The sequence below is a fragment of the Amycolatopsis sp. genome (assembly GCF_025464955.1).
Classification (GTDB): domain Bacteria; phylum Actinomycetota; class Actinomycetes; order Mycobacteriales; family Pseudonocardiaceae; genus Amycolatopsis.
This window is the reverse complement of the sequence record NZ_JAODNM010000156.1, coordinates 1-56,887: the sequence shown is the minus strand read 5'-3', so window position 1 is coordinate 56,887 and position 56,887 is coordinate 1. Positions and strand designations below refer to the sequence as shown.

Here is a 56,887-nt window from a genome sequence, read left to right as displayed (position 1 = left end):
CGGCAAGCGCGCAGGCGGCTCCGAAGAGGATGTCCCGGGTGGATTCGGGGTGGTCGTGGGCATAGGCGCCGCACATCTCGTGCGCGGCGATCTGCTCGTGCACCGCGTCGGCTTCGACGTGCTCGTCGTAGAAGAGTGTCGTCGTGCGGTCGTAGCCGAGGCGGCGCAAACCGTTGCCGTAGCGGCGGTTGGGCAATGACGACGTCATCTCGAACACGGCCAAATGCCCCAGCAGCGCCGGGGTCCATCGCCGGTGCAGCCCGAACAGCGACATCGTATTGCTCACCGCGAGTGTCACCGCGGGGACCTGATCGAGAAAGGCACCGTAGGTGTCGTCGAGACCCAGGTCACGCATCGTGGCGCGGAACAGTTCGGAGTGCATCCGCTCGAGCCGGCCGCCGCCGTATTCGTCGGCTTGGATCTCCACCAGGGCCGCTTTCGCGCGCCCGCTGAGGCGTGGAATGGCCCAGCTGTGTGGATCGGCTTCTTTGAGGTGGTAGATCGAGCGGTGTGCCACGAACTCGCCGAACTGGTCCCCGGAGGCCTCCCGCTGCAGGTAGGTGGCCAAGGCCGGCCCGGTGTCGGCCTCGATGAGTGCGGTGAGCGCTGCGGGTACCGAGGCCGGGTCGGCAGCCGTCTGAGCGTCGCGGGTGAGGTGTCGCAGACTGGACAGGAACCGGTCCTCCAGCGCGGTTCTCAGCGCCAGCATGGAGAGATCCGTTTCCCAGTCGGCGTCCACGCCCTGGAAACCGCGATAGCTCAACTCGTAGCAGATCCACAGACTCGCCTGCAGGTCCTCGTCCTCGAGGGCGGATCCCGGGCCTGCGCCGCGGGAGTTGCGCGCGTGCTCCAGCACAGCAACGGGCAGTGGATGTGGGGCGTGGCACAGGCTCGACACCAGAGCTGTGCTGATCGGGCCGCGGGGGCGGGGCAAGCGCATGGCGGGTCCTTTCTCGACTGAACATTTGCGGCGCGTCGCGACGACCGGAGTGGTACCCCACGATCGGCGGTTTCATTCCCCTCGCGACGCAGCTCACCCGCGGTGACCACGCGGTGATGAATCGTTTCGTCATCGTTTCGATCCCCGCTGGTATGGGTACGCAACCCATCTAGCCGTGGATAGGTCGGCTAACCGCAGTTCTTTTCTCGAAGACAAAGGAGGTCTCTCCGATGAGCACCATCACCGAGTCGGTCGACGTGAAAGCCACTGTCTCCGCCGCCTACAACCAATGGACCCAGTTCGAGTCGTTCCCGCGATTCATGGATGGCGTCGACGAGATCCGTCAGCTCGACGACACCCACACCCACTGGACGGTTAGCGTCGGCGGCATCACCAAAGAGTTCGACGCCACGATTACCGAGCAGAATCCCGACGAACGAGTCGCGTGGGCCTCGGACTCCGGCCCCACCCACGCCGGGGTGATCACGTTCCACCGCCTTGACGGTGATACCACTCGGGTGACCGCGCAGATGGACATCGACCCGGACGGGTTCGTCGAAAACGTCGCCGACAAACTCGGGATCCTCGACCGCAAGGTCAAGGGGGACATGGAGCGGTTCAAGACGTTCATCGAGTACCGCGACGGTCAGGAGACCGGCGCGTGGCGCGGCGACGTCGATCGGCCGAGCCAGCACTGAGCAGAGACGGCAGCCGGGGGTACTTGACGAGGCATGACCGAACCTCTTCACGCGGTCGCCCTGGTGTGCAGTCTGAAACCATCGCCCGCCCGCTCCAGCAGCCAACTCTTCGGCCCAGCAGGTTCTCGGTGTCGAGGTGCGGAAAGCATTGCTGTGCCGGAAACTGGGCAGTAGTCCCAGTCGAGGTGGTGGCGGTCATGGTGCTGGTCAAGGTCGAGGGAGTGGCGGTCCTCCCGCACGATGGCACTCCCGTGATCGTGTTGCGCGAGGCCGCTGGCCATCGGCGATGGATGATCATTACGGTCGGGCGTCCCGAGGCGCGGGCCTTGGTCGCCGCGCAGGAACACATCAGTCACGATCGCGCCGATACGCTGGAGTTGTTGGTCGCGCTGGTCGATGTATTCGGCCGTAATGTGGAGCGCGTGGAGATCGTGGCGTTGCGCGATGACCAGTTCTACGCGGAGGTGGTTTTCGACGCCGGGGTGCGGGTGTCCGCCCGTCCTAGCGATGCTGTCGCGATCGCGCTGCTGGTTGAGGTGCCGGTCTTGGTCGCGGACACCGTGCTTCAAGAGGCCGGGCGCGCACACGGCGTGGTTGCCGACGACGAGGATGGTGCGGCCGAGAACGATCAAGTGACAGAGTTCCGCGAGTTTCTGGATGTCGTCTCACCGGAAGACTTTGACGATCTACCGCCTGGGTAGACACTGCTTGCGTACGTTGTCCGGGGGCCGAGGCTTCGGTGTCCCATTCGCTGCACAGCGAGGCCGGCGGGCGTACATCCGGGAGATCCCAAGGTTTTGCGCTACTGTTCTGCGCGTTCCCGCGCTTCGTCGGCCGCCGCTTTCGCACGCGCCTTCTCCGCTGCTGCTTCCTTTTCGGCGACCTCGCGCTGGGCTTCGGCCTTGTCCTGCTGTGCCTTGCCTTCGCGCTGCAGCGAATCGTCGCCCGCAAGCGTGCCCGCGGCCTCTTTGACTTTTCCCTTGACGTCCTCCACGACGCCCTTGACGCCTTCTTCGGGTCCGCTGCTGGTGTCGGCCATGGTCAGTACCTCCAGGTGATGCGATGTTCGGGTCTTTCGGTGACTACCCATTCGCGGGTTTCGCGAACCGTGAACCTCACTCGGTTGGTCAGGCTTTGTCCTGCATGCCGCCGCGTGCGGGGTTGGCTTGCTCCTCGGCTTTCGGATCTTTCTCATCCTGTTTTCGCCCGGACGCCGGATTCGATCCTGTCGCCGAGGTCCTTGTCCACGTTGCGCCAGTACTCGAAAGCGCGCCGCAGCACCGGTTCGGACACCGCGTTGAGCAGGTGTCCGACTATGTTGTCGGTAAGTCGTGCGCGCTCCGCGTCGTCGAGGACTTCTCGGACCATGGTGCCGGCCTGGCCCCAGTCGTCGTCCTCCTCGTGCGGCGAGTAAGCGGAGCGCACCATTTCCCCGTCGGCGTACCAACCCGCGGGGGTGCCGTAGCGTTCGGTGTCCGCGCTCGGGCCGCCCTTGGAGTTCGGCGCGTACACCGGGTCGGACACCTTGGTGAACCGCATCGCACCGTCCTTGCTGTAGCTGTGGACAGGCGACTGCGGTGCGTTCACCGGCAGCTGCTTGTAGTTCGCGCCGATGCGGTACCGGTGTGCGTCGGCGTAGGCGAACAGGCGACCGAGCAGCATCTTGTCTGGACTGGGACCGATACCGGGTACGAGGTTGTTCGGCTCGAACGCCGCCAGTTCGATCTCCGTGTGGTGGTCGGTCGGGTTGCGGTCCAGTGTCAGGCGGCCGACCTCGGTCAGCGGGTAATCCTCGTGCGGCCAGACCTTGGTCAGGTCGAAGGGGTTGAACCGGTAGTTCTTGGCGTCGTCGAAGGGCATGATCTGCATTTTCAACGTCCAACTGGGATGGTCGCCACGATCGATGGCTTCGAACAGGTCGCGGGTGTGGTAGTCGGTGTCGGCGGAGGCCATCTGGTCGCCTTCGTCCTGGGTGAAGTGCTCGACACCCTGGTCGGTCTTGAAGTGGTACTTCACCCAGAAGCGTTCGCCCGCGGCGTTGACCCACAGGTAGGTGTGGGAGCTGTAGCCGTTCATGTGCCGCCAGGTCCGCGGAATACCGCGGTCGCCCATCAGCCAGGTGACCTGGTGTGCGGATTCGGGGGAGAGGGTCCAGAAGTCCCATTGCATGTCGTGGTCGCGCAGGTTGTTGTCGGCGCGGCGTTTCTGCGAGCGGATGAAGTGCTGGAACTTCAGCGGGTCGCGGATGAAGAACACCGGGGTGTTGTTCCCGACGAGGTCGTAGTTTCCCTCCGTGGTGTAGAATTTCAACGCGAAACCTCGCGGGTCGCGCCAGGTGTCGGGAGAGCCCCGTTCCCCGGCGACGGTGGAGAACCGCGCCAGTACTTCGGTTTTGACACCCGGTTGGAAGACCTCGGCCTTGGTGTAGGCGCTGACGTCGCCGGTGACTTCGAACCGGCCGAAGGCGCCGCTGCCCTTCGCATGGGGTTGCCGCTCGGGCACCCGCTCGCGGTTGAACTGCGCCATCTGCTCGATGAGGTAGTGGTCTTGAAGGAGAATCGGTCCGTCGGGTCCGACGGTGAGGGAGTGTTCGTCACTCTCGACCGGAATCCCCGCGTCCGTGGTGGTGGGTTCGGTTCGGGCTGACGTCATGACCGTTGCTCTCCTTCGTATTGTTCGGTGTTGTGGTCTCCACAGTGGAATACGGATGGGGGTTGCGGTGAGCGGGTGGGCAAGCGACCTGGCTTGTTGATCTGCGCTTCGTCGGCCGCCGTAGCGCATTTATGCGATTGCCGAGCGCCTCGCCGTGAGGACGCGCCCCCGCAGGAGTTGTTACCGCTGCTGTGGTCTTACCGTGGACGGGAGAGGAGGTGTTCCATGCCGCAGATGCGCAGCGCACGCGCCGCGCACCGGGAATCCCCCGTCACGATGAACAACTGCACAGCCGACTGCCGAGCCAGCAGGTACGCCTGATGCAGCACGCGAACTCCGGCCACCCCGAGGAAGGTGACCTCGGATAGATCGATGACCACCACTGAGACCGCGGCACGGAGCCGGCAGGTCACGAGCTCGCTGAGCCGGGGCGCCGTGAGCATGTCCACTTCGCCGCCGATGGTGACGATGACCGACACTTGCGTCGGGCGGTGGACGGACACCCACATTTGGTCGGCAGGTGCCCGGGTGGACTCAGCTGAGGCTCGGGCTTGGGGGACGACGCCGACGGGAGCGATGACTGGCAAGGCTGTCATGACGGAGGTACCTCCGATCCGCTGGAGGCGACTACGGCGACCGGAGGCAAGGTCAGATGGCATCGCCGAGTCGGCCTCTGCTGGGCAGGGCTCACACGGCGGCAACTTCTTAACCGCGCATCGAGGCTAACGCTCGGACACTGCGTCCGCAACACAGCAGGGCGGCTTCGCGTTCGCCGAGAAGGTTCGCTGATGAGAATTCCCGCGATGTGTATCCGGCAGCCGAGCTGGAGGACGAAGGGTTCGCAGCCGGTGACGAAGTGTTCAGGGCCACCGCACCTGGATCCGGGGGCTACGCCGAGTACGCGCTGACCACGGTGAGTCAGCACGTCGCCCAAGCCCCTGCAGGTGTCGTTCACCGATGCTGCCTACGACAGAGTCACCCAACTGGGCCCGAAGACAGGGCAGACGCTGCCAGTCAACTTCCGCCGAGCAAGGCGACCCGTGACACTGCGGCGGGGTGGTCCATCGCGAGGCGGAATGCCACGTAGCTGCCGCGGTCGTGTCCGGCGACGGAGAATCCCCGCCGAAAGGAGGTGCGGCGCAACTCGGTGCCAGGTCGCGGAGGTACGCGTGTGCCCGTGCGGCAGCACGACTGCCGGCCCCGCGCCGCCGTGGCGAACCCGCAGCACCGCCGGCCCGACGTCGATCCGCTGATCCTGGAACCCTTCGAACATCGCCCAGCCCTATCGCTCCGTTTCCGATGAGGCAACGGTGATCGCGAGCAGGTCCACGACATCCTCCGGCCGCTCGCGCCGGCGGAAACATGCCCGCTGTCGATCCGCACCGCTGCCTTCGGAGGCAAGTCGGGCGATCCCCTGGCGTACGAACTCGAGGTCACCGGCCGCGTCGAGAGCGGCCGTCGAGGTGGCGACGAGCTCCCCGACCACCTCGTTCACCGGCGCCAATTCCATGGTGCCCGGGTGAAGGCAACGACCCGAGGCCCCGTCGCGCGAGGCGCGCCACAAATGCGCCCGAAGCACCTCATTCGACAGCCGTTCCGCGGGTTCGCCCGAATCGAGAGCCGTCGCCACGAGACCCCGGGTGAGCGTGGCGAGCAGGACGGCTTCCTCCGGGTTCGCCGCGACGTCGGCGACACGCAGCTCGATTGTGGGCAGGCGATCGGACAGCCGGGCGTCCCAGTACACCATGCCCTGATCGAGGAGGGCTCCGGCTCGCCTGCATGCGTCGATCGTCGTGTCGTATTGGTCCGTCGAGGCGAAGTGTGGCGGTGGGCCGGCTGAGGGCCATCGTCCCCACTGCTGGTATCGCCAGCTGTGATAGCCCGTGTCCTTACCTTCGGCCACCGCGGAGTTCGCCGTGATGGTCAGCAGCGCGGGGAGCCAGGGCCGAAGGTAGTTCAGCACCCGCACCCCGCTGTCGCGGTCTGGGACGGCGACATGGACATGGCAGCCGCACGTCACTGTGCTGCGGGCGATGGCACCGAAATGGTCTGCCATGTGCTGGTAACGCCGATCCGAGGTGATCCGGACGCCGGCCCGTTCGTCCAGCAGCGTCGTCGCGCTGGGCAGCAGTCTCAGGTCTCGGTCGGCTGCTTGCTGAGCCAGTTCCGCCCGTAGGGAACGGAGTTGGCGAAGTGCCTCCTCATGCGAGTGGCAGACACCCGTAGCCGTTTCGGCTTGGGACCTTGTCAACTCCCGCTGGAGGTCGCCTTGATCATGCTCGGCGGCGTCAACGACATCCACGGCCGCTTCGGACAGCTGCCCTGCTTTGTCCACGACGAGGAATTCTTCTTCGACCCCGAACGTCAGGCGATCCCGTGAAGCCGTTGCTGTCCTTGGACTGGCGTGGTCAGCTCGCGTTTCCACCGGTTTCGCTCCCGTTTCGTGGAGGGGATTGTGGCCTACGAGCTCATCGAATACCCCGCTGACATGGCGTCGAAACCCCTATTGCGGTCAGCTACCTGTCGACCGGCCCGGACCCACCTCCGATCGTGCTACTGGTGGATGCCGAACGGCCCCAAGTGTCCGCCGTCCGTGCGCAGCGATTCCAGCATCGTGAACTGGTTGTCGAAGGTGAAGACGTCCACAGCCGCGAGCTTGCCCGCGTATTTGGCGATCACCGCGTCGGAGGCCTGCCGGGTGGCGGCGTCCAGGTAGCTCTTGAAGATCGCCCACGCGTTGCCCGTCGGGCCGTACTTGGCGAGGTACGGGGCCGGGTCCAGGCCCGCAATGGCGGCGTCGGCGTTGACCCGCAGGTCGGTCACGTAGTCCTTTTGCAGCGTGGCGTCGGCGCGTGTGCCCAGCCTGCCCAGATGGCCACCGACCAGTGTGCGCCACGGGTAGCTCAATGCGACGTCGTGCATCCGCACCCAGTTCGGGATCTCCTGGGAGATCCCGAACTGCTTGAACGGCACCCACCCGGGGAAGAGAACGTCCACCAACATCAGGGTTTCCTGCTTTGGCGCGTAGATGAAGATGTTGTCCGCCGAGTGGTTCGGGCCGTGGTAGTCCAATTGCAACAGTTCGCCGCCGACGCGCAATGTGTAGTGGTCGTCGAAGGTGATGGTTGGCAGGGGCCGGTTCGGGTCGTGTGTCTCGCGCAGCAGGCGACCCGTTTCCCGGTGGGCCACGCGTTCGACGTCGGCCCCGAAGATCGTGGCGGCGCCGATGTGGTCGGCATGGGAATGCGAGTAGACGAGGTGGGTGACCTTGCTCGGTTTGCCGCTGGTTTTGGTGACCTCGTCGATGGCACGCTGCAGGTTGCGGCCGATCGTCGGCGGCGCGTCGACCACTACGACGCCTTCGCGGGTCGTCAGGAACATCGACTGGTAGAACGAATCGGTGACCCAGTAGAGGTTTCCCTTGATCTGGCCGACGTAGTAGCCGTCGGAGTTGAGGGCCGGGCCCATCGAACTCGGCGGGATCGGCAGGTAGTCGGGCAGATCGCCGACCGCACCCTGTGCGGTACCGGGCAGGGCGAGAAGCCCTGACGCGACGGGGACCGTGAGTGCGGCGAACGTGAGGAATGTGCGTCTGGTCGGAGTCATTTCGTGTCCTTCTCAGGAAGTGGCCGAAATTGCGGCGCGATGTACCCTGGTCTATTTACGTTGGCAGGCAGGGCCGCGCGATGCTGATCGCAGCCCAGTCGGGTCCTCCTGATGGGAGCGATGAAACCGCCCTCGCCATGGGGTATCGGCTTGGTGAACGTGCCCCGCATGACACTGGCTTGAGCACGGCGCGACGATCCATGGTCACAGCTCCTTCATCCAGGATTGCGCACATAACGAACAGCCGGTAGGTCCCACCCGAACTGAGTGTCCGCATTAGCTGGGTCCGCAGGGAAACCCAGGTTCCTGATCCAATCTTGTGCCGAGTCAGGTACACCTCAACGATACGAACTCGACTGCCGCGATGCGATGACCAGGATGCTCACGTTTTTGTCCCTCCGTCTCACGCTTTGAACGAATCGGTATCCTGATTGCGTGGACCCTTTGTCTGAAGTGCTGAATCTGACTCATGTCCGAGGCACGGTCGCCGGCACCATCGAAGCGGGGGACGACTGGGGCGTGGCCAACGACCAAATCCCCGGCGCGGCGTTCCATACGATGGTCCGGGGTGTCGCCTGGCTCGAACTGGACGGCCATCCACCGCTCCACCTCATGCCGGGCGACCTGCTGCTGCTGCCGGGCGGGCCACACCATCGCCTGGTCAGTAAGCCGGGGGCTTCGGCAGAACCGTTCGATCGCCAGGCCTCTCGCCAGAAAATGACCACCGGAGGCAGGCTCACGATCGGACGCGGCGGGGCGCACACTCGAATCCTCTGCGGCTCCTTCTCTCAGGACGCCGCGCTCAACGCTCAACTCCTCACCTTGCTGCCCCCGTTGATCCATTTGCACCCAGATCCGGAAAGGCCGACAGATCTCGTGCTGCATCTGTTGGCACACGAGATCAGCGGCATACGAAGCGGTACCGCCACCGTTCGTGACCGGCTCTTGGACGTGCTACTCGTGCACATCATCAGGGCGTGGCTGATGACCAACGAGGCCGAACCCTTGCCGGCGTCCTGGCTCACGGCGCTCCGTGACCCGTTGGTGAGCGAGGCACTCACCGCGCTGCACGGCGACGTCGCCCGCGACTGGACCCTCGCCGATCTCGCCGCGCAACTGGCCGTGTCCCGCGCGACGCTGGCTCGCCGGTTCAGTGCACTCGTCGGCCAGACACCACTCGCCTACCTGACGAACTGGCGGATGGAATTGGCGGCCGACAGCCTCAGGTCTACGAACGAACCCATTGGTCCTGTCGCCCGTTCCGTCGGCTATACCAGCGAATACGCCTTCAACCGGGCATTTACCCGCGTCCGCGGCATGCCTCCTGGTCGTTTCCGCACCCTCGCGCAGGCAGAACTCAGCCACCCAGAACCCGGATCGGCCAGTCCGACGACGACCGGGAAGTCCGACCGGTGAGTAATGAGCCGATGCCACGCGTCTGGGCGTCGGCCGGAGACGTCGCGATCGCGCCCGCAGGAGGCTGGTTCGTCTTTCCTGCGGCAAGGACGGGGTGCCGGTGTCCGTGAGGCACCTGGTGCGCCCGGGACCCGTGTGAGTGAACGGCTGCCCAACCGATTCGTATCGGGGGACCCCTGGTACGAATGATTCGTACCAGGGGTCGATACCCAACGTGACGTGGATCTGACGGTCGGCCACGTCGGACGGGTGCTGGTGTTGTGGCTGCTGAGGTTCCTGCGGTGGGTCCGGCGGGTCGGGGACGTCGTGAAGGCCACCTTCACCGCGTCCTGCGCCGATGCCTGGAACCTAAGGGTGTCCGGTGGTTGGTCGGTTGAGGTGGGCGGGTTCGGCTCTACTGCAGCAAGGACCGGGGCGAGTTGGTGCCTGCGCAAGGGGTCCGAGAGCCTGTCGCGTCGTGTCGGGTGACTGGCGGGGCTGATGTGGCAGGTGTGACGGGTGTGACGCTGTGACCTGTCGTGAAGGCCACCTTCATGGCGTAAGGCCTGGATCCGCCGACGGTGGAGATTGGTGATCTTGGTCGGATTCGTTGGTCTTGCTGCAGCAGGACTGTGGCAGTAGGGCGTTCGCAAGTCGGCGGTGAGTTGCGATTCGGGAAGCGCCGTCACCGTCGTGCATGCGCTCCCGTCGACTGCCGATGCTCGCTACGCCCGGTCCCGTTCGTCCCGCCGACCCCTGGTAGGAATGATTCGTACCCGCCGTCCCCCGATTCAGTACCGTTGTCGGCGTTCGCAAGTCGACGGCGAGTTGCTGGTGTGCCGGGAATGCAGTCAGGGCTCGTCAGTGTCGCGGCCGGATGATCCGGTCGCGACACTCACGAGCCCTGGGGTGGGGTCGGTATTCTGTTACAGGTGAACGGTGTTGCGCCTGGGTCTTCGAAGCGGATCAAGATGGGCGGGCGGGATGAAGTCCGGTCTCCCGTCACCACCCATCCGCACTTCCCAACCACCACAATGCACAAGACGGTGATGCCGCTGACACAGCAAGGTCAAGTTGTCCAGATTTGTTGGCCCGCCGAGGATCCAATACACGATATGGTGCCCGTCGCAGTGTTTGGCGTGGCTCTTACAACCGGGAAACGCGCAACCGCGGTCCCGCATGACAAGTCTTCGCCGTTGCCCGGTGGTGATGATCCGCTTGGACCGACCCAAATCCATCTGCTCACTCTCGGTGCCGAGAACAGCGGGGATCACCTTGCAGTCACACGCCAACATCCGCGCTTCCGCTGCCGTGATCACACCGCCATAGTCGAGCATCGCGGTCCCGATGCCGGACTTCAGTGTTTCGTAGTCCACGGTGACCGCCACATGGACACGGTCACCACCGTGAGTCGGGATCTCGTCGACGGTCATCGCGAGGCGGACCAGGTCGACCAACGCGTCGGCTTGACGTTCCCATTGACTGCGGGGGTCGCGGCCTTCCTCTTTCGTCGAGTGCGGCTTCGCGAGTGGGTCGAGAGCGGCTCGCAACTGCGCGTAGGCGAGGTTGTCCAGCTTGCCTTTCAGTGTCGCGGACCCGTCGCGGTGTTCCTGGAACGACAGCTCCCGCTCCGGTCTCTCCGGCGGATCCTTCGGCTCCGGCCCATCGGGGTCGAGGGTGTCGAGGATCCGGTCTCCGGCTTTCTTCACCTCAATCGGGGACGCGTTAACGGCAAGGTTGACCAGGATCTTCTCCGCCGCCGTCCGGTCTTCGTCGGACACCGTCGCGGGCATCGCCGTCATCGTCTTCACGATGACGTCGACATGCGCGGGGGTGAGGGCACCGGCGAGTGCGGCAAGACCGGTCAGCGGTGCGACACCGGGGACCTCTGTCCCGTCGATGGTGTACAAGGAGTTGGTGCCGCGGGCACGGACCACGATCTGACGCGCCGCGGGCTCGGACAACCCCGTCGTATGCATCAGCCACTGCACCGCGGAGTTGTACTGGTGAGTCGCCTTGATTCCGTCGGTCTCGGTCTTGGTGACCACGAGCCCCAGCAGTGCGGTGTACCGGTTCATTTCCCGGGTGATCGCCCGGGCGTAGTCGACCAGTGTCACCGGATCGGCACGCCGGATATCGGCGGGATCGGGGAGGGTGGTCGTTACGCTGGGCACTCCTTTATTCTACTACGGATCGAACGTTTATTCGGAACACGTTCAGGTGATACATGTAGTCGCGGAACGTAGTCGTCGGTTATTCGGAAAGCCTGCCACCGCAACGAAATGCGACCATTCGCGTCCTGCAACTGCTTGCCGCGTCACTCACGCACACACCAAACAAACGAGGGCAGTCGCGTACCGTGATTGGCGAAGGATGAACGGCGTTATCCCTGCTTTCACCGCAAGGAAAGTCCCTTTCGCCACTCACGAAACGCAGCCACCAACACAAAGAGACAGGCCCAAGATTCACTGCTACGGACTCCCAGTCCGCCCCGGTCCTTGCTGCAGTAGACCGGACCTGAAAGCGAAACCGCCCTAACGCCGTCAGCCGGCGAGGGTGCGAGCAGAATCCTCCGGCCCAGATCCGCTCGCGCACCCGACGTGAAACCCACCTCAAGATCCACAACGATATTCATCGGTGGATCCAGGTAAGGCGCACTCAACTAGGCCTTCACACCGTCTCGGCCCTACCGAAACTGCCTTCAGGAGCCCCAACAGCCACATCGCCACCACCAGCACCACCTGCACGACGCAACAGGCCCACAGTTCCGCTACCAGCACCCACTCGCCCCGGTCCTTGCTGCTCTGGACAGAACCGACCACCCCGACCCGCCTTACGTTCCAGGCACCGCGTCCTGCGCCGTGAAGGTGGCCTTCACGACACGCCCAACTTGCCGAACCCAACGAGTCCGCTCGCCGCGGTCCTTGCTGCAGGAGAACCAAACCGGCCCACGTCAACCAGCAGCCACGGACACCGCAAACCCACGGATAGAGCAGGAGAACCACAAGTGTGCCCTCGTGGCGCACGCCGGTTATTACACGCCTAATGACCTCGCAGCGCAAAAGTGCGGTCCTTGGGCACGGCGACACTGGCGGGGAATAGAGCGGTTGCGGCCCGCGTTGGCGGAAGGAGCCGGAATCACCTGGATCAACATCGAGGAGTACGTCCGATGAAGGTTGTTATTGACGGCTCGACCGTCGCCGAAGCGTCGGAGGCAGAACTGGTCGAGATCGAAGGGAACTGGTACTTCCCGCCTTCGTCCATCGTCGATGGAGTGCTCTCGCCGAGCGAGACGCCGTACACGTGCCCTTGGAAGGGCGTCTGCGCCTATCAGAACGTGACTACTGCCGCCGGGACCCGCAACGATGGCGCGTGGAGCTACCCGGCTCCCGACGCATCGGCGATCAAACGGGTCGGCAAGGACTTCTCGGGCTACGTTACTTTTGCCAAGCCGGTCAGCTTCGAGTAGCAACTCTGGTTCATACGTGTTTCTGATTTCTTGACGTTCCGCGGGGTCGTCACATCGGCGTGCGGTGTCTCGTCTGACGGTCGTACGCAGAACCGGAGAATCCTTCGGTTCTCGGTGTCGCCGTTTCAGACCGGTCGAGCTGCACGCCGCGCCGAGCCGCCCCGGCGGCGTTGGACCGAGCCGCGACGAGGTCTCCGGTTTCCGGAGACCTCGTCTACTCGATCAATGACACGGCTGGTGGACTCTGTTCACCGGGACGTCCTGGCTTGCGTTCGCCCGCTCGTGTCGGCCGTGGCTGCCGTGGCCGGTACGGGGTCGGGCAGCGGTGCGCAGAGGGCGTCCGCCCCGGTGCCGGCCTTGCGCGGTGGGAGCGCGCCAGTGGCCAGGTACGCGGCTACCTGGTTGTCGACGCACATGTCGCCATCGAGCGAGTCCGCGTGCGCCGTGCCGCCGGGTTCGGCGATCAGGCGGGAGTTCGGATAGAGCTTGCGCACCTCCAGGCTGCCTTCGAAGGGCGTGGCGGCGTCCAGTTCCTCGTCGATCAGCAGCGCGCTCGCGGTCTTCGCGCCGTCGATTCTCACCGGAGTGCTCGGCTTGACCTGCCAGTAGAGGCACGGAGCGTTGAGCCAGGCGTTGGCCCAGGTCTGGTACGGAGCTTGGGCGTAGATCCTCCAGTTGTCGGCCGCCCACCTGGCCCAACTCCTCGGCTGCGGCGCGTCCGTGCACTGCACCGCGGAGTAGCCCGGGAGGATGCGCGCGTTCGGACCGGCAGCCTGCTGGTAGAGCGTGTTCAGCGTGGCGGAGTCACCCCTGTTCACCCAGCCGGCGAAGGCTTGGCCCAACTGATCCCAGCTGGACGAGGAGTAGGCGGCCGACTGGAAGATGTCGGTCCACTCGTCGGGGCCGATGGTCCCCTCGGCCGGCTGCTTCGTCAGCGTGGGCAACTGTGCGAACCACAGCTTCTCCACCGCGGCCTCGGTGCTGCCGAGGTGGAACACGGTGTCGTACTTGGCGACCCAGGTGAACCAGATCTTGATGTTCCGCTCGAACGGGGCGTCCTGGTCCAGGTTGGCCTGGTACCACACGCCCCGGGGATCGACGTTGCTGTCCAGCACCATCCGCCGCACCCGCTGCGGGAACAGCGTGCTGAACACCTCGCCGAGGTAGGTGCCCCAGGAGAAGCCGTAGTAGGTGATCTGCTGCTGTCCCAACGTGGCTCGAATGCTGTCCATGTCCTTAGCCGAGTCGGCCGTCGTCATGTGTTGCAGCAGCGCCGGTTGGTCCTTGGCGCACGCCTGCGCGTAGTCCTTGGACCGGGTCAGCCACTCCTCGGTCAACGCAGGGGTGGTCGGCACGTAGGCGGGCCGGTCCGTGCTGAAGTAGTTCGGATCGCAGGTCAGTGCGGGCACGCTGGAACCGACGCCGCGCGGGTCGAACCCGATCCAGTCGTAGTCACCGCCGACACCGTTCGGCACCGCACTGCCCAGCGTGGACATGCCGAGCCCGGAAACACCCGGCCCACCGGGGTTGGCCAAGGCCACGCCCTGGTACTGCGAGTCCGGCACGGTGTGCAGCACCCGAGACACCGCGAGGGAGATTTTGGCTCCATAGGGGTGCGTGTAGTCGAGCGGCACGTTGACGAAACCGCATTGGGCGTTCGCCTTCTCCAGTGACGGCTTGGTGCATTTACCCCAGGTGATCGAGTCGGCGGTCGGCACCACGCTGTCGGCGGTCGGCGCCGCGGCCGAGGCAGCGACACTCGGCACGATCAGTAGGCTGCCACCGAGCATCACGGTAGTCACCAGGGTGGTAACAAATCTTCGCACTGTGCTCCCTCGTTCGCCGTGGTGTCGCCGACCGTACTGACCGTGGTCAGTGGGACGTCGACCGCTGCTAATAGTTCCGCCTCCCGGAGCAAACTGTGTGCCGAGTGCTGAACTTGGCCCGAACGTGCAAGATATTAGGTATTCCCGTGCCCACCTTTTAGCTATATCCGAATCGTGTTCATGTCGGCCTGGGCAAGCTGACCTCACGGGTGACCGGTAGGGGACTGCGAGGGCGAATTGCCCTTGTCCGCTGCGATCACGTCGTCGCGTGTGATACCGGCTGGGTGCTAAGCGCGACAAGAAAGGTCTTGGACGACTGTCGGTATCCGGGTGCATCGTGGTTCCTGACTGCCAGTGAATGCGCCGCTGCCGAAGCAGACCATGGAGGCTCCTTCAGAAACCTTGACAACGACCGAATCCGTATAGGTCAAGATGCTTTTTTCAAGATCAACTCAAGCTGTGGGCAATCCTCGTTGCTGACCCGGCTGCCAAAAAAAGGCGTTCTCTGGGGCAAACTTGCCGCAACGCTGACGAACCTTCTGCTACTGCGTCCTCCGATTAAATCCACGGGTGGCAGGTCATCCATCGGTAGCTGAACCGTGAGGTGCTCGCCTTCGAGTCCTGTTGTTTCGGCGCGCCAGTCGTGCGGAAGTGTCGAGGCCGTCGACGTGGTCGACGATGTGTCGACGGTCCGCCAGTCGCACTCCGACCAAGTCGCAAATGCCAGCGGGAGTTGTAAATCGCCCATCCGGGCAGCGGGATGAACGACGCCGGCCTCAGCCGTGGTCCCACCTTGGCCTTGATGATGCTGGAGTGAGCCGTTGCGAGCGTGTATCGCCGACTTGCATACGATTCAGATCAGTGATTATCATTATTCATGACTAGTGCATAGTTGAAATTGAGGTGAGTTGTTTTGCCTGAACAAGAGATTCTCATCAAGGGCGGGCACGTGGTGACCGTCGACCCGGAGCTAGGTGACGTGGTCGATGGCGATGTGCTTGTCAGCGACGGCGTCATAGTCGGGGTGAGGACCAACTTGTCGGCCTGCCGCTGATCCTGGAGAGCCACTCGGTGAGCAATTCGCTCTCGCCACTGCTGAAGCGGTTGAGGTAGCTCGACCGGAGCGCGGCGAGGCTGATCGCGTGCTGTCGCGCCACTTCGCCCAGGTCGGCCACCTGCTCATGCGGCCCACTCGACGCGCGGCGGCACTGACCGCTCGGGTGGTCACCGCGTCTCGGCCGCCTTCCGCGAGTAACCGCGCGGCGGCCTCGACGATGCGCTCCGGTGGTGCGGCTTCGTGTTCGCCCGACATAAGATCAATGATAACGGCAGGAATACATCAACGATGCACATCGCCGTCCGAAATCGAACTCCCACGACAGCTCACCTCGCCCGCCGTCATCATCATCGCCGAAATCAGCCACGAAACCACAGGGCTGATTCGGGACGCCCGGCTAGGTGAGGCGGTAGCCGGTGCCCGCGTCGAATTCTGCGGTCAGGGCGAACCGGTCGCCGCGGACGAGGGTGTGACGCCACTCCACCGGGCGCCCTTGGGCGAAGCTGAAGCGGTTGATGGAGAGAGCCGCGACGTCGTGCGCGCAGTGCAGTTGGGCGCGTTCGGTGGCGGTGGGGATGACGGCGTGGATGTCTTCGCGGCCCTGGTCGAGCCGGATGCCGGTCCGGGAGGTCAGCTCGGCGTAGAGGCTGGTGTGGGCGAAGTCGGCTTCCAGCAACGGTGTCGCGAGGGCCGCGGGGAGCCAGACGCGGTCGAGGGCGAGGGGTTCGTCGCCGGCGAGGCGGAGTCGCTCCAGATAGACCAGCGGCGTGGACGCTTCGAGGTCGAGACGTTCGGCGACCAATGCATCGGCGCGGGTGTCGAAGGCGCGCACGACGCTGCGCTGGGTCAGGCCGGCGGCTTCGACGGAGGCGAACAGGCTGTAGAGCGCGCCCATCGGCTGGGCGATCTCCGAGGGTGGCGCGACGCGAGGCTGGCGTCCGCGTTCGGCGACGATCACGCCGTCGGCCCGGAGCTGCCGTAGCGCTTGGCGCACGGTGTGCCGGCTCACGCCGTACTCCTCGACCAGTGCCAGTTCGCCGGGGAACTGCTCGGTGAACTCCCCGGCGTCGAGCCTGGCCAGCAGCTCGTCCTGCAGCTGCCGCCAGAGCGGGCCCGATCCGACGCGGTCGAGCGTTCGCGATGCCATGAGCTCTCCTTACCTCCGGCTCAGACCCTACCGATTGCAGAATGTCCGTACATAGGTTACCGTAAATGTACGGACATTTAAACGGAAGGAGTCGCGCTGATGGTTCAGGTAGAAGTCGTCGCCACCGAGGAACTGGGAGACCGCAGCTATCTGGCCCACGACGGCACGGTCGCCGTGGCGATCGACCCCCAGCGCGACATCGACCGCATCCAGAGCGCTCTCGACCGCCTCGGCGTGCGGTGCACCCTGGTGATGGAGACCCACGTCCACAACGACTACGTCTCCGGCGGCTACCAACTCGCAAAGGTCACCGGCGCCGTCTACGCCGTCTCCGCCCACGACACCGTCGACTTCGACCACCACCCCGTCCGCGACGGCGAGGAGTTCACCGCCGGATCGATGACCGTGAAGGTCGTCGCCACGCCCGGCCACACCGACCACCACCTGTCCTATGTCGTCTCCGACGACGACGGACCGCCGGTCGTGTTCTCCGGCGGCTCGCTGCTCTACGGCAGCGTCGGGCGCACTGACCTCGTCGACCCCGCACGCACCGAGGAGCTGGCTCGCGCCCAGTACCAGTCCGCGCGCAAACTCGCCGCGTTGCTGCCCGGCGAGGCCGGGGTGTACCCGACACACGGATTCGGCAGTTTCTGCTCCGCCGGGCCCACCGGTGACGGCCCGCAGGGCACCCTTGCCGACGAACTCGCCGGCAACGACGCGCTGACCGAGCCGGACGAAAACCGGTTCGTCGAACGCCTCGTCGCCGGGCTGACCGCCTACCCGGCCTACTACGCGCATATGGGCGCCCGCAACCGCTCCGGACCGTCCCCGATCGATCTCTCCACGCCGGAGCGGGTGCGACCCGACCAGTTGGCGGCGCGGATCGCCGCCGGGGAGTGGGTCGTGGACCTGCGCGACCGGACCGCCTACGCCGCCGACCACGTCGCGGGAACCATCGGCATCGGCCTGAGTGCGCAGTTCGCGACCTGGCTGGGCTGGCTGATCCCCTGGGGAACCCCGCTGACGCTCATCGGTCAGTCCGCCGGGCAGGTCGCCGATGCCCAGCGGCAACTTGTCCGCATCGGCATCGACCACCTCGCCGGCCACGCCCTCGGCGAACCTGGCGACCTTGCCGCCGCCGGGACGCGCCGCAGCTATCCGGTCGCGTCGTTCGACGACCTCGCCGGCCGAACGTCCGAGAACAAGGCCGACAACGTCGTGCTCGACGTGCGCCGCGACGACGAATGGGCCACCAGCCACATCCCCGGCGCGCTGCACATCCCGCTGCACGACGTACTGCAGCGCCTCGACGACATCCCGGACACGACATTGTGGGTGCACTGCGCCGGCGGGTACCGCGCGAGCATCGCCTCCGGGCTGCTCGACCGCGCCGGCCACGACGTGGTGTGCGTCGACGACGACTACGCCCACGCCGAGGAACTCGGCCTCGTCACCACGACGGCCATCACCGCCGCTACAGGAGCGCTCCGGTGACCGCGAGCACCCGCGACACCCGGCTGCCCACCGATCCCGAGCACCACGCGCCCTGGGCCGCCCGCATCGCACCCGGCCTGCTGATCGCGCTGCTGGTCGCCGCTGTCGCGACCGCGCTCGGCACATTCGCGCCGATCGTCGGCGGACCGGTGCTCGGCATCGTGCTCGGCGCGCTCGCCGCCACAGTGCTCCCCGGTCTGCGCGGCGAGCGCTGGACCGCAGGCTACGAGGTGGCGTCGAAACCGGTGCTGCAACTGTCCATAGTGGTCCTGGGCACCGGGTTGTCGCTGCAGCAGGTCCTTCACGTCGGCGGCCAGTCGCTCCCGGTCATGCTCGGCACCCTCACTGTCGCGCTCGGCGGCGCCTGGCTGCTCGGCCGGTGGCTCGGCGTCCGCGGCGACACCCAGATCCTCATCGGCGTCGGTACCGGGATCTGCGGCGCGTCGGCGATCGCCGCCACGACGGCGGTCATCAAAGCGAAGCAGGAGCAGGTCGCCTACGCGATCGGCACCATCTTCACCTTCAACATCGCCGCGGTGCTCCTGTTTCCGCCGATAGGGCACCTGCTCGGGATGAGCCCGCACTCCTTCGGGCTGTGGGCGGGCACCGCGATCAACGACACGTCCTCGGTCGTGGCCGCGGCCTACGCCTATGGCGGGGATGCCGGGTCCTACGGCATCGTCGTCAAACTCACCCGCACCCTGATGCTGATCCCGATCGTGATCGTGCTGGCGATCCTCACCGCGCGCAAGCAGGCCCGCGCGGCGGCTGAACGCGACGGCGGCCCGGCGGCCGGGTTCAGCCTGCGGACCATGCCCTGGCGCAAAATCGTGCCCCTGTTTCTGATCGGATTCATCGCCGCCGCCACCCTCGACACCGCCGGGCTCGTCCCGGCCTCGTGGCATCCGGCGCTCTCGGAGCTAGGGACGTTCCTGATCACCACGGCATTGGCCGGGATCGGACTGTCCATGCGGCTGTCGGTGATGCGCAATGCCGGCCCTCGCCCACTGCTGCTCGGCGCGCTGCTGTGGGTCGCGGTCGCGGCGAGCAGTCTCGGCCTGCAAGCCCTCACCGGCACCCTCTGACCACCTCGACACCCAGGAGAACCACGGACTCATGAGTATCCTCGAAACCGTCAAGAACCTGTTTGCCAAGCCCTACCAGAGCGTCGACGTCACCCGGGCGAAGGAGCTGCTCGCCGACGGCGCCGTGCTGCTCGACGTGCGCGGCGACGCGGAATGGCGTGCCGGGCACGCACCCAAAGCCAAGCACCTGGAACTGGGGCAGCTCTCCACCCGCCTCGGCGAACTCCCGACCGGGCGCACGGTCGTGACGATCTGCCGCTCCGGGATGCGCTCGGCCAGCGCCGCCAAAACCCTGTCACAGCACGGCATTCCCGCCGCGACCCTCAGCGGCGGCATGCAGGCATGGCAGCGCGCGGGTGAACCGGTCGTCGCCAAGGGCGGCGGCCCCGGCCGCGTCGCCTGACCTCGCGCCCTCCACCTACACGCTGTTGTGCTGGCGGGGTGTTCAACGGTCGGTGACTCCCGAGATGGTGATCCACTCGGCGATCGTGGTGTTGACGGTGGCTGCCTTTCCAGGGCCAGCCAGTGGCCGGCGTCGATCGTTTTCTCGGTGAGGTGGTGGCAGTATTCGCGCATCGGACTGGTCAGCTCGGACTGTGCGGTGTCGGCGATGGCGTCGTAGCGGGCTCCGATGAACAGGACGGGCAGGTGGAGGTGGCCGTTGTTGATCGCTGAGTCGCTGTAGGCGCGGTTCGCGGCGTTGTTGAGGTAATGGGCGGTCGGTGCGGTGAAGCCGTTGCGTTCGAATGACTCTCGTAGCGCCTCATAGAGCGTGTCGTCGAGGACGTTTTTGTCGCGGGGTAGGTCGGGGACGATGGGCGCGCCGCCGAACCGGCCTCCGTCGCGTGTCACTGTCGCGGTCACGGCAGGTTTCCCGTAGGCATCAGGGTTGCCGCTGCGGTAGAAGACCCGCATTGTCCGCTCCGGTGCTGAGCCGAAGAACGAGGTGACCTGTTCGGGATGGTGTTCGTAGTAGGTCATGTAGTCGAATTGTGCGTCGGGGTATTCGTCGATGGGATAGACGTCGCGGTTGACGTAGGGGAGTGCTGCTGAGGGTCCGCGTTCGAGCGTGCGGTAGGGGATGCACAGGTTCGCCGGTGGCTGGTTCCACTCCGGCGATCTGTGCCGAGCCGACGCGGACGGCTTCATCTGGGTGGTCGACCGGAAGAAGGACATGATCATCTCTGGTGGCGAGAACATCTACTGCGCCGAGATCGAGGCCGTCATCGACGCGCATCCGAAGGTCGCCGACGTCGCGGTCATCGGCGTGCCGCACGAGCAGTGGGGCCAAACCCCGCTCGCCGTTATCACCGCGCTCGATCCCGCCGACCCACCGACCGAGCGGGACATCATCGAGCACTGCAAAGGGCCTGCTTGCCTCCTGCAAGAAGCCCACCGCGGTCCTGGTCGTCAACGCCATGCCCAGGAACGCGGGCGGCAAGATCCAGAAATACGCGTTACGCGACCGATACGCGGTCACGCCCGCGAACCCGCTTTGGCGCGACGTCACCCGCGTAGCGCCGACGTCCGGGTAGGCGGGTACGGCAAAGCCTCTCACCAGGCGTTCAGCCGATGTCAAGAGCAACCGAGTGGATCTTTGGGCGTGTCTCCGCGCACCGTCGTGAGTTGTGGTAGGTCCGCGAGGAGCTGGTGTGTTCACCACGTCGGTGACGGTGGGGAGTGTCACCGACGTGGTGAACGCCATCTCTGGTTCTGGATCGTTCCCGGTAGGCTTTTAGTTCGCGGTACGCCGCGTTCCCATCCCTTCGAGCACGCAGGAGGACCCCGGTGACCGAACAGGCTGCCGAGGCCAACGGTGTCGCCACCGCGCCCCGACGTCGGGTGCTCGTCGCAGAAGACGAAGCGCTCATCCGGCTGGACCTCGTTGAAATGTTGCGCGAAGAGGGCTATCAGGTGGTCGGCGAAGCCGGCGACGGTGAGGAAGCGATCCAGCTTGCCACCGAACTGAAGCCCGATCTCGTCATCCTTGACGTGAAGATGCCCAAGCTCGACGGCATCGAAGCCGCGTCCAAGATCACCGGCGACCGGATCGCCCCGGTGGTCATCCTGACCGCGTTCAGCCAGCGTGACCTGGTCGAACGCGCTCGCGACGCCGGCACCATGGCATACCTGGTCAAGCCGTTCGCCAAGCGTGACCTGGTACCGGCCATCGAACTGGCAGTCAGCCGGTTCGCCGAGCTGCAGGCCCTGGAGTCCGAGGTCGCGGGCCTCACCGACCGGCTCGAGACCCGCAAGGTCATTGACCGGGCCAAGGGGCTGCTCATGGCCGAGCAGACCCTCAGCGAGCCGGAGGCGTTCCGCTGGATCCAGCGGACGGCGATGGATCGCCGGACCACGATGAAGGCCGTCGCCGAGGCCGTCGTCGACAGCATGGGATAATTCACCCAAAAGGGCAGCCCTCGTTGCCTCTAAGTTCACAGATTACTCACCGTTAACACCCCATTGTTGCAATCCGGCAATGGGGTGTGAAACGTTGGCTAACGAGCGTGACGACCGTCACGATGTGGATACAAGAGCGCAAATAAGACTGGGCAACCCCGCGCGGTGCGGCTACGTTCAGCGACCAGTCAGGTCCCGAGCTGGGACAGGCCGTCACCGGGCGGCCAGTCGGCCTTTGGAGGAACGAGTGTCAAGAGCACGACTCACCAGGATCATCGTGCTGGCAGCGGCCGCATCGGTGGCATTGACGGCATGCGCAGCGCGCGACACGAGCAGCTCCGGCAGCTCGAACTCTCCCTCGGTTGCCGCTCCGTCACAGGCCGCTGACGCGGCGGACCCGAAGGGCGACGGCAAGGCCACTTGCTCCGGCATCACGATCGCCTACGCCGGCACCATCAACGGCGCCAGCGCAGCGCTGGGCCAGAACATTCTGTACGGCGCAGACCTCGCCGTGAAGCAGCACAACACGGCGAACCCTGGTTGCCAGGTCAAGCTGTCGCAGTTCGACACCGAGGGCAAGCCCGACAAGGCGCCCGGCATCGTGACCCAGTTGGTCAACGAAGCCGGCATCATCGGCGTCGTCGGCCTCCCGTTCTCGGGTGAGTCCAAGGCGACCGGCGACCTGTTCGACGGCGCCAGCCTTGTTCACATCACGCCTTCGGCGACCAACCCGGCTCTGACCAGCCACGGCTGGAAGACCTTCTTCCGCGGCATGGGCAACGACGCGGTGCAGGGCCCCGCCGCCGCGAAGTTCATGACCGACAACCTGAAGGCCGCCAAGATCTGCGTCGTCCAGGATGACTCCGACTACGGCACCGGCCTGGCCGCCCAGGTCACGCAGGCGCTCGGCGCCAAGGCGTCCTGCCAGGACAAGGTCAAGACCGGTCAGACGGACTTCTCCGCGGTCGTCAACAAGATGTCCCAAGAGAAGCCGGACGCGATCTTCTACGCCGGTTACTACCCGGAAGCCGCTCCGTTCGCTCAGCAGCTCGACGACAAGGGCGTCACCGCCAAGTTCGTCGGTCCGGACGGCGTGAAGGACGCGGAGTTCATCAAGGGCGCGGGCAACGCGGCCAGCAAGGCCTACTTCACCTGCCCGTGTGTCCCGGAGGACAACTTCAAGGACTTCACCGCGGCCTTCAAGTCGATCGAGGGCAAGGACCCGGGTACGTACTCGCCCGAGGGCTACGACGTCACCACGATCCTGCTCAAGGGGATCGACAAGGGCATCAAGGACCGCGCCGCCCTGCTCGACTTCGTCAAGAACTACGACGGTCAGGGGCTGACCAAGAAGTTCAAGTGGGATGCCAAGGGCGAGCTTTCCGACACTCCTGTGTGGAGCTACAAGGTCGTGAACGGCAAGATCGTCAACAACGGTCAGATCAGCTAGTCAACTTCACCCGCTCCGGCGGGTGACTCGGGCATGCGTGCGGCGGTGGACCACCCCCGCGCGCATGCCCGAGCCGTACCTGGAGAACGAGTAAACCCGTGCATCCCACGCTGACTCCTTTTCTCGCCCAATCCGACCAGTGGATTCATTTCGACGTCGGTGGGTTCCTCGACCAGTTCTGGAACAACACGGTCGCCGGACTTACCCAGGGCGGGATCTACGCGCTCATCGCGCTCGGATACACCCTGGTCTACGGCGTCCTGAAGCTCATCAACTTCGCCCACTCCGAAGTCTTCGTCGTAGGAGCGTTCGCGGTCTGGCTCACCTTCTACGGCTTGGGTTTCCGGGCCGGCGGTACCCCTGAGCTCGGCGCCTTCCAGATCATCCTCTACCTCGGTATCGCGTTGATCGCCGCGGCGGTGACTTCCGGTACCACGGCCGTGGCCCTGGAACGGATCGCCTACCGGCCGCTGCGCAAGCGCAACGCGCCGAAGCTGGCCTTCCTCATCACGGCCATCGGTGCCTCCTTCGCCATCCAGTACATCCTGCGGATCGACCAGTTCTTCGGGCTCAACCAGCGCCCGCAGATCCGCCTACTGGACCCGCACGTGATGTTCAGCGTGTTCGGCGCCGACGTCACCAACATCGATGTGATCATCGTGGTCGCCTCGATCCTGTTGTGGTTCGTCGCCGACTACTTCATCAACCGCACCCGGCTCGGCCGCGGCGTCCGCGCCGTGGCGCAGGACCCGGACACGGCGAGCCTGATGGGCGTCAACAAGGAACGGGTCATTGTGGTGACCTTCCTTGTCGGCGGCTTGCTCGCCGGCGCGGCCGCACTGTTCTACATGATGAAGATCCCCCAGGGCGCCATCTTCAACGGCGGTTTCCTCCTCGGCATCAAGGCGTTCGCTGCGGCGGTACTCGGCGGGATCGGCAACCTGCGTGGCGCGCTCGTCGGCGGGCTGTTGCTCGGCGTGATCGAGAACTACGGCCAGTCGCTCTTCGGCGGCGAGTGGAAGGACGTCGTCGCCTTCGTCGTGCTGGTGCTGGTGCTGATGCTCCGGCCGACCGGGCTCTTGGGCGAGTCCCTGGGAAAGGCGCGGGTATGAGTATCAAAGAATCCTCCGCGCGGCCGTCCATCCGTGAGCGGTGGAACAACCTGAGCCGCCCCGCCCAGTGGGCGATCCTGGTCCCGTTCGTGCTCGTGGTCATCGCCCTGCCGTGGCTGCACCCCCCGCTGCTGTCCACCACGGGGACCGACTTCCCGAACGCGATGTTCGAGGTCGCCCGGTACGCGCTCGTGGCGGTCGGCCTCAACGTGGTCGTCGGCCAAGCGGGCTTGCTGGACCTCGGTTACGTGGGGTTCTTCGCGGTGGGCGCTTACGTTTCGGCGCTGTTCACCAGCCCTGATTCGACGTTGACCAAGATCCCGTACTTGTGGACGCTGCCGCTGGCCATGGTGATCACCATGATCTTCGGCGTCATCCTCGGGACGCCGACACTGCGGCTCCGCGGGGACTACCTCGCGATCGTGACGCTCGGCTTCGGCGAGATCATCCGCCTGATCGCCGACAACGTCGGGCCGCTGAAAGGCCAGATCGGTTTCACCTCGGTGGGAAAGAACTCCGCGGGCAAAGCGATCCTGCCGAACGCCAGCTGGTGGTACGTGCTGACGGTGGTGATCATCGTCATCATCCTGCTGTTCGTCGGAAACCTCGAGCGCAGCCGCGTCGGTCGTGCGTGGGTCGCCATCCGCGAGGACGAGGACGCCGCCGAGATCATGGGCGTGGCCACCTACCGGTTCAAGATCTGGGCGTTTGTCATCGGTGCCGCCATCGGCGGGCTGTCCGGTGCGTTGTTCGCCGGCAAGCAGGGCTTCGTGAACACGCAGTCGTTCGACATCGTGACGTCGATGCTGTTCCTCGCCGCGGTGGTACTTGGTGGCGCGGGAAACAAGGTTGGCGTCCTGCTGGGCGCGGTCGTGGTGGCTTACCTCCCGCTACGGTTCGTGGGATTGCAGAAGTACAACTACGTCATCTTCGGTGTCGCGCTGATCGTCCTGATGATCTTTCGCCCCCAGGGCCTGCTCGGCGCTCGCCAACGCTTGTTGGCGAACGGCAGACAGGCCTACCGGCGGCTGCTCGGCAAAGGCGAGCAGATCAGCGGTGACAGTGCGCTCACCCCGGAACCGAATGCAGAGGGCAAGGCATGACGCAGCCTCAAGGCGCGGCCGGAGCACCGATCGAAGGCGGCCTGGTGGCCGAAGTCGAGCAGATGAGCGCTCAGGAACGCGAGGCACACTTCGCCGAGGTCGCCGACGTGGTCGCCGCTGACCGGACGATGACCGTCGACGTCGGGCAGACCCTGCTCGAGCTGCGGGACCTGACCGTGAAGTTCGGCGGGCTCGTCGCGCTGGACGAGATCTCCTTCGAGATTCGCCGGGGGGAGATCCTCGGGCTGATCGGGCCGAACGGCGCCGGCAAGACCACCTGCTTCAACGCCATGACCGGGGTCTACCGGCCGACGTCGGGGCAGGTATTGCTGGAGGGCAAGCCGCTCGGCAAAGCCGTGCGGCACAAGATCACCCAGCTCGGCATCGCGCGGACCTTCCAGAACATCCGGCTGTTCTCGGAGATGACGGCGCTCGAGAACGTTGTCGTCGGCGCGGACGCGCGAGCCAAGACCAGCGTCGTGGGTGCACTGCTCCGGTTGCCGCGGCACCATCGCGAAGAGCGCGAAGCGGTTGATCGCGCGATGGCGTTGCTGGAGTTCGTCGGGATCGCCGACCGCGCCGCGGACAAGGCGAAGAACCTGCCGTACGGCTACCAGCGGCGTCTGGAGATCGCGCGGGCGCTGGCCACCGAGCCGAAGCTGTTGTGTCTCGACGAACCGGCCGCCGGCTTCAACCCCGCGGAAAAAGAAGAGCTGATGGGGTTGATCCGCACGATCCGCGACGACGGCTACACCGTCCTGCTGATCGAACACGACATGAAACTCGTGATGGGCGTGACCGACCGGATCGTGGTGCTGGAGTTCGGCAAGAAGATCGCCGAAGGACAGCCGGCCGAGATCAGGGAGAACCCCGCTGTGATCGCCGCCTACCTGGGAGTTCCTGACGATGACGTTGCTTGAGCTCTCCGACGTGTCCGTCCACTACGGACGCATCCAGGCCGTGTCCGGGCTGACCATCAAGGTCGAAGAGGGCGAGATCGTCACCCTGATCGGGGCCAACGGCGCCGGCAAGTCGACGACCATGCGTGCCATCTCCGGGATCCGGCCGCTTTCGAGCGGCTCGATCTCCTTCGCCGGCGAGGACATCTCCAAGCTGCGCGCTGATCTCCGCGTGGTGCGCGGGATTTCCCAGGCACCGGAAGGCCGGGGGATCTTTCCGGGCATGACGGTGATGGAAAACCTGGACATGGGCGCGTACGCCCGTAAGGACCGCAAGAACCTCGGCCCCGATTTCGACCGGGTATTCGAGCTGTTCCCGCGGCTGGCTGAGCGCAAGTCGCAGTTCGGCGGCACGATGTCCGGTGGTGAGCAGCAGATGCTCGCGATCGGCCGCGCGCTGATGGCGAAGCCGAAGCTGCTGCTGCTCGACGAGCCGTCGATGGGCCTCGCGCCGCAGTTCATCCAGCAGATCTTCCGGATCATCACCGAGATCAACAAGCAGGGCACCACGGTGCTGCTGGTCGAGCAGAACGCGCAGCAGGCGCTGTCGCGGGCGCACCGCGCATACGTACTGGAGACCGGGCGCATCACGAAGTCCGGGACGGGCAAGGAACTGTTGTCCGACGCCAGTATCAAGGAGGCGTACCTCGGGGTCGGCTAGTCACGACCCGGTGGTTGTACCGGACCCCGCCTGCGCGGTTTGCTTGTCGCAGGCGGGGTCCGCTCTGTGCGCGCCCAGCGGAAACCGGAAGCGCACCTGCAGTCTTCGCGGGAGATCAGGGAACCGCCGATCGTGATCACGTGGGAGCGAAGATCAAACCTTCCTCAAGTCTCTGGCGTTCATGTCGAGGCCAGGTGGACACTGGGTAACGAGGGCTCGTAGCGGCGTCAGGAGACGCCGCCGACGTGATCGTGGGAGGTAAAGATCATGATCGTCATCAGCGTGATTCTCATGTTCGCCGTGGCTCTGATCGTCCGCGCAGCAACGGCACGCGGAAAGACCGGTCGCGGCCCGACCCCGTCCGGCATTCGTCGCGGAAGTACGACCCGTGGTGACATCGTGCCCGGCTTCGACGGCGGTGGTGACCACCACCACGGCCACCACGGCGGCTTCGGGGGTCACCATGGCGGGCACCATGATGGCGGGCACCATGGTGGGTTCGGGGACCACGGCGGCGGCTTCAGCGGCGGTCACCACTAGCACTCCGGCTCGTAGACGGGTTTTTTGCGGCGCCACAGCAGCCGCACCCGTCACGCCGGCCACATCGCTCACGCGCCTGGCGGCTTGTCCCTGACTATGCAGGTGAGCCGGGCGGTGCAGGTGCGGCGGCCCTGGTCGTCGGTGAGCGTGACGTCCACGGTGATCGTCCCGCGCCCGACGTGCAGCGGGGTGGCGACGCCGGTGACCAGTCCGGAGCGGACAGCGCGGTGGTGCGTGCAGGACAGTTCGAGCCCCATCGTCGCCTTGTCAGGGCCGGCGTTCAGAGCCGCCACCGTGGAGCCGAGTGCCTCGGCGAGTACGGCGTTCGCTCCGCCGTGGAGCAGACCGTAGGGCTGGAGGTTGCCCTCCACCGGCATGGTGCCGACCACGCGTTCGGCGGTGGCTTCCAGGAGCTTCATCCCGACCTTGTCGTTCAGCTGCTGAGCAGCCACGACGGGATCCTTGGTGATGTACTCGCGGAGGTCCGCCTCGGACACCTGTTCGGTCAACACTGACTCCTTCTCAGATGCGACACGCAAGAGTGTCGGTGCTTCACCCTAGACTCGCTGCCGTGAGTGCTGCAGAGAACACATCAGTTGTCAACGACACACCCGGGACGGGTACGGCCGACCGGCCGCGCCTGCTGCTGATCGACGGCCACTCGATGGCCTACCGGGCCTTCTTCGCCGTGCCCGCCGATCGGTTCCGCACGTCGACCGGCCAGGTCACGAACGCGGTCTTCGGGTTCACCTCGATGCTGATCAACCTGCTGCGCGACGAGGTGCCCACCCATCTCGCGGTGGCGTTCGACCTGTCCCGCAAGACGTTCCGGTCTGAGGCATTCGCCGGGTACAAGGCGACCAGGTCGGCCACGCCGGATGATTTCAAGGGCCAGGTCGCGCTGATCCAGGACATCCTGGCGGTACTGGGCATCCCGGTGCTGACCAAGGAGAACTTCGAGGCCGACGACGTCATCGCCACGTTGACCACGCAGGCCGCCGCGGACGACTACGACGTGCTGATCTGTACCGGCGACCGCGACGCACTGCAGCTGGTCACCGAGCGGGTCACCGTCCTCTACCCGAAGACGGGCGTCTCCGTGCTCACCCGGTTCACCCCGGAAGCGGTCGAGGAGAAGTACGGCCTCACCCCGACGCAATACCCCGACTTCGCGGCGCTGCGCGGCGACCCGTCGGACAACCTGCCCGGCATCCCCGGGGTGGGGGAGAAGACCGCGGCCAAATGGATCAAGCAGTTCGGTTCGCTCGGCGAGCTGATCGACCGGATCGACGAGGTCAAGGGCAAGGTCGGCGACTCACTGCGGGCGAACCTCGACGCCGTGATGCTGAACAGGCACCTCACCGAACTCATCCGCGACGTCGAGCTGGAGCTGCGGCCGGACGCGCTGGAGCTGCGTCCATGGGACCGCGACGCGGTACACCGCCTGTTCGACGAGCTGGAGTTCCGCGTCCTGCGTGACCGCCTGTTCGCGACGCTGTCGAGCGCCGAGCCGGAGGCCGAAGAGGGCTTCGACGTCAGCGGCTCCGCGGTGCCGGTCGGCACCCTCGGCGCGTGGCTCACCGCGCATGCCTCCGGTGGCGAGCCGGTCGGGCTTTCGTTCCGCACCACCGGCGCGTCGGTTTCCGCCGACGTCGTCGGCTTCGCTTTCGCCACCGCGGACGGCGAGGGCGCGTACCTCGACGTGTCCACAATGGACGAGTCGGACGATCGCGCGTTGGCCGCGTGGCTGGCCGACGCGAGTCTGCCCAAGGTCGGCCACTCGATGAAGGTAGCGCTGCACGCGCTGCTGGCGCGCGGCTGGGCGCTTGCCGGGCTCGCGATGGACACCGCGCTCGCGGCGTACCTGGTGCGGCCGGGGCAGCGCTCGTTCGAGCTCGACGACCTCGTCCTGCGGTACCTGCAGCGTGAGCTGCGCTCCGAGGCCGACGGCGGCGACGGGCAGCTATCCCTGCTCGACGGTGGCAGCGCGGAGGACGCCGATGAGCAGGCCCTGCAAGCCGAACTGGTCAAGGCCAGGGCCATCGCCGAGCTCGCCGGCGCGTTGCGCACCGAGCTGGAAGGCATCGGCGCCGTCCAGCTGCTCGGCGAGATCGAGCTGCCGCTGCTCGAGGTCATCACCGAGCTGGAGGCCGCCGGGATCGCGGTCGACGTCGAGCAGCTGACCGAGCTGGAGGAGCACTACGCCGTCCGCGTCCGGCAGGCGGCAGACCTGGCGTACGAGGTCATCGGCAAGCAGATCAACCTCGGCTCGCCCAAGCAGCTGCAGGTCGTGCTGTTCGACGAGCTCGACATGCCGAAGACCAAGCGCACCAAGACCGGCTACACCACCGACGCCGAGGCGCTGCAAGGGCTGTTCGAGAAGACCGAGCACCCCTTCCTGGCCCACCTGCTCGAACACCGGGACGCGACGCGGCTGCGGGTCACCGTCGAAGGCCTGATCAAGTCACTGGCCGACGATTCGCGGATCCACACCACGCTGCAGCAGACCATCGCCGCCACCGGACGGCTGTCCTCGGTCGACCCGAACCTGCAGAACATCCCGGTCCGCACCGAGGAAGGCCGCCGCATCCGCGACGCGTTCGTCGTCGGCAGCGGCTACTCCGAGCTGATGACCGCGGACTACAGCCAGATCGAGATGCGGATCATGGCGCACCTGTCCGGCGACGAGGGCCTCATCGAGGCCTTCAACACCGGTGAGGACCTGCACACCTTCGTCGCGTCGAAGGCGTTCTCGCTTCCACCCGAAGAGGTGACGCCCGAGCTGCGATACCGGGTCAAGGCCATGTCGTACGGGCTGGCATACGGCTTGTCCGCGTACGGGCTCGCCCAGCAGCTCAAGATCTCCAACGAAGAGGCCAAAGAGCAGATGGAGGCCTACTTCGCCCGGTTCGGTGGAGTACGCGACTACCTGCAGACCGTCGTCGTCGACGCGGCGAAGGTCGGCTACACCGAGACCATCTTCGGCCGCCGTCGCTACCTGCCCGACCTCAACAGCGACAACCGGCAGCGCCGCGAGATGGCCGAGCGCATGGCCCTCAACGCTCCGATCCAGGGCAGCGCGGCCGACATCATCAAGGTCGCCATGCTCAATGTCCACCAGGCGCTGGCCGAGGCGAAGCTCCGCAGCCGCGTCATCCTGCAGGTCCACGACGAGCTCGTGCTCGAGGTCGCCGAGGGCGAGCACGCCCAGGCCGAGGCCCTGGTCCGCCAGGAGATGGGCTCGGCATACAAGCTCGCCGTCCCGCTAGAAGTCTCCGTCGGCTTCGGCCACTCCTGGAACCAGGCCGCCCACTAGCGCCAAGTGCAATACACGCGCACTCGAGCGCGGTTCCCGGACACCTGTGTGCAGTCGGTGTCCGGGAACCGCGCTTAGGCGGTCGTGGGCTACCCGCGGGCGATCATGAAGTGCACGCGGGTCAGGGGGTGGCCCAGCCGTCGAGCACGGCGTCGATGGTCGCGCGGATCTGCGCGCGGGCGTCGGAACGGGCGACGCCAGCCATGAGCAGGGTGTCGTAAGGCGTATCGAGGTGGCGGACCGAAGCGACCACGGCGGCGCGGACGGCCTTCGCGTCGAGAGCGCGGCCCGCGGCGGAGCGGCCCACGCGGCCGCTGCCTCGTTGCGCCGCGTGCGTGGCGATTTCCATTGCCCGCTCGGCCGGGCAACCGGGAAACGCGAGCCGGATCTCTCCGGCCATCTCCGCCTGGAAGTCGATGTCCCCCGCGGCCCGGCGCTCGGCGTCGCGGGCACGGCGAAGCGCGCGGATGTCTTCGTCGGCGAGGTTCTTCTCTTCGGCCCGTTCCAGTGCCTCTTGCTCGACGAGGATGCCGATGCGCTGGTAGTGCTTCCGCCGCCGGTTGAACTCCATCACCAGAACGGCGAGCGTGCTCTCGGCCTTCGCCCGTCGCGAAAGCGTCGCGTTGCCCGCGGGCAGGAACACGAGGTGGCCGAAGTCCGCGCAGTCCATGCACAGCGGCGCGTCGTCCTCCATCAGCAGGAAGTCTTCGGCCTCGTAGTGACGACCGCAGGTCCCGCAGTCCCAGGCCTTCGTCGGTGTGATGACGGCCAGGTCGGGTACCTTGCTCTGGCGGGCATCGATCTGTTCGCGCTTCTTTTCGGAGAGGCCAGGCGCCACCAGATGCGTTCGGAAAACCAGCTCAAGGGTGGGTTCGCCGCTTTCGGTGAACTGCAACGGTCGCCTGTCCCGCGTCGCGGCGGCGTAGGGCACCTCGCTGCGCTCAAGTCCTTGCTCCTGAGCCCACTGCGCCAAGTAGACCAAGGCGCCGGCGACCTTGTCCTCACCGACGGCGATGCCGTTGAGATAGGGCGCCCGGCCCGCACGCCAGAAGTCGATGTTCGACGACGAGAGCCAGCCCAGCGCCACGATCACGTCGATCGGGGCGACGTACTTCTGCTTGGCCAGCTGGCTTTCCGCCGCCGCGATCACCTTGCGCTGAAGTTTCGGCCGCTGGTCGGGGAGCGCCTGATCGTCACCGTTACGCATAAGACCGTCCACCCTAGTGGCGCTTAGGCTGGCCCCGTCGCAAGCACCGACTTCCCACTTTTGCACTTTTGTGGGGTCTCTTAGTTTCTAAGAGACCGCAAGTCGCCGTCGAGTTGCGGTGGTGGTGGGGGCTGGGGGCTGGTGCCGAATCCGGCCGGATTCGGTAATAACGACTGAAGTCGTGCCGAGGTGTCAGTAAGGTCGAACCGTGGCCTTGGACATCGATACCTACCTCAAGTTCTCCCGCCTCTCCGGCCTGCTGGTGGCCCCCGACGGGAGGCTGGTGGTCCAGTCGGCCCGCCCGGATCCGGCGGGCACCGCGTTCGTCACCGAAGTCGTCGGGCTCGATCCCGCCGGTGGGGGCGCGCCGCGTCCGCTCGCCGGCCCGCGATCGGGGCTCGCGGCGGCGGGTTTCGAGCCGGACGGCTCGCTGCTGCTGGTCGACAAGCGGCCCGACCCCGCCGCTGCCCCGAGCGAAGGAGCGGCAGACGACGAGACGGCCGCGCTGTGGCGGCTGCCGGTCGGCGGCGGTGAAGCACGCTACGTCACGGGAACCCCGGCCGGGGTGTCGGCCGTGCGGGTCGCGCGGGACGCCGGGACGACCGTCGTGATCAGCGGCGTCTTCCCCAGCGAGGACACGCTCGCCGAGGATGGGGACAAGGCGAAGGCACGAAAGAAGGCCGGCACCTCCGCGCTGCTGTTCGAGGGATACCCGTTCCGTTTCTGGGACACCCCGCTGGCGCCGCGCGCGCCGCGGTTGTTCGTCGTCGAGGCGGACGGTTCGTTGCGTGACCTCACCGGGAACGTCGGCAACGCGATCGACCCCGAGGCGAGCTTCGACATCACCCCGGACGGCCGGACCGTCCTGATGACCTGGACGGTGCCGACCGGGCAGGCGGAGTCGGACCGCACGCTGGTCGCCATCGACGTCGAAACCGGGGAGCGCCGGACCCTCCTGCACGACCCGGCAATCGCCGAAGGCACGGTCGTCTGCAGCCCCGACGGCCGGTACGCCGCGCTGACCCGCATGAAGCTGCACACAACCGAGCGGCCATGGGACGACCAGCTGTGGCTGGTGTCCCTGGCCGACGGCGCGGTCCGTCAGGTCGCGGCGGGCTTCGAGCACTTCCCCGAGGGCCCGGTGTGGACCCCCGACAGCCGGTCGCTGCTGTTCGCCGCGGACGAAGCGGGCCGAAAGCCGCTGTGGCGCGTCGACATCGACATCGACGGTGCCGCCCCAGTCCGGCTCTCCGCCGACGGCGCGTTCACCGACATCCGGGTCGCGCCCGACGGCTCGGCGGTCTACGCCCTGCGCTCATCGTGGGCGCGGCCGCCCGAGGTGGTCGCACTCGACCCGCACCTGGCCGACCAGCAACCCACCGTGCGGTACGCGGGCGACGCGCCCGAAGCGCTGCCCGGCAAGATGGAGGAAGTCCACACCACAGCCGAAGACGGCACCGCGTTGCGGGCCTGGCTGATCACCCCCGCGCAGGGCGAAGGGCCGTTCCCGCTGCTGGTAGTGGTCCACGGTGGTCCCGTGCACTCGTGGAACATGTGGTCGTGGCGCTGGCAGCCGCAGTTGTTCGCCGCACGCGGTTACGCCGTGCTCCTGCCGGATCCAGCGCTGTCCACCGGGTACGGACGGCACATGCTCGAGCGCGGCTGGCAGGAGTGGGGCGGCCGCCCGTACACCGACGTCCTCGCGCTGACCGACGCCGCGCTCGAACGGCCGGACCTGGACGCCGAGCGCACCGCGGTCGCCGGCGGTTCCTACGGCGGCTACCTGACGAACTGGATCATCGGCCACACCGACCGGTTCCGCTGCGCCATCTCGCACGCGAGCCTGTGGGACCTGAGCTCGTTCCGGCCGGCCACCGACGACCTCGTCGGCTGGGAGCGCTGGTACGGCGACCCGCGCAAGGATCCCGAGTTCTACCGGAAGTGGTCGCCGTCGACGTATGTCGACGACATCACCACGCCGACACTGGTGATCCACGGCGAGCGCGACTACCGCTGCCCGGTGGGCGAGGGCCTCGCGCTCTACAGCGAACTGCAGCGGCGAGACGTCAGCAGCGCGATGCTGTACCTGCCGGATGAGGGCCACTGGGTGCTCAAGCCCGGCAACGTCAAGCTCTGGTACCAGAGCGCGTTCGCCTGGCTCGACCACCACGTGCTCGACCAGCCGTGGGAACGCCCCGAGCTCGCCTAGCGACCGCCTACCGCCCCAGCCCCCGGATCAGCAGCATCACCGAGTCGAGGACCTCGGCGCGGGTCCGTTGCGGCCCGAAGACCTGCCAGTCCAGCGCGACGACCAGCATCGTGCCGAACAGGCCCGCCGCCGCCGTCTGGATCTGCACGCCCTCGGGCAGCCTGCCGGCGTCGGCGAGGCGCTGCAGCTGCGCCTTGACGATGGAGATGACCTCTTCCCGCAGCAGCGTCAGGGTTTCGTGCCACTGACCGGGTGTCCGCCACATCTCGCTGACGAGGATCTGCGAGAACCCGGGGTACTGGCCGATGAACTTGAGCGCGTTGTCCATTTGCGACTCGATGACCGCCATCGGGTCCTCGTCGTCGGCCGCCGCGCGCAGCTCGTCGGCGAGCTGGCCGACGCCGTAGCGCAGCAGCCCGTCGACGAGGCCGTCCTTGCTGCCGAAGTTGTAGTAGACGGTGCCCTTGGCCACGCCCGCTTCGGCGGCGATCTCGTCGACGGTCAGTCCGACGAGCCCGCGGCTGGCGGACAGCCGCAGGGTCGCGTCGAACAGCTTCTGCTTGGTCGTCTCGGCTCTCGAGGTCACAGGCTCAGCTCGGGCTTGAGGTGCGCCACCGTCCACACTCGACGTTTGCGCGCGGCCAGTGTCGAAAGCAGGATCCCGCCCACCAGGTAGGCCGCCAGCACCCCGATGTCGCCCAGGATCTGCAGCGACGCCCCGGTGTAGAGCAGATGCCGGAACCCGTCGATCGCGTAACCCATGGGCAGCACGATGTGCAGCGGATACAGCGCGTCCGGGATGGTCTGCCACGGGAACGTGCCGCCGGCGCTGACCAGCTGCAGGACCAGCAGGACCAGGCCGAGGAACTTGCCGACCGCGCCGAAGAACGCGTTGAGCGCGTGCACGACCGAGGTGAACGTCAGCGAGACCAGTATCGCGAACCCGATGGCGCCCAACGGATGCGCGACGTGGATGCCCACCAGCCAGGTCACCGCGCCGAACAGCACGATCACCTGCGCGATCCCGAGCACCGCGGAGGACAGCCAGCCGCCGATGGCGACCTTCAGCGGCGACGCGCCCGCGGTCAACGCCCGGGTCGAGAGCGGCCGGAGCAGCAGGAAGAGCACGAACGCGCCGATCCAGGTGGCGAGCGAGATGAAGAACGGTGCCAGCCCCGCGCCGTAGGTCCCGGCGGACGCCACCCCCGAGGAGTTGATCGCGACGGGGTCGGCGATGGCGTTGGCGGTCGCGGTCCTGGTCGGGTCGTCCGGGTTCGGGATCTGGGAAAGTCCGGCTTTGAGCCCGTCACTGAGCTGCGACGCGCCGGCGGCGAGGTCGTTGGTGCCGCTCACGGCAGTCTTCTCACCGTCGTTGAGCTTCGCCGCGCCGGTGTTCAGCTGGTTGGCGCCATTCGACGCCTGGGCGATACCGGCGGCCAGCGCGGGTGCGGACGCCGAGAGCTGCGACGCGCCGGCGGCGACCTTGTTCGCTCCGTCGGCCAGCTGCTGGAGCTGGGAGTTCGCCTGCTGGACCTGGGAGTTCGCCTGGTCGATCGGGGCGCGGAGCTGCCCCAGCACGGACAGCACCTGCTGCACCTGCGCGTCGGTGAGACCGTCGGCGCGCAGTCGTTGCGAGAGGACGTCGTTGGTGTTGTTCAGGCTTGTCTGCAGGTCGGTCGACCCGCCCGCGAGCAGCGCGCCGACCTGCGCGACCTTGGCGTCGCCTGCCGCGACCTGACTCGCGCCGTCGGCGAGCTGTTTGGCCTGCGAGGGGAGTTGGGTCGTGCTGTCGTGCAGGGTGTTCAGCCCGGTCGAGAGCTGGCTCGCGCCGCCGGCCAGTTGGGACGCGCCGTCAGCGAGCTGCTGCTGCCCGGACTTGAGTTGCCCGGCGCCACCGGCGAGTTTCTGCGCGCCGGTCGCGGCGTCGGAGATCTTCGAGTAGATCTGGGAGAACCCGACCAGGAACCGGTCCGCGGCCGTGCCGCCGACCTTCTGCGCGATCGTGTCGCGGATCTGCGTGGCGACCTGTTTGGCGATCGTGCCCGCCAGATAGTTGTTGGCGTCGTTCGTGGTCAGGGTGACCGTCGCCTGCTGCGGCTGGAAGTCGCCCGCCCCGAGCAGTGCGGCCGAGAAGCCCTGCGGGATGCCGATGGCGAAGGAGTACTTGTTGTCGCGGACACCGGCGAGGGCCTCCTCGGGCGTGACGTCGTGCCACTGGAAGGTGCCGGACTTCGTGACCTGGTCGGTCACCTGGCGGCCGAGGTTGACGTCCTTGCCGCTGGAGGAGTCCTTCGCGCCGGCGTCGCTCGTGTACATGGCGGCGGGCAGCTTGTCGAGGCGGCTGTACGGGTCGAAGTTCGCGTAGAGGTAGAAGGAGGCGTAGAGCAGCGGGACGAAGATCAGCGCCACGATCGCGATCTTGGGCAGGGTCCCCGCGGTCAGCCGCCGCAGTTCGTTGAGGGCGATCCGGAAGATGTTCATGCCTGCTCTCCCACGGCGTCATCGGCCGGAACGGGTGCTTCGAGTTCGGTGGTTTCGGGGCCAGGGTCGGGTTCGTGGCACACCAGCGGCGGTGGCTGGGTCTCTTCGCCGACCCGGGCCGGCGGCCGGACCAGCGCGCTCAGCGGGGTGGTCGCGGTCAGTACGACGACGGCGAGCCCTCGTTCGGCGTGCTCGCGGGCCAGCGTCGACCAGCTTTCGACGTCGCTGGTGTGGCGGTCCGGGGTATCCAGCACGAGCATCCGGATCCCCTTGCGGCTCGCCGCCAGCGCGCACAGCAACCGGGTGCGCAGTGTGGGCTCGATGTTCTCGAATCGGACAGCTGCCAGTGCTTCGGCGTCGTGCTCGGCCAGCCAGCGCGCGACGTCCTGCTTGCCGGCGGGCTGGTGGGCCAAGGCGAGTTCCTCGCCGACGACGACGCGCAGGGGGAGGGCTTCTTCGGGTTCGCTGACGTCGTGGGCGTCGACGACGGCGACCAGGTGGCGAAGCTTTTCGGCGCTCGCCGCGTGCGTGGTGTCGTCCAGGGTCACCGTGCCGGTGCTGGGCTTGATCCGGCCTGCCAGCGCGAGGCCGAACGCGGTGATGCCGACTCCGGGGTCGCCGTGCACGATGGCCAGCTGACCGTCTTCGACGGTCAGTGACGTGGGTGACAACAGTGTGCCGTGGGGTCCTTTGACGGACACCCTGTCGGCTCGAACCTGCACGAGGACTCCTGCGACGCTACATTTGAACTGACTGGTCAGTGCAAAAGTAGCGCGAAGATCGAGTCGAGGGCAAATCGGGCGGGTGTGATGTCACCCTCTCGGGTGGACTACCTCAGTGCCGAGGCGGGCCGGATCTCCCAGTTCGTCCACAAGGGACGGTAGCCCTGCCGGGGCCAGAACACCGACGCGAGCGGGCTCGGCGGGTTGTAATAGAGGAACGTTCCCATGGTGCCTTCGCGGTGGAACTCGTTGTGTACCAGGGACATCAATGCCTGCCCGACGCCGTTTCCCCGCATCGCCGGCGCGGTCACGACGTTGTTCACGTAGCCCCACTGTCCATGGGGGAGCAGTTCGGCAGCCCAGGAACCCGGTGCGGAGTCGATCCGGTCGCACTCGGCGATCCCGACGAGCTCTCCGTCGCGTTCGGCGACCCAGACGGGGCCGTTTCCCTCGATCCGGCGGCGCAGTCCGGGCGCCAGGAGGTCGGCGGTGTTGGCGCGTTTCGGAGACGCGATCAGGCCGGTGTAATCGAAGGTTGTGGCGATCAGCGCGAGCGCGGCGTCGAAGTCGCCCGGCCGCGCCCGGCGCACGGTGGTGTCTGTTGTGCGGGCAGTGGGCGCCGGCGGGGGAGCCGTGCGGACGGCCAGCGAGGAGAGCGGCACGAAGCCGTGGTCGAGGAACGCGCGGATGGCTAAGGCGTCGCGGCTCGGCCAGTTCACCGCGCACGCCGAATCCGGGTCGGGGGCTTCGGTGCGCATCCGCTCGCACCACGCCGTCAGCAGGGCGTCCATCCCGCGGGTGCCGGTTTCGCCGATGGCGGGGAACAACTGCCAGGTCTCGGCGGCCGACCACAGCAGTTCCACCGCCTCGGCGTCGTAGGAGTGCCGCTTCAGTTCCCCGGTGACCTCGATGCCGTCCGGGGTGAGCCCGGTCAGTCGCTCCATGGGTACAGCCTGACAGCCGGAGCCGGACAGCTAGAGCCTGACCGTCCGGAAGATCGCCGTGCCGGGGAAGAGCTTGCCGCGCAGTGGGCTCCACTGGCCCCAGGTCCGGGTGTGTCCGGCCGGCCACTCCGGCTCCACCAGGTCGTCCACCCGGAACCCGGCGGCGGCCAGCGCGCGGACGTAGTCGCCGAGGGTCCGGTGGTACTCGACGTAGGTGGCGACGCCGTCGTCGCCGACTTCGACGTACGGCGTGCGGTCGAAGTAGGGCTGCGTGACGGTGAGCCCGGCCGGGCCCGGGTCGTCGGGGAAGATCCAGCGCATCGGATGCGTCACCGAAAAGACCCACCGCCCGCCCGGCCGCAGGACGCGGTGGACCTCGGCGAACGCCGTGTCGACCGAGGTGACGAAGGGGATCGCGCCGAAGGCCGAGCAGGCGGTGTCGACGCTCGCCGTCGCCAGCGGCAGGGCCTCGGCCGTCGCCTGGACCAGCGGTACGGCCAGGCCGGTGCGGGTGTTGCCCTCGCGGGCGTGCCGCAGCATCCCGGCCGAGAGGTCCATCGCGACGACGTCGGCGCCGTGGGCGGCCAGCCACCGCGCGCAAGCGGCCTGCCCGCAGCCGATCTCGAGGACGCGTTTGCCCGCGACGTCGCCGAGCAGGTGGGCGTCGGCTTCGCGGACGCCTTCGGGGCACCAGACGAACTCCGCGTCACCGAGAAAGTCACCGTGCGTGGCCTGGTAATCGTCGGCGTCGGCGTCCCACCAGGCGAGGTTCGCCCTGGTGGCCTCGCCGGCGCCGACCGCGCGGTAGGCGACCCCGGTGGTGCCGAGCTGTTCCTCGGCGCGGGCGTGCCGGTCATCGACCGGTTCGTCCCGGATTTCGCTGGTGGTCGGCGACGGCTCCAAGCCGGTATCCTTCCTGGGGGCGGCACTTGCCCGCGGTGTGCGGTGCTGCCGGATTCGCGGGGGTACCCGATTGTGTGCGGTACCGGCGGCCGCGTAGGATAGCCGTTAGCGCAGTGGGTTCGCGCTGCCTCCCCCGGCCTAGGCCGGAGTCCAGGTCGCGCACCGCTTGCGGTGATGCTCGCGGTCGTTCACTGGTGGACGTTTGCTGTTGTGTTGCCTCATGCCGGGTCTCCCGCGGCGCACGCAAACTACAAACCCACTATTCCCCCAGCCATAACCGGAGCAACCCGCCTAATGACCATCGACACCGCCACCGCCCCGACAGCGTCCGCGACCCCTCAGGTCGCCGTCAACGACATCGGGTCGGAGGAAGACTTCCTCGCCGCCATCGACAAGACGATCAAGTACTTCAACGATGGCGACATCGTTGAAGGAACCATCGTCAAGGTCGACCGCGACGAGGTCCTGCTCGACATCGGTTACAAGACCGAGGGTGTCATCCCCTCGCGTGAGCTTTCCATCAAGCACGATGTCGACCCGGCCGACGTGGTCAAGGTCGGTGACGAGGTCGAGGCTCTCGTTCTCCAGAAGGAGGACAAGGAAGGCCGGCTGATCCTGTCCAAGAAGCGCGCGCAGTACGAGCGCGCCTGGGGCACGATCGAAGAGCTCAAGGAGAAGGACGAGCCCGTCAAGGGCACCGTCATCGAGGTCGTCAAGGGTGGGCTCATCCTGGACATCGGCCTCCGCGGCTTCCTGCCTGCCTCGCTCGTCGAGATGCGCCGCGTCCGCGACCTGCAGCCGTATGTGGGCCGCGAGCTCGAAGCCAAGATCATCGAGCTGGACAAGAACCGCAACAACGTGGTCCTGTCCCGCCGCGCCTACCTCGAGCAGACCCAGTCCGAGGTCCGCAGCGAGTTCCTCAACGCGCTGGCCAAGGGCCAGGTCCGCAAGGGCGTCGTGTCCTCGATCGTCAACTTCGGTGCCTTCGTGGACCTCGGTGGCGTCGATGGCCTCGTGCACGTCTCCGAGCTGTCCTGGAAGCACATCGATCACCCGTCCGAGGTTGTCGAGGTCGGCCAGGAAGTCACCGTCGAGGTCCTCGACGTCGACATGGACCGTGAGCGTGTCTCCCTGTCGCTGAAGGCGACCCAGGAAGACCCGTGGCGCCAGTTCGCCCGCACCCACGCGATCGGCCAGATCGTGCCGGGTAAGGTCACCAAGCTCGTCCCGTTCGGCGCCTTCGTGCGCGTCGAAGAGGGCATCGAGGGCCTGGTGCACATCTCGGAGCTGGCTGAGCGCCACGTCGAGATCCCGGAGCAGGTCGTCCAGGTCAACGGCGACGTGATGGTCAAGGTCATCGACATCGACCTCGAGCGTCGCCGGATCTCGCTGTCCCTCAAGCAGGCCAACGAGGGCCTCACGCCGGACGCCGAGTTCGACCCGACCCAGTACGGCATGGCCGCCGAGTACGACGCCGAGGGCAACTACATCTACCCCGATGGCTTCGACCCGGAGACCCAGGAGTGGCAGGACGGCTTCGACACGCAGCGCGAGGAGTGGGAGCGTCAGTACGCTGAGGCTCACGTCCGCTACGAGGCGCACATGAAGCAGGTCGCCAAGGCCGCCGAGGCCGACGCCGAAGCCGCCGCGGACGCCGCGACGGGCATCACCAGCAGCTCGTCCTCGAGCAGCAGCGAAGGCGGCACGGAGCAGAGCTACACCTCTGCCCCGTCCTCGGACTCGAAGAGCACCGGTGGCACTCTCGCCAGCGATGAGCAGCTCGCCGCCCTGCGGGAGAAGCTCTCCGGCGGTGCGTAACTGACACCCAAAACGGCCCCGGTCCTCACCGACCGGGGCCGTTTTGGCGTCCGGGGGCGTCTCGGACTCGTGAGCGTTCCGGCCTGCCCGGGTGCGGGTGTCCCGCAGGACACCGTGACCGGCCGCAACACTCACGAGCAACGCTAGGCGTGCAGGCCGAGCCCGGTGATCATCGCGCGGACACCGGCGTAGTACATCGGCTCGTTGGCCTCTTCGGTCGGCAGCAGGAACCAGCCGGGCACCCTGCTGCGGGTCCGCAGTGTCAGCTCCACGCTGATCAGGCCGTGCAGGGTCGTCCACAGCAGGTACGCGCTCTGGACGACGTCGCGGTCCGGCGGGCAGACGCGTTCCACCCGCTGCAACAGCACGCCGAAAGAGTCGCGGATGACGTTTCCCCGCACGGCAGGGTCGGGGTCGAACTCCGGGATGGTGCGTTCCAGCATGAAGGCGTAGCGGGCCGCACTCTCCAGCGCGAACGCGCGGTAGACGGCGGCCAGATCGAGCAGGTCGGCCATGGGATCGTCGGTCAGGGGCGGCAGGCCGTCGAAGGCCTCGCGCAGCAGGTCGAACAGCCGCTCGTAAAGAGAGTCCAGCAGGCCGTTGCGGCCACCGAAGCGCGTGTACACGGTGATGGTCGACGAACCGGCCGCTTCGGCCACAGCGCGCACCGTGAGCCCGGCCGCGCCCTGGTCCATCAGGACCGCGAGCGCCGCGTCGAGGAACCTCTCGTGGCTGTGCAGGTCGGCCGCTCCGGCCAGGCGGTGTCGGGTGGCCATCCGCTGGGTACCCCCTTGAGAAGCCTTGGGCCGCCGGCGGGAAAATCGCCGTCTAGCTGCAGAAGATACGATATTTTTGGCAACTAGGGAATCGCTCCGGCGAACCGCGGGTTCCAGTCGGGCGAATTTCTCCGGGAGCATTGAAAAATCCGGCCCGCCGGAGTGAGCTATGCCTAGTGAGCATCGAAGAGCAGCCGGGCACCGTGATCGTGACCGACGCCGGCGCCGGCCGGTACACCCAGCGGATCACCGCCGGGAAGCACGTCCTGTTGGCTGACGAGCCGCTGACCAGCGGCGGCGACGACGCCGGCCCCAACCCGTACGACCTGCTGCTGTCCGCGCTGGGCACCTGCACGGCGATGACGGTCCGAATGTATGCCGAGCGCAAGCAGATCCCGCTCACGCGCACCACTGTCCGGCTGCGGCACGACCGCATCCACGCGCAGGACTGCGAGGACTGTGAGACGGAAAGAGGGATGATCAGCGAGATCACCCGCGACATCCACCTCGAAGGCGAGCTGACCGACGATCAGCGCCGCCGGTTGATGGAGATCGCCGACCGCTGCCCGGTCCACCGCACGCTGACCTCGGAAATCAAGATCCGCACCCGCTCGGTGTGATCAGGAGACGGCCGGGATCCAGGCGCGTTCCTGCGCGGCGTTGCGCGCGGTGCGCCGGAGGCCGGCCAGGCTGTGCTTGGCCGGGACGAGCAGGGCGGACCACCAGGTGCGCCGATACTCGTCGAGCGCATCGGCCACTGGACGATGCAGGACACAGTGCACCAGCCCCGGCGTGGTGAGCCGGTGCCTTCCTCCGTGCTTGCTGGCTGCCATCGTTCCTCCGTGTGGGCGACCTCTCGCCGCGCACGGTACGCACTGAGTGGGTCAAAGCGTGGTAATCGGTCGGCGTGTCACCCATATCAGTTGAGTTACGCGACATGATGATGATGCTTGTGCACAGTCTGTGTGCCGCCGGGACTCACGATGCCCGGGAACCGGGCACTGGATAGGGTTCGACCATGTTGCGTGTGGGGTTGACCGGCGGGATCGGGGCGGGCAAGTCGACGGTCGCGAACCGGCTGGAGGAGCATGGCGCGGTCCTGATCGACTCGGACAAGATCGCCCGCGAAGTGGTCGAGCCCGGGACCGGCGGACTCGCTGAGTTGGCGGCCGCGTTCGGTGAGTCCATTCTCAGCGCCGACGGCTCGCTCGACAGGCCCGCGCTCGCAGCGAAGGCTTTCGCGGACGACGAGTCGCGGCGGCGGCTGAACTCGATCCTGCATCCCAAGATCGGCGCGCGCACGGCCGAGCTGATGTCCGCTGCCGCCGATGACGCCATTGTCGTGCACGACGTCCCCCTGCTGATCGAAAACGGGCTGGCTCCGGGTTACCACGTGGTTGTTGTCGTCGGGACTCCCGAAGAGGAACGGATCCACCGCCTCGTGTCCTCGCGCGGGATGGCGGAGTCCGACGCGCGTGCTCGGGTCGCTTCGCAGGCCACCGACGAGCAGCGCCGGGCCGCCGCGGACGTCTGGCTCGACAACAGCGGCAGTCGCGACCTGGTGCTCGCCGAGGTCGACGCGCTGTGGGCGGACAGGCTGGTCCCGTTCGAAGCGAACCTCAGGCTGGGCCGGGAGCGCCCGCCCATGTCGCCCCGCGTCGTGCCCTACGACGAGACCTGGCCCGCCCAGGCGTCGAGGGCGCTCGCGCGCGTCGGCCTGGCCGCGGGGGAGCGCGCGCTGCGTGCGGACCACGTCGGTTCGACGTCGGTGCCGGGGTTGGCGGCCAAGGACATCCTCGACCTGCAGCTGACCGTGTCCACGCTGGACGACGCGGACGCCCTCCAACACGTGCTGGTCGGCGCGGGCTTCCCGCGCGCCCACGGCGACTGGTACGACGACGCGCAGGACGGTTCGGGTACCTGGCCCAAGCGGCTCCACCTCGGCGGCGACCCGGGCAGGCCGGTCAACCTGCACGTGCGTTCACTGGAGACCGAGGCGTGGCGGCTTGCGCTGCTTTTTCGCGCCTGGCTGCGGGCGAACCCCGACGAGCGTGACGCCTACGCCGAGCTCAAGATGCAGCTCGCCCAGAAGCACGGCCACAACACGAACCTGGGCTCCTACACCAGCGAGAAGCAGAGCTGGGTCAACGACGGGTTCGTCCGCGCCGCCGAATGGGCGGCTCGCACCGGTTGGAACGACCAGCTCACGCCTTGAGGTCGCGCAGTTGGGGCCAGATGACCGACCACGGTTCCGTCCGGCCGCTGATCAGCCAGATCGGCATGTTCTCACTCGAGTTCAGGATCCCGAGGTTGTTGTGCACCCGGGCGATGATCCGCGAGTCCATGAAGTTCGACGCCAGCCTGTTCGGGTCGTAGCCGAGGTACAGCACGGTTTCGGCGTCCTGCGGCGGGCTGCCGAAGTACCAGAACCCGCGGCTTCCGCTGAACGCCTCGGGCAGGCCCCGATCAGGGCCGTACCGGCCCAGCGCGCCGGCCTGCCAGTACCCGGTGGTGATGATCGTCGTATGCGCCCGGACGTCTTCGGGGAGCCCCCGGTAGGCCTGGGCGACGGAGTCGGCGAGCTGCGGCCAGCCGATCTCCTCGGCGGCGTAGGCCGGCCTCGGTAGCGCGAAGTTCGTCGCGACGGAGTGGATCGGCCAGATCGGGACGACGTACGGCAGCGTGTACAACGCGGACAGTACGTACACCGGCCAGGTCGGCACCCATCGCCACCACAGCGCGGGACGGCGGCGCTCGATGGCCACCGCGGCGGCGGCCCAGCAGATTGGGTACATCCCGGAGACGTAGTAGAACCGGCCGTTGACCAGGATGAACAGCGCGGTCAGCCCCAGTGCCGTCCAGCCGAGGAACCGGTAGGGCCGCAGGTCGGCGGTGAACAGCAGGCACCACAGGCCATACAGCAGCCCGAGCGCGCCGGTGACCAGTCCCGCGCCGATGAGCACGGCCATCAGGAACCCGCCGCGGCCGCCGCTGCCGTCGACCTCCTTCGAGATCGCGTCGCCCATGCCGAGCTGTGGCCACGCGTTCATCGCCTGCCACAGGAGCGTGGGGACACACGAGAGCAACGCGATCCCGGCGCCGACCCACAGCTTCGGCCGTCGCAGGAGGTCGTGCGGGCCGAACAGCAGCAGGCACACGGCGGCCACCGCCCAGAACGCGCCGATCAGGAACTTCACGTTGAGGGTGACCGCGGTGGCCACGCCCAGCCACAGCAGGAGGTTGTCGTCGCGGGTCCGCAGCCAGCGCACCAGCACCCACAACACGACCGTCCACAGCATCGGGTCGATCGTCGACGTCGCGAGGTAGTGGCCGCTGCCGACGAACTGGCCGCAGATGGCGAACGCGCCGGCGGCCATGACCTGCGCTGTCCGCTTGCCGCCGAGCTCGCGGGCGATCAGCGCGCAGAACACCACGCCGGCCCCGGTGGCCAGCGTCGCGGGCAGCCTGAACACCGGGAGCGACCCGGGCGCGATGCCGTCCATCGCGGCGGCGAGCAGCGGGAGGATCGGCGGCTGGTCGGCGTAACCCCAGGCGAGGTGCTTGCTCGCGGCCAGGAAGTACAGCTCGTCACCGAAGTAGCCGTAGCGGCCGCTGGTGACCAGCAGGAGCAGTGCGGTCGCCCCGGCCAGCAGAAACACGGGCAGCCGGGCGAACTCCGCCAGTGCGCCCGGTGGCGCCGCGGGCGTCTCGGCCGCGGTGGCGGTGGTCATCGGAATCTCCAGGTCGTCGGGGCCGGTCCGCCGCACCCTACGGGCGGGCCCGGGCACCGCGATGAGGCACGTTTCCTCAGTGTGTCACCAGTCACACCGGGTCAGCGGCCGGGGCCACCCGATCGGTCGGTACCCAGCGCCCAGCGCCCAGCGCCCAGCGCCGGTGCGTCGCGGCAGAGCCGGTCGACGGCCAGATCACGGCGTCGACCATGATCAATGCCGTTTCCACGTCAGCTCGATGTCCTTGGTCGCCAGCCATGCCCCCAGGTCATAGCCATGGCGCGCGAGGCCGTCGACAGCCGCGTACGTCGTCTCGAGCGCGCTGAGGGCCTCGCCGGGTGTCAGCAGTCCGGCGTTGGACGCGTCGAGCAGTTCGTCGGTGTCGATCACGTCGAGGCCGACTTTTTCGCGCAGGACGATATCGAGATACAGGTCCTTCGCCATCCAGCGCCCGCCGTCGCGTTGCACGCCGACGACGTCGAGGTAGAAGTCCTGGTCCCGCTCGTGACCGGGGTTGAACCAGAAGTCCGTCACCCGCAGCCCGAGCGACGGCAGCAGCCACGACTCCAGGTAGCGGAACTGCGCCCGTCCCGGGGTCGGCCGCGCCAGGTAGAGGCCGAACGGTTCTTCGCGGAACACCTCGACTTCGCGGACGATGCCCTTCGGATCGGTGTTGGTCTGCGAGGCGGGGTCGAAAACCTCGGTCTTCGGCGGGTGCAGGTCCGTCATGCGCTCATCTTGCCCTGGTCGGGGGCTCCTTCGCCCGGCAAGAACGGAAACTGTCGGTGGGTGCGCCTACCCTGGACACGTGGCTTTCGCAGCGGAACATCCCGTACTCGCCCAGTCCGATCACCGGCCCGTTTCCGAGATCCCCCGCTCGGGTGGCCGGTTCGAGGTCGTCAGCGACTATTCGCCCGCCGGTGACCAGCCGGCGGCGATCGACGAGCTCGAGCGGCGGATCAACGCCGGGGAGAAGGAGGTCGTCCTGCTCGGTGCCACCGGTACCGGCAAGTCGGCCACAACGGCCTGGCTCATCGAGCGCGTCCAGCGGCCGACGCTGGTGATGGCGCCGAACAAGACGCTGGCCGCCCAGCTGGCCAACGAGCTGCGGGACCTCTTCCCGAACAACGCGGTCGAGTACTTCGTCAGCTACTACGACTACTACCAGCCCGAGGCGTACATCGCCCAGACGGACACCTACATCGAGAAGGACTCGTCGATCAACGACGACGTCGAGCGGCTGCGGCACTCGGCCACGATGAACCTGCTGTCCCGGCGAGATGTCATCGTCGTCGCGAGCGTGTCGTGCATCTACGGCCTGGGCACGCCGCAGTCCTACCTCGACCGGTCGAGCAAGCTCGAGATCGGCGCCGAGGTCTCGCGGGACGTGTTCCTCCGCGCGCTGGTCGATATCCAGTACACGCGCAACGACATCGCGTTCGCGCGCGGCACGTTCCGGGCGCGCGGCGACACCGTCGACATCATCCCGGCGTACGAGGAGCTCGCCATCCGCGTCGAGTTCTTCGGCGACGAGATCGAGAAGCTGTACTACCTCCACCCGCTGACCGGGGACATCGTGCGCGAGGTCGACGAGGTGCGCATCTTCCCGGCCACGCACTACGTCGCCGGCCCGGAGCGGATGGAGAAGGCGATCCGGGGGATCGAGGCCGAGCTGGAGGAGCGGCTGGCCACCTTGGAGAAGGGCGGCAAGCTCCTGGAGGCGCAGCGGCTGCGCATGCGCACCAGCTACGACATCGAGATGATGCGCCAGGTCGGGTTCTGCTCAGGCATCGAGAACTACTCGCGCCATATCGACGGCCGCGGCGCCGGCACCGCCCCGGCGACGCTGATCGACTACTTCCCGGAGGACTTCCTGCTCGTCGTCGACGAGTCGCACGTGACGGTGCCGCAGATCGGCGGCATGTACGAGGGCGACATGTCGCGCAAGCGGAACCTGGTCGAGTTCGGCTTCCGGTTGCCGAGTGCCACCGACAACCGGCCGCTGACCTGGGAGGAGTTCTCCGACCGGATCGGGCAGACGGTGTACCTCTCGGCCACCCCCGGGCCGTACGAGCTGGGGCAGACCGGCGGTGAGTTCGTCGAGCAGGTCATCCGCCCGACCGGCCTGGTCGACCCCCAGGTCATCGTCAAGCCGACCGAGGGCCAGATCGACGACCTGGTCCACGAGATCAGGATCCGCGCGGAGAAGGACGAGCGCGTCCTGGTCACCACGTTGACCAAGAAGATGTCCGAGGACCTCACGGACTACCTGCTCGAGCTGGGCATCCGGGTCCGCTACCTGCATTCCGAGGTGGACACGCTGCGCCGCGTCGAGCTGCTGCGGCAGCTGCGCGCGGGCGACTACGACGTCCTCGTCGGCATCAACCTGCTGCGGGAGGGGCTCGACCTGCCCGAGGTCTCCCTGGTGTCCATTTTGGACGCCGACAAGGAGGGCTTCCTGCGCAGCGGCACGTCGTTGATCCAGACGATCGGCCGTGCCGCGCGAAACGTGTCCGGCGAGGTGCACATGTACGCGGACAGGATCACCGACTCGATGCGGCGCGCGATCGACGAGACGGACCGCAGGCGTGAGAAGCAGGTTGCCTACAACCTGGAGCGAGGAGTCGACCCGCAGCCGCTGCGCAAGAAGATCACCGACATCCTCGACCGCGTATACGAGGAGGCGGAGGACAGCGAAGAGCTCGCCGTCGGCGGTTCCGGGCGCAACGTCTCGCGCGGTAAGCGTTCCGAGCAGGGTGACCGCGTCCGCAGCTCGGGCATGCTGGTCGACAAGGACGTCACGGGCATGCCGCGGGCCGAGCTCGCCGACCTCATCCAGCAGATGACCGACCAGATGATGCAGGCCGCCCGCGACCTCCAGTTCGAACTCGCCGCCCGCCTTCGCGACGAGGTCTCCGACCTGAAAAAGGAACTCCGAGGCATGGACGCCGCCGGCGTCAAGTAACCCCGGCCGCCGCGATGGGCGAGTCCCACGTTCCCGTCCGCGAGTCCCACATTCAGGCGCGCGAGTTCCACGTTCGCGACGCGAGGCGGGTGGTTGGGCGCGGCGTGCGGGTGTCCGTCGGCGCCGGAAATGTCGGTGGGGGAGGGGAGGATGTGGGGAAATCGGACATAAGCGAGAAGGAGAAGGCGATGACGCTGGGTATTCAGGTGGTGTTCGACGCGGCGGATCCGCGGCGGCTGGCGGAGTTCTGGGCATTGGCGTTGGACTACGAGCTGCAGAAGCCGCCGGAGGGGTTCAGCTCGTGGGAGGAGTTCGCCGAGAAGGTCGGCATACCGCGGGAGAAGTGGGATGCGTTGTCCGCAGTGGTAGCGCCGGACAACTCGGGGCCGCGGCTGCTGTTCCAGAAAGTACCGGACGGTATCTGTTGCTAAGACGTAATAGAGCTCGTTGCGCCGATCCGCCGGTCATCCGCCGGTTCGGGAGTGTCGTCGCGAACGAGGACCAGCCGCAACGTGTAGCCCAGTGCTGTGGCGTAGGCGCTGAGATGGGTGATCAACGCCGTCGAGTAGTAGTAGTTGCTCTCCAACCGCGACACCCCGGACTCAGCCATCCCGAGGGCTTCACCGATCGTGGCGAGGGTCACTCTGTTCGAGATCCGTACCTCGCGTAGCTGCGCCACCAGCCCCGCCACGTCGTCCAGCGCGCTGCACTCGTCAACACCCATCACTGCTCAGAACACCTCGCTACGTCGGGTTGGTCGGTCACCACACGGTCGCCCCAAGGGGGCGTCACGCCGGATGCGCTCAGCACGGCATGACGCCCCCGGGTCCAGCGTTCCTAGCTCGCTACCGGCGCGCCACGGGCGGTGTCATAGATCCACTGCCGGAAGTCCGGCGAGCTGGTGTACACCGTGGGTGCGACGCCGGGGTACTGCGCGGCGGCCCGGCTGCATCCGCCGACAAGGCGCGCGACACCGCCGACTATCTCCACGGCCGGGCCGCCGGAGTCACCGGGACCGGGACCATCGGTGCCGTTCGGGTTGTCCGTGCAGATCTCGCCGCCGTACATCCCGGCGTCGGCGCACTCCTGCGGCGGCAGCACCGTGGTGGCGAGCTGTTGCAGACGCAGCGGGAGCGCCGCGTCACTGGAGGGAGTATCAGCACCCCACCCGTACAGCGTGACCTTGTCCCCGGGCGCGGCCGGGCCGCCCGCGAGCGGGATGGGCTGCGCGTTGACGACGTGGTCAAGCTTGAGCAGGGCGATATCGTTCTGCGGCGTGCCCGGTGCGCCCATGCCCCAGGACCAGCCCGGGTGCACCACGACCTGGGTCACGGTCGCCACCTCCCCGCCACGGGTGCGGTCCTTCGAGCCGACCCGCACCGTGAAGTGCTTGGCGGCAGTCGGGATCGGGGTGTGAGCAGTGGCCGCGTAGCGGGCCGGACTGCTCGCCGCGCGTGATGCCGGGGCGGTCGGCGGGTCGGTGACGCAATGGGCGTTGGTGACCACCCAGTCGCGGAAGATGAGGGTTCCGCCGCACCCGAACGCGCCGTACCGGTGGTAGGCGGGGGCGTCGTACTGCAACGCGACCATCCACGACGTGTCCCCGGTGGCGCGCTGGCCCCCGACCAAATCGGGGTGCGCGGCGGCCGTAGCTGTGCCAGTACCGAGCAGGCCGGTCAAGGCCAGTCCTGTGCTCAGTGTGGCCAGTGCTGTCTTTCTCAACAGTCCTCTTTCTTTGTGTGCGTTTACTGTCACTCCCCGGCGCGAGAGCGCGCCGGGTGGTTTTAGAGTTCCCGGTCCCAGCGCTCGCGATATGCGGCCAGTTCGACAGGGGCGGGTGGTTCGTTTCCGTCGTTGTAGAACAGGGCGAGGTGGTGAATTTCCGGGGAATCCGCCCGCTCGAACGGAGAGTTGAGTTCCATCGTGACCGCGAGGACGTTGATCACGGTCTGTCCTGGTCCCCGGAGCCATTCCGCTGCCTGCTGGAAACAGTCCGCTTGGTCGTAGTTGCCGAAAATGATGCTGTAAGCCATCGCCGTACCCGTCTTTAGTCGAGCGTGGCGAGCCCGTCGAGCACGCATCGCATGAGGTCACCGCTGGGCCGTGTGGAGGTCACACCGTGCTGGGCCAGTAGCTCGCGCACGTGCGCGGCCGCCTGGGCTTCCTCATCCGAGGGTTCCCGGCTGGACCCCGGCACCGGGGTCGGGGCCGTATCGCGGCGTTTCAGCACGGGTTCCCGCACTTCGCGCAGACCATGCCGCCCCCACCTTGCACCGGCACGCCCGCGTGGTTTCCGCCTGCGGGGCAGTTCCCGGCGGTCGGGGGAATCGGGGTCGGCGCGCTGGGCGCGGGTTGCTCAATGACCGGGGCACTCATGTGCGCTCACCACTTCTAGGAATAATTGGATGTTCTCGGATTCGGAGTAGATATCGGTATAGATGCTGTCTCCGCGTGCGGCGATCAGCACATTCTCGGAATACAAATGGTTCAGGTCGTCGGTGTCGCCGATCTCGACCCATTCCCGCTCGGCGATAGCTCGCACCGTCCGGCGCTCGCCGAGGTCGCGGGTTTGTGCCTCGATCCACTCGGCTACTTCATCTGGGGTGTAGAGCGCCGCCAACGGTGCTGTATCCAACCGGCGTACCCGATCAATCGAGGGGACCGCCGGATTCCGGACGGAGCCCCGCTCTCGGTAGGCGTGCCAATGCACACCCAATTCCCGCCACCGGAACGACGGCATGAACGCGTGACGTCCGACGTAGTCCACTACTTCCCCCCGCCGTTCTCCGGCGAGGTCGCGGCGGCAGCGAGCGCGGCTTGCACCGCACCGGCCAACCCCGGACGGTAGGAGACCTCCGAGGGCGCGATCAGCCATTCCGCCGTGTCCCCGTCGACCAGCGTCGGCGGCAACGCGACGAACGCGCGCGGCGGGACCAGCGCCACGCCCGGCACCGGGCGCAGGTCATAGCGCAACCGGGAATTCCGCGTGATCACCAGGTTCGCCGACCCGGTCCCGGTCAGGATGATCGGGCATCGCCGCACCGCAGAACCCGGCACGTCCAACGCGGTACAGACCAGGGTGGCGGGCGCGGTCAGGACGTCAAAATCCTCCCCGACCCTCGCCAATACGGCGTAGGGGGCGATCGAGAACCATGACCAGACCTCGCGAGCGTCGCGCAGTGTCCGGGCGGACAGCATCACCGGTTCCAGCCCCGGTGCGACTGTGGGCGCGTGGCCGAGGGTGTAGCGGCCTCGGTGCCACACCGTGCCGGGCAGGACGCCCCAGCCGTGGGCGGCGTAGTTCACCGCCGCCGACCGCACAACGTCTCGCCGCAACCGCGATCCGGGGTCTGCCACAGCGATATCCGCCGCGTCGGCGGCGTCGGTCTCCCGGGGTGTCTGCGGGGCCGCGAGCGCGGCGCGCAGCGCGTCAACCCGGCGGCCTAGTTCGGCCTCCGACACTCCCCCGGGGCCGTATCCACGGCGGGGTTGTTCGGTCTCCGGCGGGGTCATGGCGTCCTGCCTTGCGTGGGGGTGGTGGGGGTGGTGTCGGCGAGGATGCGGCGGACCCGGGTGACCATGGCCTCAAGGGCGGTCACGTGGTCGGTGAGGCGGGTGCATCCCAGCGGGGTGATTCGCCAGTAGTGCGTGGGCTGCCCGGGGCGTGCTTCGATGTAGCCCACCGCGCGCAGTCGTGCGAGATGACCGGTGAGTGTCTGGGCAGCCGTGTCGGTCTCGGCCCGGATGGCGGCCGTGTCGCGCCACGCGCCATCGGCGAGGTAGGTCACGATGAACAGGCGGATCGGGTGTGACAGCGCCCGATTCAAGGCGTGGTCGTAGTCCCCCACGGCGCGGTGCTCGGCCATCACGCACCGGCCGCGTCGTCGCCGGGGGTGGGGGTGTGGCGTAGGCACTGCTCGCACGGCATCCCGCGCGGAACGTCGAGTAGTTCAAGCTCACCCGGGATGAAGTCGTCACCGCAGAGTGCGGTGACCCGGTCCGAGGTCGCCCCGTCTGCCGGGAACGGGAACACGTGCACCACGCGGCGGGTTTCCCCGACCGTGCCCGGCATCGGGCGAGCGAGGAACAAGCGCACGCTCACCGCTCACCCCTCAGCGCGTGGCGGCCGGTGGACACGGGCGCGGTCGGGGCGCTGCCCGTGTCCACCGGAACCCCTACCCGGCCGTGCCGTCCCGCAGTACGCGGGGACGGGACGGCCGGAGCCTGGTCGTGGTGAAACAGCCGACTCAACCGGCCGCGCTGGTGATGGCTGGTCGGCGGGCCGAGCCGCTGCTCAGGCGTGCGCAAGGTCGCTCGCGCATCGAGGTAGGCGCGGCAGCGATCGCACGGCGAGCCGGGCGGTAGGAGCATTGAGCCGACCAGCACCACATGCCCGCACACAGCCTCGTAGCGCCCCGCGCTGTGTGCCTTGCGACCTCGGACGAATTCGTCGTCGGTGACAGCGTGGTCTCGCCCGTCGTGGGCACAGCGGTACCAACACAGGTACAGGCCGGCGACCCGTCCCGGGCGCAATCTGTCACCCATCTGTCTTCCCCCTGTCCGCTGGCCTGACCAGCCGTGATGACCTGTGCAACAATGAAATCAGCTTCTCTTATCGGCTCATTTCAGCGACAGGTCATGAGGGGGCCACAGCGGGGACATTTCAGCGGCCGAACGGCGGAGGACACGGGAGTGGCAACCAGGGACGCGCGGGAGCGGCAGCCGCGCACGGTGCTTGAGCTGAAGATCTGGGAGCGAAACCAGACCCTTGACGAGTTCGCCGAGGACGCCGAGCGGTTCGCGCGCACGTTCGGCGAGGCGGGAACTGTCAGTGAGCGGCACATGAAACGTCTTGTTGCTGGCCGCAAACCGGACGGCTCGCCTGTCGGCCGCCCACGTCCAGCGACAGCGAGGCTCTTGGAACGGATCTTCGGACTCAGTGTTGATGAACTTCTTTCCCCGCCGGACACAGGTCGCCAGTCCGATAGCGGTGAGCAAGACCTACGACAGATGCTCAGTGCTGCGCGTCGAGTCAACCCGACCGTCTTGAGTCTTCTTCATGACCAGCTCACGGCAGTGCGCCGACTCGATCGGCAGCTAGGGGCCGTGACCGCTCATGATGAGGTGGCGACCAAAATTCAGCAGGTAACGCGCTTGCTGTCACACAGCCTGGCCCCCGGCATCCGCGAGCAACTGGCCGCGATACTCGCCGAACTGGGCACTCTTGCCGGATGGCAAGCGCTCGACCTGGGAAACGTGTCCGAGTCATGGCAGCGCTACGAGCGGGCCAAAGGTGCGGCTAGCGAGTCTGGTCAGGTCGCGTTTGAAGTGCATACCGCCGCTGAACAAGCATTCGTGCTACTCGACCTCGACGAGACGGCTTCCGCCGTCGAACTCCTTGAAGCGACGGAGAAACGGGCGCATCGCGCTACAAATCGTCTGTTGCGTTCGTGGCTTGCCGCAGCGCATGGCGAGGCGCTTGCCGCTGATGGGCAGCGTTCTGGCAGCTTGCGAGCGTTCGACCGCGCGGCAGCTCTGCTGCCGGGTGATCCGTCCAGTATGGACGGTCCATATGTGGTACTGGATCCTGTTCACCTTGCGCGGTGGCGCGGACATGCGCTTGCACGCATCGGCGAGCCGGAAGCTGTCGCCGTACTCACCTCAGCGTTGAACCAACTCGATCCCACCTTTACGCGGGCAGAAACTGGGTTGCGGGTCGACTTGGCCGCCGCATTTGTGGCGATGGGCGAGCGCCACGAAGCGCAAGTGCACGTCACCCGGGCGCGCATGTTGGCCGCCGACATCGGGTCAGTTCGTCAACGGCGACGACTCAAGCAGCTACAGGACTCGACAGGCTAGACAGTCCCACCGGGGTATCACCGCACCGCACGGACCACGGCTACGCTGCTTGTGTGGCTGATGAGCATGGGTCGTGGAAGACGTTCGGTGAACGGCTGGTCTATGACAACAAGTGGGTCAAGGTCGGGTTGACCGACGTGGAAGCGCCGAACGGGGAGCGCTGGGAGTACCACGTGGTGCACCTGGCGCGGATCGCTATCGCGTTGATCGTGAATGACCAGGACGAAGCTCTGATGCTTTGGCGCTACCGGTTCGCCACTGACCAGTGGGGTTATGAACTGCTGGGCGGCCTCGTCGACGAGGGGGAGCACTCCGCCGGGACGGCCGCGCGCGAGGCGGCCGAGGAGAGCGGGTGGCAGCCCGTAGGCACCCCGGAACACCTGGTGACCTTCGAGCCGCTGCCGGGACAGGTCACCGCGCCAGTCGACGTCTACCTATGGCGTGCGGCCGAGCACATCGGGGACCCCACCGACACCGAGGAAGCCGGGCGTGTCGAATGGGTGCCGCTGTCTCGGGTGAACGAACTGGCACAGCGGCAAGAATTGCTCGGCTCGGGGACGCTGGTGTCATTGCTCTACTACCTGAACTCACGCCGAACGTGAGTTTCCCGGCAGTACCAGTCGTTCAAGTCGGCGCCGGAGGCGTACTGAACCCACTTGCGAAATGATGCGGCGCGCTTGGTTCGCGTAGGTCTGGGCTGCCTCGCGATCACCAGCAGCGGCGTACGCAAGCGCGAGGTCTACAAGGGTCGCCGCGCGAGCGCGCACGAATGATGGCTGCATCCCATCGAGCAAGCTTTCGAGCTGATCGATGGCCTCCGCCGCGCCGAGATGAACGAGCGCGTTACCGCGCCACCGGTCCAAATGGCTTCCACCAAGGAAAAGAAACGGCAATTCAGGGTGCACCACTTCGGACGGTCGCAGCGCATCGGCCTCGTCGAACGACCTCAGTGCGTCGCCGGGTTGCCCGGCGATGGCGTACCCCTCTCCCGCAGCAGCGGCGAGCCACGCTCTGAGTAGGCGCGGCGCGCGTTCGCCGATTTCGCGGGCCTCCGCGAACAGGGCGAGTGCGTCGCTGGTGTTGCCCATGTCGACGAGGACGAAGGCTTGTTCTGCGGTCGCGTGCGCGAGCAGTGCCAGGGAGCCGGATTCCAGGGCGGCCGACTTGGCGCGTTCGTAGTGGGTCCATGCTTGACCGAGCGCGCCAATGTCGAGTGAGGTCCATCCGGCGAGGGTGGATGCTTCGGTGAGCACGCTCGCGAGCGGCGCCCGCTCGCGGCGCAGCAGCGTGTGCCGTAACTGGCCCTCGATATCGGTGATGTGTCCGCGAAGCTGTTCGAGCCGTTTGGCAGCACCGAACCGGCGGTCGGAGTGGCGGACGCCATCGACCTCGTTGCGGAACATCGCGATGGTCTCCGCGTCGACTCGGCGCGCGATGATGAGCCGCTCGGACAACTCGGAGCCGGACGCATCCTGCGGATCCGCCTCCGTGGGGAGTCCGAGGTCGTCGTTCGTGCGGCCGTAGATCTCGCGGAGAATGGCGCGCATCGGCGGATCGGGTATCACCTTCCCGTTTTCCCACCGCGATATCTCGGCCTTGCGGCTCGGGATCGGCAACTCAGTCAGGCCGAATCCCAGGCACCGGTCATTGATGGCCTTGGCTAGCTTCTCCTGGCCCCAGCCGATAGCCACTCGGGCAGCTTGCAAGCGACTTCTTGCCGTCATCGCCCCACCGCCACAGAGGGTGTTCTACCTGCGGAAATAACACGAGATAACACGGGGCGTGTCATCTTCTGCCCGCTGCCGCTGGGCCGGAAAATGCCGTTTCTTAGTGTCATGACAAACGGCAAGAACGACCACCGCCCGGCCCCAGAGGCCGACCGGATCTTAGAAACTTGGCTACTCGCCCCGACCACGGTCACGGCGCATCAGCAAGGCCAGGTCCGCCTTCAACTCGGCGAGCTGATCAGTGATCGTGCCGAGGCGTTCCTCAATGACAGCAAGGCGCGCACCGTTGGCGTCGTCGAGGTCTTCCCGTGGCCGGCCCGGGGTCGGAGGTACCCGGCCGAGCAGCACGGCGTGCAGGTGCTGGGCGTGAAAACCGAGGGCCAACGCGAGCGCTTCAAGGGTGCGGTCACTGCGCTTGCGCTCCACGGTGTGGTTTTGGATTTCGCGGACGATCGCCTGCGAAACCTGCGAGCGCTCCGCCAGTTCACGTTGACGCCAACCGAGCTCATTCACGCGCTCGTTGATGGCCTTCGCGACCGCCGCCCAGTCTTCCGACACCCATTCCTCCGTGGTCCGCCTCAGCGCCGACATTAGCGCTCTACCGATTCCGCGGGGCGCCTATCGCCACCGCGTCG

The 56,887-nt window shown here is 67.0% G+C and carries 56 protein-coding genes and 1 pseudogene (1 of these 57 cut by a window edge); 25 read left to right on the top strand and 32 right to left on the bottom strand.

Going from position 1 to position 56,887, the window contains the following annotated elements; translation table 11 throughout:
* Positions 1-940: the 5' portion of an iron-containing redox enzyme family protein gene (locus tag JWQ81_RS39800; protein WP_297550093.1), read on the bottom strand. It extends 89 nt beyond the left edge of the window; only the first 940 of its 1,029 coding nucleotides appear in the window; the start codon lies at positions 938-940; its stop codon lies off the left edge, out of view.
* Between the two features lie 230 nt (positions 941-1,170).
* Here JWQ81_RS39800 and JWQ81_RS39795 point away from each other — a divergent pair, with 230 nt between their 5' ends.
* Together JWQ81_RS39795 and JWQ81_RS39790 are read left to right on the top strand one after the other, a co-directional pair.
* Positions 1,171-1,638, top strand: a complete 468-nt coding sequence (locus JWQ81_RS39795) for an SRPBCC family protein (protein ID WP_297550091.1) — start codon at positions 1,171-1,173, stop codon at positions 1,636-1,638.
* A gap of 197 nt (positions 1,639-1,835) precedes the next feature.
* On the top strand, positions 1,836-2,339 hold the full coding sequence (locus JWQ81_RS39790; protein ID WP_297550089.1) for a bifunctional nuclease family protein: 504 nt from the start codon (positions 1,836-1,838) through the stop codon (positions 2,337-2,339).
* Positions 2,340-2,440: 101 nt separating this feature from the next.
* On the opposite strand, the gene JWQ81_RS39785 is transcribed toward JWQ81_RS39790, so the two are convergent.
* The 5 genes from JWQ81_RS39785 to JWQ81_RS39760 form a co-directional block, all read right to left on the bottom strand.
* Entirely contained in the window at positions 2,441-2,677 is a 237-nt protein-coding gene (locus JWQ81_RS39785; protein ID WP_297550087.1) for a CsbD family protein, read from the bottom strand.
* A gap of 152 nt (positions 2,678-2,829) precedes the next feature.
* A complete protein-coding gene (locus JWQ81_RS39780; protein WP_297550085.1) occupies positions 2,830-4,290 on the bottom strand; it encodes a catalase in 1,461 nt (486 codons plus the stop codon).
* A gap of 197 nt (positions 4,291-4,487) precedes the next feature.
* Complete coding sequence (locus JWQ81_RS39775) at positions 4,488-4,886, bottom strand: STAS domain-containing protein (protein WP_297550083.1); 399 nt, start codon at positions 4,884-4,886, stop codon at positions 4,488-4,490.
* A gap of 686 nt (positions 4,887-5,572) precedes the next feature.
* Positions 5,573-6,715, bottom strand: a complete 1,143-nt coding sequence (locus tag JWQ81_RS39765) for a glutamate--cysteine ligase (protein WP_297550081.1) — start codon at positions 6,713-6,715, stop codon at positions 5,573-5,575.
* A gap of 128 nt (positions 6,716-6,843) precedes the next feature.
* Positions 6,844-7,896, bottom strand: a complete 1,053-nt coding sequence (locus JWQ81_RS39760; protein WP_297550079.1) for an MBL fold metallo-hydrolase — start codon at positions 7,894-7,896, stop codon at positions 6,844-6,846.
* Between the two features lie 435 nt (positions 7,897-8,331).
* Here JWQ81_RS39760 and JWQ81_RS39755 point away from each other — a divergent pair, with 435 nt between their 5' ends.
* Together JWQ81_RS39755 and JWQ81_RS39750 are read left to right on the top strand one after the other, a co-directional pair.
* Positions 8,332-9,312, top strand: coding sequence for an AraC family transcriptional regulator (locus tag JWQ81_RS39755; RefSeq protein WP_297550077.1), 981 nt, complete (start codon positions 8,332-8,334; stop codon positions 9,310-9,312).
* 219 nt (positions 9,313-9,531) lie between these two features.
* The gene (locus tag JWQ81_RS39750) at positions 9,532-9,780 is read left to right on the top strand and encodes a hypothetical protein (protein ID WP_297550075.1); all 249 of its coding nucleotides are present in this window, start codon (positions 9,532-9,534) and stop codon (positions 9,778-9,780) included.
* A gap of 437 nt (positions 9,781-10,217) precedes the next feature.
* Here the strand turns inward: JWQ81_RS39750 and JWQ81_RS39745 are convergent, their stop codons facing one another.
* Positions 10,218-11,465, bottom strand: coding sequence for an HNH endonuclease signature motif containing protein (locus JWQ81_RS39745; protein ID WP_297550073.1), 1,248 nt, complete (start codon positions 11,463-11,465; stop codon positions 10,218-10,220).
* Between the two features lie 995 nt (positions 11,466-12,460).
* Here JWQ81_RS39745 and JWQ81_RS39740 point away from each other — a divergent pair.
* Positions 12,461-12,760 carry a DUF427 domain-containing protein gene (locus tag JWQ81_RS39740; RefSeq protein ID WP_297550071.1) on the top strand — a complete coding sequence of 100 codons (300 nt, stop codon included), beginning with the start codon at positions 12,461-12,463 and terminating at the stop codon, positions 12,758-12,760.
* Between the two features lie 248 nt (positions 12,761-13,008).
* Here the strand turns inward: JWQ81_RS39740 and JWQ81_RS39735 are convergent, their stop codons facing one another.
* Both JWQ81_RS39735 and JWQ81_RS39730 read right to left on the bottom strand, forming a co-directional pair.
* Entirely contained in the window at positions 13,009-14,526 is a 1,518-nt protein-coding gene (locus JWQ81_RS39735; RefSeq protein ID WP_297550069.1) for an alpha/beta fold hydrolase, read from the bottom strand.
* Positions 14,527-16,040: 1,514 nt separating this feature from the next.
* Entirely contained in the window at positions 16,041-16,790 is a 750-nt protein-coding gene (locus JWQ81_RS39730) for a GntR family transcriptional regulator (protein ID WP_297550067.1), read from the bottom strand.
* Positions 16,791-16,889: 99 nt separating this feature from the next.
* On the opposite strand from JWQ81_RS39730, the gene JWQ81_RS39725 reads away from it, so the two are divergent.
* The 11 genes and pseudogenes from JWQ81_RS39725 (at position 16,890) to JWQ81_RS39675 (ending at position 27,594) form a co-directional block, all read left to right on the top strand.
* On the top strand, positions 16,890-18,284 hold the full coding sequence (locus JWQ81_RS39725) for an MBL fold metallo-hydrolase (RefSeq protein ID WP_297550066.1): 1,395 nt from the start codon (positions 16,890-16,892) through the stop codon (positions 18,282-18,284).
* Entirely contained in the window at positions 18,281-19,369 is a 1,089-nt protein-coding gene (locus JWQ81_RS39720) for a putative sulfate exporter family transporter (protein WP_297550064.1), read from the top strand. The genes JWQ81_RS39725 and JWQ81_RS39720 overlap by 4 nt, the downstream gene beginning before the upstream one ends.
* 31 nt (positions 19,370-19,400) lie before the next feature.
* Positions 19,401-19,772, top strand: a complete 372-nt coding sequence (locus tag JWQ81_RS39715; protein ID WP_297550062.1) for a rhodanese-like domain-containing protein — start codon at positions 19,401-19,403, stop codon at positions 19,770-19,772.
* 678 nt (positions 19,773-20,450) lie between these two features.
* Positions 20,451-20,675, top strand: a pseudogene (locus JWQ81_RS39710) (long-chain fatty acid--CoA ligase); the annotation flags it as partial.
* Between the two features lie 482 nt (positions 20,676-21,157).
* Positions 21,158-21,769: a response regulator gene (locus tag JWQ81_RS39705; RefSeq protein ID WP_297550060.1), complete on the top strand. Its 612-nt coding sequence runs from the start codon at positions 21,158-21,160 to the stop codon at positions 21,767-21,769.
* A gap of 277 nt (positions 21,770-22,046) precedes the next feature.
* Positions 22,047-23,219, top strand: a complete 1,173-nt coding sequence (locus JWQ81_RS39700) for a branched-chain amino acid ABC transporter substrate-binding protein (RefSeq protein ID WP_297550102.1) — start codon at positions 22,047-22,049, stop codon at positions 23,217-23,219.
* A 98-nt stretch (positions 23,220-23,317) separates the two neighbouring features.
* Entirely contained in the window at positions 23,318-24,331 is a 1,014-nt protein-coding gene (locus JWQ81_RS39695; RefSeq protein WP_297550058.1) for a branched-chain amino acid ABC transporter permease, read from the top strand.
* Positions 24,328-25,434 carry a branched-chain amino acid ABC transporter permease gene (locus JWQ81_RS39690; RefSeq protein ID WP_297550056.1) on the top strand — a complete coding sequence of 369 codons (1,107 nt, stop codon included), beginning with the start codon at positions 24,328-24,330 and terminating at the stop codon, positions 25,432-25,434. Before JWQ81_RS39695 ends, JWQ81_RS39690 begins: the two co-directional genes overlap by 4 nt.
* Positions 25,431-26,354, top strand: a complete 924-nt coding sequence (locus tag JWQ81_RS39685) for an ABC transporter ATP-binding protein (RefSeq protein ID WP_297550054.1) — start codon at positions 25,431-25,433, stop codon at positions 26,352-26,354. Before JWQ81_RS39690 ends, JWQ81_RS39685 begins: the two co-directional genes overlap by 4 nt.
* Entirely contained in the window at positions 26,341-27,054 is a 714-nt protein-coding gene (locus JWQ81_RS39680) for an ABC transporter ATP-binding protein (RefSeq protein WP_297550052.1), read from the top strand. Before JWQ81_RS39685 ends, JWQ81_RS39680 begins: the two co-directional genes overlap by 14 nt.
* 267 nt (positions 27,055-27,321) lie before the next feature.
* Positions 27,322-27,594: a hypothetical protein gene (locus tag JWQ81_RS39675; RefSeq protein WP_297550050.1), complete on the top strand. Its 273-nt coding sequence runs from the start codon at positions 27,322-27,324 to the stop codon at positions 27,592-27,594.
* A gap of 68 nt (positions 27,595-27,662) precedes the next feature.
* On the opposite strand, the gene JWQ81_RS39670 is transcribed toward JWQ81_RS39675, so the two are convergent.
* Positions 27,663-28,091, bottom strand: a complete 429-nt coding sequence (locus tag JWQ81_RS39670; protein WP_297550100.1) for a hotdog fold thioesterase — start codon at positions 28,089-28,091, stop codon at positions 27,663-27,665.
* Between the two features lie 74 nt (positions 28,092-28,165).
* On the opposite strand from JWQ81_RS39670, the gene polA reads away from it, so the two are divergent.
* Positions 28,166-30,910 (top strand): DNA polymerase I, encoded by a 2,745-nt coding sequence (polA, locus tag JWQ81_RS39665; protein ID WP_297550048.1) that lies wholly within the window; start codon positions 28,166-28,168, stop codon positions 30,908-30,910.
* Between the two features lie 121 nt (positions 30,911-31,031).
* Here polA and JWQ81_RS39660 read toward each other — a convergent pair whose 3' ends face one another.
* Positions 31,032-32,117, bottom strand: coding sequence for a DUF2293 domain-containing protein (locus tag JWQ81_RS39660; RefSeq protein WP_297550046.1), 1,086 nt, complete (start codon positions 32,115-32,117; stop codon positions 31,032-31,034).
* Between the two features lie 208 nt (positions 32,118-32,325).
* On the opposite strand from JWQ81_RS39660, the gene JWQ81_RS39655 reads away from it, so the two are divergent.
* Positions 32,326-34,326, top strand: coding sequence for a S9 family peptidase (locus JWQ81_RS39655; RefSeq protein WP_297550044.1), 2,001 nt, complete (start codon positions 32,326-32,328; stop codon positions 34,324-34,326).
* 7 nt (positions 34,327-34,333) lie between these two features.
* Here JWQ81_RS39655 and JWQ81_RS39650 read toward each other — a convergent pair whose 3' ends face one another.
* From JWQ81_RS39650 to JWQ81_RS39630, 5 genes are all read right to left on the bottom strand, one after another.
* Positions 34,334-34,912: a TetR/AcrR family transcriptional regulator gene (locus JWQ81_RS39650; protein ID WP_297550042.1), complete on the bottom strand. Its 579-nt coding sequence runs from the start codon at positions 34,910-34,912 to the stop codon at positions 34,334-34,336.
* A complete protein-coding gene (locus tag JWQ81_RS39645) occupies positions 34,909-36,807 on the bottom strand; it encodes a YhgE/Pip domain-containing protein (RefSeq protein WP_297550040.1) in 1,899 nt (632 codons plus the stop codon). The genes JWQ81_RS39650 and JWQ81_RS39645 overlap by 4 nt, the downstream gene beginning before the upstream one ends.
* Positions 36,804-37,529 (bottom strand): ATP-binding cassette domain-containing protein, encoded by a 726-nt coding sequence (locus JWQ81_RS39640; RefSeq protein WP_297550038.1) that lies wholly within the window; start codon positions 37,527-37,529, stop codon positions 36,804-36,806. The genes JWQ81_RS39645 and JWQ81_RS39640 overlap by 4 nt, the downstream gene beginning before the upstream one ends.
* Before the next feature lie 107 nt (positions 37,530-37,636).
* A complete protein-coding gene (locus JWQ81_RS39635; RefSeq protein WP_297550036.1) occupies positions 37,637-38,473 on the bottom strand; it encodes a GNAT family N-acetyltransferase in 837 nt (278 codons plus the stop codon).
* 30 nt (positions 38,474-38,503) lie between these two features.
* Entirely contained in the window at positions 38,504-39,376 is an 873-nt protein-coding gene (locus JWQ81_RS39630; protein WP_297550034.1) for a class I SAM-dependent methyltransferase, read from the bottom strand.
* A gap of 294 nt (positions 39,377-39,670) precedes the next feature.
* Between JWQ81_RS39630 and rpsA the strand changes: the two genes are divergently transcribed.
* A complete protein-coding gene (rpsA, locus tag JWQ81_RS39625; protein ID WP_297550032.1) occupies positions 39,671-41,194 on the top strand; it encodes a 30S ribosomal protein S1 in 1,524 nt (507 codons plus the stop codon).
* A gap of 143 nt (positions 41,195-41,337) precedes the next feature.
* Here the strand turns inward: rpsA and JWQ81_RS39620 are convergent, their stop codons facing one another.
* The gene (locus JWQ81_RS39620) at positions 41,338-41,970 is read right to left on the bottom strand and encodes a TetR/AcrR family transcriptional regulator (protein WP_297550030.1); all 633 of its coding nucleotides are present in this window, start codon (positions 41,968-41,970) and stop codon (positions 41,338-41,340) included.
* Between the two features lie 176 nt (positions 41,971-42,146).
* Here JWQ81_RS39620 and JWQ81_RS39615 point away from each other — a divergent pair, with 176 nt between their 5' ends.
* Positions 42,147-42,590: an OsmC family protein gene (locus JWQ81_RS39615; RefSeq protein ID WP_297550028.1), complete on the top strand. Its 444-nt coding sequence runs from the start codon at positions 42,147-42,149 to the stop codon at positions 42,588-42,590.
* Here the strand turns inward: JWQ81_RS39615 and JWQ81_RS39610 are convergent, their stop codons facing one another.
* The gene (locus JWQ81_RS39610; protein ID WP_297550026.1) at positions 42,591-42,803 is read right to left on the bottom strand and encodes a hypothetical protein; all 213 of its coding nucleotides are present in this window, start codon (positions 42,801-42,803) and stop codon (positions 42,591-42,593) included.
* Between the two features lie 185 nt (positions 42,804-42,988).
* Here JWQ81_RS39610 and coaE point away from each other — a divergent pair, with 185 nt between their 5' ends.
* Entirely contained in the window at positions 42,989-44,185 is a 1,197-nt protein-coding gene (coaE, locus tag JWQ81_RS39605; RefSeq protein ID WP_297550024.1) for a dephospho-CoA kinase, read from the top strand.
* On the opposite strand, the gene JWQ81_RS39600 is transcribed toward coaE, so the two are convergent.
* From JWQ81_RS39600 to JWQ81_RS39590, 3 genes are all read right to left on the bottom strand, one after another.
* Positions 44,175-45,701, bottom strand: coding sequence for a glycosyltransferase family 39 protein (locus tag JWQ81_RS39600; protein WP_297550023.1), 1,527 nt, complete (start codon positions 45,699-45,701; stop codon positions 44,175-44,177). The two genes, coaE and JWQ81_RS39600, sit on opposite strands and share 11 nt — an antisense overlap.
* Positions 45,702-45,792: 91 nt before the next feature.
* Positions 45,793-45,930 (bottom strand): hypothetical protein, encoded by a 138-nt coding sequence (locus JWQ81_RS39595; RefSeq protein ID WP_297550021.1) that lies wholly within the window; start codon positions 45,928-45,930, stop codon positions 45,793-45,795.
* Positions 45,915-46,430 carry a DUF402 domain-containing protein gene (locus JWQ81_RS39590; RefSeq protein ID WP_297550019.1) on the bottom strand — a complete coding sequence of 172 codons (516 nt, stop codon included), beginning with the start codon at positions 46,428-46,430 and terminating at the stop codon, positions 45,915-45,917. The genes JWQ81_RS39595 and JWQ81_RS39590 overlap by 16 nt, the downstream gene beginning before the upstream one ends.
* Positions 46,431-46,509: 79 nt before the next feature.
* On the opposite strand from JWQ81_RS39590, the gene uvrB reads away from it, so the two are divergent.
* Complete coding sequence (gene uvrB, locus JWQ81_RS39585; RefSeq protein ID WP_297550017.1) at positions 46,510-48,666, top strand: excinuclease ABC subunit UvrB; 2,157 nt, start codon at positions 46,510-46,512, stop codon at positions 48,664-48,666.
* 188 nt (positions 48,667-48,854) lie between these two features.
* Positions 48,855-49,097, top strand: a complete 243-nt coding sequence (locus JWQ81_RS39580) for a VOC family protein (RefSeq protein WP_297550015.1) — start codon at positions 48,855-48,857, stop codon at positions 49,095-49,097.
* Here the strand turns inward: JWQ81_RS39580 and JWQ81_RS39575 are convergent.
* The 9 genes from JWQ81_RS39575 to JWQ81_RS39535 form a co-directional block, all read right to left on the bottom strand.
* Entirely contained in the window at positions 49,094-49,390 is a 297-nt protein-coding gene (locus JWQ81_RS39575) for a helix-turn-helix domain-containing protein (RefSeq protein ID WP_297550013.1), read from the bottom strand. The genes JWQ81_RS39580 and JWQ81_RS39575 overlap by 4 nt on opposite strands.
* Before the next feature lie 113 nt (positions 49,391-49,503).
* Positions 49,504-50,388: a trypsin-like serine protease gene (locus JWQ81_RS39570; RefSeq protein ID WP_297550011.1), complete on the bottom strand. Its 885-nt coding sequence runs from the start codon at positions 50,386-50,388 to the stop codon at positions 49,504-49,506.
* A gap of 62 nt (positions 50,389-50,450) precedes the next feature.
* On the bottom strand, positions 50,451-50,699 hold the full coding sequence (locus tag JWQ81_RS39565) for a hypothetical protein (protein ID WP_297550009.1): 249 nt from the start codon (positions 50,697-50,699) through the stop codon (positions 50,451-50,453).
* A 14-nt stretch (positions 50,700-50,713) separates the two neighbouring features.
* Positions 50,714-50,908: a hypothetical protein gene (locus JWQ81_RS39560; RefSeq protein WP_297550007.1), complete on the bottom strand. Its 195-nt coding sequence runs from the start codon at positions 50,906-50,908 to the stop codon at positions 50,714-50,716.
* A gap of 114 nt (positions 50,909-51,022) precedes the next feature.
* Entirely contained in the window at positions 51,023-51,433 is a 411-nt protein-coding gene (locus JWQ81_RS39555; protein WP_297550005.1) for a hypothetical protein, read from the bottom strand.
* On the bottom strand, positions 51,433-52,179 hold the full coding sequence (locus tag JWQ81_RS39550; RefSeq protein ID WP_297550003.1) for a hypothetical protein: 747 nt from the start codon (positions 52,177-52,179) through the stop codon (positions 51,433-51,435). The genes JWQ81_RS39555 and JWQ81_RS39550 overlap by 1 nt, the downstream gene beginning before the upstream one ends.
* Entirely contained in the window at positions 52,176-52,514 is a 339-nt protein-coding gene (locus tag JWQ81_RS39545; protein ID WP_297550001.1) for a winged helix-turn-helix domain-containing protein, read from the bottom strand. The genes JWQ81_RS39550 and JWQ81_RS39545 overlap by 4 nt, the downstream gene beginning before the upstream one ends.
* 17 nt (positions 52,515-52,531) lie before the next feature.
* Complete coding sequence (locus JWQ81_RS39540) at positions 52,532-52,768, bottom strand: hypothetical protein (RefSeq protein ID WP_297550000.1); 237 nt, start codon at positions 52,766-52,768, stop codon at positions 52,532-52,534.
* On the bottom strand, positions 52,765-53,211 hold the full coding sequence (locus JWQ81_RS39535; RefSeq protein WP_297549998.1) for a hypothetical protein: 447 nt from the start codon (positions 53,209-53,211) through the stop codon (positions 52,765-52,767). Before JWQ81_RS39535 ends, JWQ81_RS39540 begins: the two co-directional genes overlap by 4 nt.
* Before the next feature lie 147 nt (positions 53,212-53,358).
* Between JWQ81_RS39535 and JWQ81_RS39530 the strand changes: the two genes are divergently transcribed.
* The gene (locus JWQ81_RS39530) at positions 53,359-54,525 is read left to right on the top strand and encodes a hypothetical protein (protein WP_297549996.1); all 1,167 of its coding nucleotides are present in this window, start codon (positions 53,359-53,361) and stop codon (positions 54,523-54,525) included.
* A 53-nt stretch (positions 54,526-54,578) separates the two neighbouring features.
* Complete coding sequence (locus tag JWQ81_RS39525; RefSeq protein WP_297549994.1) at positions 54,579-55,127, top strand: NUDIX hydrolase; 549 nt, start codon at positions 54,579-54,581, stop codon at positions 55,125-55,127.
* Here JWQ81_RS39525 and JWQ81_RS39520 read toward each other — a convergent pair.
* Together JWQ81_RS39520 and JWQ81_RS39515 are read right to left on the bottom strand one after the other, a co-directional pair.
* Positions 55,113-56,216: a tetratricopeptide repeat protein gene (locus JWQ81_RS39520; protein WP_297549992.1), complete on the bottom strand. Its 1,104-nt coding sequence runs from the start codon at positions 56,214-56,216 to the stop codon at positions 55,113-55,115. The two genes, JWQ81_RS39525 and JWQ81_RS39520, sit on opposite strands and share 15 nt — an antisense overlap.
* 207 nt (positions 56,217-56,423) lie before the next feature.
* A complete protein-coding gene (locus JWQ81_RS39515; protein ID WP_297549991.1) occupies positions 56,424-56,810 on the bottom strand; it encodes an XRE family transcriptional regulator in 387 nt (128 codons plus the stop codon).
* Positions 56,811-56,887: the final 77 nt, after the last annotated feature.

Excerpts from the sequence above, each read along its gene's own strand:
- JWQ81_RS39610 (WP_297550026.1), bottom strand. The coding sequence starts at position 42,803 with ATGGCAGCCAGCAAGCACGGAGGAAGGCACCGGCTCACCACGCCGGGG.
- JWQ81_RS39730 (WP_297550067.1), bottom strand. The coding sequence starts at position 16,790 with ATGGCATCGCGAACGCTCGACCGCGTCGGATCGGGCCCGCTCTGGCGG.
- JWQ81_RS39590 (WP_297550019.1), bottom strand. The coding sequence starts at position 46,430 with ATGACGGACCTGCACCCGCCGAAGACCGAGGTTTTCGACCCCGCCTCG.
- JWQ81_RS39575 (WP_297550013.1), bottom strand. The coding sequence starts at position 49,390 with ATGGGTGTTGACGAGTGCAGCGCGCTGGACGACGTGGCGGGGCTGGTG.
- JWQ81_RS39775 (WP_297550083.1), bottom strand. The coding sequence starts at position 4,886 with ATGACAGCCTTGCCAGTCATCGCTCCCGTCGGCGTCGTCCCCCAAGCC.
- JWQ81_RS39795 (WP_297550091.1), top strand. The coding sequence starts at position 1,171 with ATGAGCACCATCACCGAGTCGGTCGACGTGAAAGCCACTGTCTCCGCC.
- JWQ81_RS39675 (WP_297550050.1), top strand. The coding sequence starts at position 27,322 with ATGATCGTCATCAGCGTGATTCTCATGTTCGCCGTGGCTCTGATCGTC.
- rpsA (WP_297550032.1), top strand. The coding sequence starts at position 39,671 with ATGACCATCGACACCGCCACCGCCCCGACAGCGTCCGCGACCCCTCAG.
- JWQ81_RS39580 (WP_297550015.1), top strand. The coding sequence starts at position 48,855 with ATGACGCTGGGTATTCAGGTGGTGTTCGACGCGGCGGATCCGCGGCGG.
- JWQ81_RS39620 (WP_297550030.1), bottom strand. The coding sequence starts at position 41,970 with ATGGCCACCCGACACCGCCTGGCCGGAGCGGCCGACCTGCACAGCCAC.
- JWQ81_RS39780 (WP_297550085.1), bottom strand. The coding sequence starts at position 4,290 with ATGACGTCAGCCCGAACCGAACCCACCACCACGGACGCGGGGATTCCG.
- JWQ81_RS39635 (WP_297550036.1), bottom strand. The coding sequence starts at position 38,473 with ATGGAGCGACTGACCGGGCTCACCCCGGACGGCATCGAGGTCACCGGG.
- JWQ81_RS39760 (WP_297550079.1), bottom strand. The coding sequence starts at position 7,896 with ATGACTCCGACCAGACGCACATTCCTCACGTTCGCCGCACTCACGGTC.
- JWQ81_RS39685 (WP_297550054.1), top strand. The coding sequence starts at position 25,431 with ATGACGCAGCCTCAAGGCGCGGCCGGAGCACCGATCGAAGGCGGCCTG.
- JWQ81_RS39785 (WP_297550087.1), bottom strand. The coding sequence starts at position 2,677 with ATGGCCGACACCAGCAGCGGACCCGAAGAAGGCGTCAAGGGCGTCGTG.
- JWQ81_RS39535 (WP_297549998.1), bottom strand. The coding sequence starts at position 53,211 with ATGGGTGACAGATTGCGCCCGGGACGGGTCGCCGGCCTGTACCTGTGT.
- JWQ81_RS39740 (WP_297550071.1), top strand. The coding sequence starts at position 12,461 with ATGAAGGTTGTTATTGACGGCTCGACCGTCGCCGAAGCGTCGGAGGCA.
- JWQ81_RS39790 (WP_297550089.1), top strand. The coding sequence starts at position 1,836 with ATGGTGCTGGTCAAGGTCGAGGGAGTGGCGGTCCTCCCGCACGATGGC.
- JWQ81_RS39645 (WP_297550040.1), bottom strand. The coding sequence starts at position 36,807 with ATGAACATCTTCCGGATCGCCCTCAACGAACTGCGGCGGCTGACCGCG.
- JWQ81_RS39725 (WP_297550066.1), top strand. The coding sequence starts at position 16,890 with ATGGTTCAGGTAGAAGTCGTCGCCACCGAGGAACTGGGAGACCGCAGC.
- JWQ81_RS39680 (WP_297550052.1), top strand. The coding sequence starts at position 26,341 with ATGACGTTGCTTGAGCTCTCCGACGTGTCCGTCCACTACGGACGCATC.
- JWQ81_RS39565 (WP_297550009.1), bottom strand. The coding sequence starts at position 50,699 with ATGGCTTACAGCATCATTTTCGGCAACTACGACCAAGCGGACTGTTTC.
- JWQ81_RS39715 (WP_297550062.1), top strand. The coding sequence starts at position 19,401 with ATGAGTATCCTCGAAACCGTCAAGAACCTGTTTGCCAAGCCCTACCAG.
- JWQ81_RS39550 (WP_297550003.1), bottom strand. The coding sequence starts at position 52,179 with ATGACCCCGCCGGAGACCGAACAACCCCGCCGTGGATACGGCCCCGGG.
- JWQ81_RS39660 (WP_297550046.1), bottom strand. The coding sequence starts at position 32,117 with ATGCGTAACGGTGACGATCAGGCGCTCCCCGACCAGCGGCCGAAACTT.
- JWQ81_RS39690 (WP_297550056.1), top strand. The coding sequence starts at position 24,328 with ATGAGTATCAAAGAATCCTCCGCGCGGCCGTCCATCCGTGAGCGGTGG.
- JWQ81_RS39600 (WP_297550023.1), bottom strand. The coding sequence starts at position 45,701 with ATGACCACCGCCACCGCGGCCGAGACGCCCGCGGCGCCACCGGGCGCA.
- coaE (WP_297550024.1), top strand. The coding sequence starts at position 42,989 with ATGTTGCGTGTGGGGTTGACCGGCGGGATCGGGGCGGGCAAGTCGACG.